Origin of the sequence: Allorhodopirellula solitaria, assembly GCF_007859855.1 — a bacterium.
In the GTDB taxonomy this organism is placed as follows: domain Bacteria; phylum Planctomycetota; class Planctomycetia; order Pirellulales; family Pirellulaceae; genus Rhodopirellula; species Rhodopirellula solitaria.
In genome coordinates this window covers 1-48,255 of the sequence record NZ_SJPK01000021.1, presented here as the reverse complement: position 1 = coordinate 48,255, position 48,255 = coordinate 1, and the positions used below count along the sequence as shown (strand labels likewise).

32 protein-coding genes and 1 pseudogene are annotated in these 48,255 nt (G+C 58.5%); 19 read left to right on the top strand and 14 right to left on the bottom strand.

Annotated features, from left to right (window positions below):
• Positions 1-1,246: 1,246 nt before the first annotated feature.
• The gene (locus CA85_RS22405; protein WP_246113074.1) at positions 1,247-1,513 is read right to left on the bottom strand and encodes a hypothetical protein; all 267 of its coding nucleotides are present in this window, start codon (positions 1,511-1,513) and stop codon (positions 1,247-1,249) included.
• Between the two features lie 179 nt (positions 1,514-1,692).
• Between CA85_RS22405 and CA85_RS22400 the strand changes: the two genes are divergently transcribed.
• Entirely contained in the window at positions 1,693-2,550 is an 858-nt protein-coding gene (locus CA85_RS22400; protein ID WP_391564940.1) for a sensor histidine kinase, read from the top strand.
• The gene (gene thiD / locus CA85_RS22395; protein ID WP_146393591.1) at positions 2,550-3,398 is read left to right on the top strand and encodes a bifunctional hydroxymethylpyrimidine kinase/phosphomethylpyrimidine kinase; all 849 of its coding nucleotides are present in this window, start codon (positions 2,550-2,552) and stop codon (positions 3,396-3,398) included. The genes CA85_RS22400 and thiD overlap by 1 nt, the downstream gene beginning before the upstream one ends.
• On the opposite strand, the gene CA85_RS22390 is transcribed toward thiD, so the two are convergent.
• The 3 genes from CA85_RS22390 to CA85_RS22380 all read right to left on the bottom strand — a co-directional run bounded on the left by CA85_RS22390 (position 3,395) and on the right by CA85_RS22380 (position 7,358).
• Positions 3,395-4,228: an RnfABCDGE type electron transport complex subunit D gene (locus CA85_RS22390; protein WP_146393590.1), complete on the bottom strand. Its 834-nt coding sequence runs from the start codon at positions 4,226-4,228 to the stop codon at positions 3,395-3,397. The two genes, thiD and CA85_RS22390, sit on opposite strands and share 4 nt — an antisense overlap.
• Positions 4,229-4,303: 75 nt before the next feature.
• Positions 4,304-5,578, bottom strand: coding sequence for a lipid-A-disaccharide synthase (locus CA85_RS22385; RefSeq protein ID WP_146393589.1), 1,275 nt, complete (start codon positions 5,576-5,578; stop codon positions 4,304-4,306).
• 121 nt (positions 5,579-5,699) lie between these two features.
• Positions 5,700-7,358, bottom strand: coding sequence for a Na/Pi cotransporter family protein (locus tag CA85_RS22380; RefSeq protein ID WP_146393588.1), 1,659 nt, complete (start codon positions 7,356-7,358; stop codon positions 5,700-5,702).
• 283 nt (positions 7,359-7,641) lie between these two features.
• Here CA85_RS22380 and CA85_RS22375 point away from each other — a divergent pair, with 283 nt between their 5' ends.
• Entirely contained in the window at positions 7,642-8,982 is a 1,341-nt protein-coding gene (locus CA85_RS22375) for a 3-keto-disaccharide hydrolase (RefSeq protein WP_146393587.1), read from the top strand.
• A 677-nt stretch (positions 8,983-9,659) separates the two neighbouring features.
• On the opposite strand, the pseudogene ftsH reads toward CA85_RS22375, so the two are convergent.
• The 4 genes and pseudogenes from ftsH to rny form a co-directional block, all read right to left on the bottom strand.
• Positions 9,660-11,504 (bottom strand): annotated as a pseudogene (ftsH, locus tag CA85_RS22370) (ATP-dependent zinc metalloprotease FtsH); the annotation flags it as partial.
• Between the two features lie 621 nt (positions 11,505-12,125).
• Positions 12,126-13,415 carry a 6-phosphofructokinase gene (locus CA85_RS22365; protein WP_146393585.1) on the bottom strand — a complete coding sequence of 430 codons (1,290 nt, stop codon included), beginning with the start codon at positions 13,413-13,415 and terminating at the stop codon, positions 12,126-12,128.
• A 99-nt stretch (positions 13,416-13,514) separates the two neighbouring features.
• Positions 13,515-14,531 carry a sugar phosphate isomerase/epimerase family protein gene (locus CA85_RS22360; protein WP_146393584.1) on the bottom strand — a complete coding sequence of 339 codons (1,017 nt, stop codon included), beginning with the start codon at positions 14,529-14,531 and terminating at the stop codon, positions 13,515-13,517.
• Positions 14,532-14,990: 459 nt separating this feature from the next.
• Positions 14,991-16,559, bottom strand: a complete 1,569-nt coding sequence (gene rny / locus CA85_RS22355; protein ID WP_146393583.1) for a ribonuclease Y — start codon at positions 16,557-16,559, stop codon at positions 14,991-14,993.
• Positions 16,560-17,185: 626 nt separating this feature from the next.
• Here rny and CA85_RS22350 point away from each other — a divergent pair.
• A complete protein-coding gene (locus tag CA85_RS22350) occupies positions 17,186-18,559 on the top strand; it encodes a DEAD/DEAH box helicase (RefSeq protein WP_146393582.1) in 1,374 nt (457 codons plus the stop codon).
• A gap of 32 nt (positions 18,560-18,591) precedes the next feature.
• Entirely contained in the window at positions 18,592-19,779 is a 1,188-nt protein-coding gene (locus tag CA85_RS22345; protein WP_146393581.1) for a M20 family metallopeptidase, read from the top strand.
• A 103-nt stretch (positions 19,780-19,882) separates the two neighbouring features.
• Here CA85_RS22345 and CA85_RS22340 read toward each other — a convergent pair whose 3' ends face one another.
• Positions 19,883-20,752, bottom strand: coding sequence for a hypothetical protein (locus CA85_RS22340; protein WP_146393580.1), 870 nt, complete (start codon positions 20,750-20,752; stop codon positions 19,883-19,885).
• A 654-nt stretch (positions 20,753-21,406) separates the two neighbouring features.
• Here CA85_RS22340 and CA85_RS22335 point away from each other — a divergent pair.
• The gene (locus CA85_RS22335; protein ID WP_186775140.1) at positions 21,407-23,614 is read left to right on the top strand and encodes a hypothetical protein; all 2,208 of its coding nucleotides are present in this window, start codon (positions 21,407-21,409) and stop codon (positions 23,612-23,614) included.
• A gap of 180 nt (positions 23,615-23,794) precedes the next feature.
• Here CA85_RS22335 and CA85_RS25985 read toward each other — a convergent pair whose 3' ends face one another.
• Positions 23,795-23,923: a hypothetical protein gene (locus CA85_RS25985; RefSeq protein ID WP_261344725.1), complete on the bottom strand. Its 129-nt coding sequence runs from the start codon at positions 23,921-23,923 to the stop codon at positions 23,795-23,797.
• Positions 23,924-24,020: 97 nt separating this feature from the next.
• On the opposite strand from CA85_RS25985, the gene CA85_RS22330 reads away from it, so the two are divergent.
• Positions 24,021-24,788 carry a pyridoxine 5'-phosphate synthase gene (locus CA85_RS22330; protein ID WP_146393579.1) on the top strand — a complete coding sequence of 256 codons (768 nt, stop codon included), beginning with the start codon at positions 24,021-24,023 and terminating at the stop codon, positions 24,786-24,788.
• On the opposite strand, the gene CA85_RS22325 is transcribed toward CA85_RS22330, so the two are convergent.
• Genes CA85_RS22325 through CA85_RS22315 form a run of 3 tightly spaced genes read right to left on the bottom strand, consistent with a single transcriptional unit; the run spans position 24,765 to position 30,857 of the window.
• Complete coding sequence (locus tag CA85_RS22325; RefSeq protein WP_146393578.1) at positions 24,765-28,034, bottom strand: efflux RND transporter permease subunit; 3,270 nt, start codon at positions 28,032-28,034, stop codon at positions 24,765-24,767. The two genes, CA85_RS22330 and CA85_RS22325, sit on opposite strands and share 24 nt — an antisense overlap.
• Positions 28,031-30,070 carry an efflux RND transporter periplasmic adaptor subunit gene (locus tag CA85_RS22320; protein ID WP_146393593.1) on the bottom strand — a complete coding sequence of 680 codons (2,040 nt, stop codon included), beginning with the start codon at positions 30,068-30,070 and terminating at the stop codon, positions 28,031-28,033. Before CA85_RS22320 ends, CA85_RS22325 begins: the two co-directional genes overlap by 4 nt.
• Positions 30,060-30,857, bottom strand: coding sequence for a CerR family C-terminal domain-containing protein (locus tag CA85_RS22315; protein WP_146393577.1), 798 nt, complete (start codon positions 30,855-30,857; stop codon positions 30,060-30,062). The genes CA85_RS22320 and CA85_RS22315 overlap by 11 nt, the downstream gene beginning before the upstream one ends.
• A 415-nt stretch (positions 30,858-31,272) precedes the next feature.
• Here CA85_RS22315 and CA85_RS22310 point away from each other — a divergent pair, with 415 nt between their 5' ends.
• From CA85_RS22310 to CA85_RS22290, 5 genes are all read left to right on the top strand, one after another.
• Positions 31,273-31,953, top strand: coding sequence for an exosortase-associated EpsI family protein (locus CA85_RS22310; RefSeq protein WP_146393576.1), 681 nt, complete (start codon positions 31,273-31,275; stop codon positions 31,951-31,953).
• Between the two features lie 122 nt (positions 31,954-32,075).
• Complete coding sequence (locus CA85_RS22305) at positions 32,076-33,068, top strand: sugar transferase (protein WP_146393575.1); 993 nt, start codon at positions 32,076-32,078, stop codon at positions 33,066-33,068.
• 658 nt (positions 33,069-33,726) lie between these two features.
• Positions 33,727-34,614, top strand: coding sequence for an XrtA system polysaccharide deacetylase (locus CA85_RS22300; RefSeq protein ID WP_246113073.1), 888 nt, complete (start codon positions 33,727-33,729; stop codon positions 34,612-34,614).
• Between the two features lie 851 nt (positions 34,615-35,465).
• Entirely contained in the window at positions 35,466-36,716 is a 1,251-nt protein-coding gene (locus CA85_RS22295; protein WP_186775139.1) for a TIGR03087 family PEP-CTERM/XrtA system glycosyltransferase, read from the top strand.
• A gap of 404 nt (positions 36,717-37,120) precedes the next feature.
• Entirely contained in the window at positions 37,121-37,786 is a 666-nt protein-coding gene (locus tag CA85_RS22290; RefSeq protein ID WP_146393573.1) for a hypothetical protein, read from the top strand.
• Between the two features lie 608 nt (positions 37,787-38,394).
• Here the strand turns inward: CA85_RS22290 and CA85_RS22285 are convergent.
• Positions 38,395-38,622: a hypothetical protein gene (locus tag CA85_RS22285; protein ID WP_146393572.1), complete on the bottom strand. Its 228-nt coding sequence runs from the start codon at positions 38,620-38,622 to the stop codon at positions 38,395-38,397.
• A 657-nt stretch (positions 38,623-39,279) separates the two neighbouring features.
• Here CA85_RS22285 and CA85_RS22280 point away from each other — a divergent pair.
• From CA85_RS22280 to CA85_RS22250, 7 genes are all read left to right on the top strand, one after another.
• Positions 39,280-40,167, top strand: coding sequence for an ABC transporter permease (locus tag CA85_RS22280; RefSeq protein WP_146393571.1), 888 nt, complete (start codon positions 39,280-39,282; stop codon positions 40,165-40,167).
• A gap of 142 nt (positions 40,168-40,309) precedes the next feature.
• Positions 40,310-40,666, top strand: coding sequence for a four helix bundle protein (locus tag CA85_RS22275; protein ID WP_146393570.1), 357 nt, complete (start codon positions 40,310-40,312; stop codon positions 40,664-40,666).
• Positions 40,667-40,691: 25 nt separating this feature from the next.
• Positions 40,692-41,960, top strand: coding sequence for an ABC transporter ATP-binding protein (locus tag CA85_RS22270; RefSeq protein ID WP_146393569.1), 1,269 nt, complete (start codon positions 40,692-40,694; stop codon positions 41,958-41,960).
• A gap of 139 nt (positions 41,961-42,099) precedes the next feature.
• Positions 42,100-42,888, top strand: coding sequence for an SAM-dependent methyltransferase (locus CA85_RS22265; RefSeq protein WP_146393568.1), 789 nt, complete (start codon positions 42,100-42,102; stop codon positions 42,886-42,888).
• The gene (locus CA85_RS22260; RefSeq protein WP_146393567.1) at positions 42,878-44,080 is read left to right on the top strand and encodes a glycosyltransferase; all 1,203 of its coding nucleotides are present in this window, start codon (positions 42,878-42,880) and stop codon (positions 44,078-44,080) included. The genes CA85_RS22265 and CA85_RS22260 overlap by 11 nt, the downstream gene beginning before the upstream one ends.
• Positions 44,081-45,423: 1,343 nt before the next feature.
• Entirely contained in the window at positions 45,424-46,482 is a 1,059-nt protein-coding gene (locus CA85_RS22255) for a glycosyltransferase family A protein (protein WP_146393566.1), read from the top strand.
• 578 nt (positions 46,483-47,060) lie between these two features.
• Positions 47,061-47,933, top strand: a complete 873-nt coding sequence (locus CA85_RS22250) for a glycosyltransferase (RefSeq protein WP_146393565.1) — start codon at positions 47,061-47,063, stop codon at positions 47,931-47,933.
• Positions 47,934-48,255: the final 322 nt, after the last annotated feature.

Here is a 48,255-nt window from a genome sequence, read left to right as displayed (position 1 = left end):
GTGCTGGGCCCCTCCCCGACGAGGCTTCGCCCGTCGACCCTCCCCAAACTTCGTTTGGAGAGGGTGAAGTCAAGAAATTGCGCAAGACCAATCGAGCGTCAACCCCAAAGATTGAACAGCCCAGGGCAAGCCCGCATGGGAGCGGGGTGAACGCGCCATTGTTCTAATCACAAAACCGGATCCCCTGTCAGACAAGCTGACAGGGAATCCGGTTTTGCGGGGAATGACAAGGTGGGAACCGGCCCTACTACCCACAAGTTTCCTTACGCCGAAGGCGTTGAAGAATACAGCCGTAGGTAAGCGCATCGCCACATACGGTTGTTCGTTGGCAGTGGAGCGTCGACCCCGAAGTGGGTCGCAGACCTCGTCGTGAATGATCTTCCACCCCATTCGGGGTTGGCACGTGTGTTTCGCGGCGTTTCCGGTGGTGTTCGCTTGCGCTCGACCACCGGCTATTTTCTTTCACGCCGTCGGCGTAGGAAAACTTGTCGGAAAAGGACCGGTGCGAACCGGCCCTACGTGTTGCTCATCATCAGTGAAAAAGCTCGGGAAGGTGCTGGAACGCAGGAGGGTTTAATTCGACCGGGTGGGTGTGGCCGGTGGGAACCGGCCCTACTTGTTGCTCATCATCGGAGAAACACCTCGGCAAGGTGCTGGAACGCAGGACGGTTCGATTCGACCAGGTGGGTGTGGCCGGTGGGAACCGGCCCTACGTGTTACTCATCATCGGAGAAACACCTCGGCAAGGTGCTGGAACGCAGGAGGGTTCAGTTCGACCGGGTGGGTGTGGCCGGTGGGAGCCGGCCCTACGTGTTGCTCATCATTGGTGATACACCTCGGCAAGGTGCTGGAACGCAGGACGGTTCAGTTCGACCAGGTGGGTGTGGCCGGTGGGAACCGGCCCTACTCGTTGCTCATCATCGGTGAAACACCTCAGGAAGGTGCTGGAACGCAGGAGGGTTCAGTTCGACCGGGTGGGTGTGGCCGGTGGGAACCGGCCCTACGTGTTACTCATCATCGGTGAAACACCTCGGGAAGGTGCTGGAACGCAGGACGGTTCAGTTCGACCAGGTGAGTGTGGCCGGTGGGAACCGGCCCTACGTGCTCCAGCAAAGAATGGGAGTCCTCGCTGGGAGCATTCGCGCCGAGAACTTGGCGCACCGTTGGCGCGCTATCGGCCGAGATGTCCCTTCTCAGACCTGCGTCTCCGCATGGCCCGATGCAGGTATCCCGCCGATGCCAGGAATCACACCGGGGCGGGGGCGTGAGGGCGTACGGTTGCTGTTTCGTCGATGATCTCTCGGATCGCGAGTGCTTGTTCGGCGGCAGGTTGGGAGACGTCGAGGAACAGCACCCGTCGTCCGCGAATTTCGCACCACGTACTCCCGGCTCCGCCGAGGGGTTCTCCGCGGATCTCGAAGCCATGATTTCGAGCGATTTTTGCCATCCGGTTCAGTCGCTGCAGGACATTTTCATCAGGTCGATCGGACAAATCAGGCAGAGGATTTCGCATCGGGGAACCAGGCGGCGCGCGGGAACGGGCAATTCGCAGGCGTACGGTAAGTTTTACCGGTCGTTGGGAGTGGATTTATCAAAAGTAGGGTCTGCGCCGATAGATCCAACGTAGAGCCCCTCGGTCTGCTCTGACACGTCGTCGCACTCGCCGCTCTTTAATGCTCCCCGCCAAAAATCATGCCAAATTCTGCTGCGTTCCCAAGCCGTCCTTCGCAGGTGCCCGCTCCATCGCCTCAGGCCGCCGGAGCGTCCGCGCAGACGCGGCCGAGTCAGAGCGTCGACCCTCACGCTGAGATGCAGGCGATGAAGGTCCACCTGCGCCACCTGCAGAGCCTCGCGTCGCTCGGTGAGCTGACCGGCACGGCCACCCACGAGTTCAACAATGTCCTGATGACGGTGATCAACTACGCCAAGCTGGGCCTGCGCAACCAGGACGCAGCCAGCCGCGACAAGGCGCTGACGAAAATCCTTGAAGCGTCCGAGCGAGCCGCCACGATCACCAACACGATCCTGGCTCAAGCTCGCAATCGCAGCGATACCCAAGAACCCACCGATCTCGTCGCCCTCGTTCGGGACACCCTCGTCCTGATGCAGCGTGAGATGCAAAAGTATCGCATCGGTGTCGAACTGGACTTGGCCGATAACCTGCCGATGATCTCGGCCAGTGGAAATCAGATCCAGCGATTGTTATTGAATCTGATGACCAATGCTCGCCAGGCGATGGGCGAAGGCGGCACGCTGCTGATTCGCGTCGCTGCGGCCACGCCCGCCTCGCCGTCTCAGGTGGAGCTGACGATTCGTGATACCGGCGGTGGAATCCCTGACGACGTTCTGCCACGCATCTTCGACCCGTTCTTCTCCACCAAGTCCGGTCCGGATGAAAGCGGCAAGGGCGGCACGGGGCTCGGCCTGGCAGCCTGCAAGGAGATCATCGACGAGCACGGGGGACGCGTGCGGGTGGAAAGCTCAGTGGGTCGTGGCACGGCGTTCGTTATCCGTTTGCCCGTGGCCGCTGCGGAACAGGCGGCAGCGTGATGAGTGCAAATCCAGATCGCGCGGTGACGATCGCGCCGAACGCCATCGCATTGACGATTGCTGGTTCCGACCCGAGTGGCGGTGCCGGCCTGCAGGCGGACCTGAAGGCGTTTCACCAAAACGGGGTCTACGGCATGTCCGTCGTGACGCTGATCACGGTCCAGAACACGCTCGGCGTGCAGCGACTCGAACTGCTAGCGACCGACCTCATCGGTGAACAGTTCGATGCCGTGATGTCTGACATCCCGCCACGGGTGATCAAGACCGGCGCGTTGGGTAATGCAGCCATTATCGCGGAGGTTGCGGGCAAGATCGCTGGGGCGGACATTCCCGTCGTGGTGGATCCTGTCATGATTAGCAAGCACGGCGTGAAGCTGATCGATGATGCGGCGATCGACGCCTACCGGGAAACGCTGTTGCCACGCGCCACACTGATCACACCCAATCGATTCGAGGCCGAGCGTCTGCTCGATCGAGAGATCGGTGGCGATCTCGATGACCTCCTCCGGGCGACGGAGGACCTGCGCGGGCTCGGACCAGCGATGGTGTTGCTCAAAGCCGGCCACGTCGATGGAGAGCAAATGCATGTCTTTATCGACTCGGAATCACTCGTGACTTTCGCTGTGGAGCATCACGATACCATCCAGACTCACGGGGCAGGGTGTTCCCTGTCCGCGACCATTGCCGCGAGGTTGGCCTTGGCGGCACCGGACCAGGCGATCGAAGTGAGCACCCGTGAGGCTGTCGAATTTGGTATCGCTGCGGTCAACCATGCGATCCGCTTCGCCCCCGAATACGGCAAAGGATCCGGGCCGGTGGAATCGCGAATGCTGCACATCGGTGACTAGAGCACCGACGGGGCGTAGATCACCTCGCGGTAATACGAGAGCATGTAGACGTGCCAATTGCCGAGACCGTTTCGTTCATCGGGCGTCCACTGCAGCTCGACTCGGACTTTCTCCTCGATCTTGCCGGTTGGGTCGATCCAAACGGTCTCAACACGTTCCTGGCCATAGTGCATGTAGACCCTTGAGGTTTGTGCGAGCTCCCACGGGATGTTCGGCCCGGCGAGCTGGATCGAGTCCATCTCCATATTCTGCTCTTCTTCGCGTTCCATCTCCGTCTTCGCCACCTCGTCGCGTCGGTAGGCTTCTTTCAGGTTCATGCTTTCAACCTGGCGGTTGCGAGCCTGTTTGCGAAGTTCGAGAGCTAACTCCGTGTCACCCCGGCCGATCAGCTCCAGATACTGCCGCGCAAAATACTCTGCTTGGCCAGCCATCGTGCGGTGCTTGGCCAACGGGATCGTTAGCCCGCCAGCGGCAAAACAAGATGCCAGCAACAGTCCGATGACTGCTGCGGTCGTTCCTGCTGGTCGGCGTCCGCTCCACTTTCGCAGTGCGAATACCCCAAATGCGATCGCGGCCAAAGGTAGAATCAGCATCTGCCAGGCGACCATCGCCGAGGCGCTCAGCAGTCCCAACACCAAGCAGATCAAACCGCTGGCGCGGAACGGCGGCACGTCATCGTCACTGACGACTTGGAATCCGACCTCGGCACCCATTTTCGGCAGGTCGAGCCCCGACCGCGAGCTAGCCGCTCGCCGAGAGGAACCGCTCTCAGCGGTGGATGAATTGACTGGATTGCCAGGGGAAGTTGACGGCTCGACAGAATCTTTCATGGGGGCCAATACCGAGGCGGACGATCAGGGGATCAAACAAGCAATTGAGAATGATTACGAATTTTACCCCGGACCCTACGCAGCGACTCGGCGAATGGTTTGGTCCGCATCCTGGCATGCCGGCAAAACGTCCATTCGCTCGCAGAGAAACTCCGCCGCCCGGCCCGATGCACCTGGCAAACCGTATTGTTCACGCAGTTTGGACAAGTCGGATTTCACCCGCCGGTAGTAAAACGCATCCTCCAGCATCGCCCGCGTGGTCTCGAATAGGAAGTCGACGGCCGGCTCCCTGTCGCCGACCGAGACGAGCTCGGGAAAAATTTTCCGGTCCGCCATCAGATTGGGCAGGGTCATGCTATCGACCCGCAGGACCTGACGTCCGACAAAGTGGAGGCAACGACCCACCCGGTAGATGACGGCCGCTGGTGTTTCGCGGGCCATCAACTCGAGGCTGACCGAACCGCTGACCATCATGGCGCAGTGCGCCGACTCGATGACTTCAGAAGTGCGGTCGACGTAGAAATCGATCGGCAGGTCGCGATCCGCCTCGGTGAGTTGGTCACGGCACCACAGGCCGTGCCGGTCGCGGTAGGCGGCGACGGCAAACCGTGTCGGTGCGACGGTTTGTCCCGCTGCTGAGCGATCCTGAGCGTGCTGATGCAGGCGGCGGATCGTTTCCAACATGATCGGGAAATTGCGCTGGACTTCATGGTCTCGAGACCCCGGCAGGACCGCGACGGTTTGGCCAGCCGGATCGCTGCCCGATGCGAGTGGGTGGGAGCTCGAGCGTTTCTCAGGCGTGAGTTGCCGGAGCGCGACCGGATCGAGCGGTTTTTCGGCGACCGCGTCGAAGAAAGGGTGCCCCACAAAGGTGACCGGGATCCCGCGCTCACTGAAGAACGAGGTTTCGATCGGCAGCACGGTCATCACATGATCCACGGTGCGCCGCATTTTTCGGGTCCGCCATCCGCCCCATGCCCACAACTGCGGCGGGCAGTAGTAGTAAACAGGGATGCCGTACTTCTTCGCCCGACGCGCAATGTGCCAATTGAAACCGGGGAAATCCACCAACACGACGCCATCGATGCCGCCGCTGGCGAAGACCTCTTCGGCCTGATCGGCAAAGCGAAAAAACTCGCGTAACTTCGGCAGCACCTCGAGCAACCCCACCACCGCGTGCTGGGTGAGGTCGAGATCGACGGCGCAGCCCGCTCGCATCATCTCGGGACCTCCGAAACCACGGCACTGCAGCGATTCGGAGCCGGCCCGGGCGCTGAGTTCGGTGATCAAACGCGCCGCGTGTTGGTCGCCGCTGGGTTCACCGACGGAAAAAAAGAGTGTTTTTGTCACTGCGTCTGCCTTCGCCTGTTCCGGAGCACTCCCGTTTCACCATTTCCACAGCCAGTGGTTTTGGTGAGGAAAACCAAGGTTCAGGGGTAGCAAAACGGACGCTGGCATCGCAAGGCAAAACTCACCGCTCGATCGAGATGGTCTCGGCGATGTTGTGGGCGTGATCGCGGACACGAATGTACGCGTTGAGCGATGCCATGAACGCCACGCTGAGGGCCGGCGGCATCGAATCGCTGGTCAATTCGTTGAGATGCTTCCGTCGCAGCGATTTGACTTCCGTGCGAATTCGCTTCCACGCCGGTTCCGAGGCCACCTCGATGTTGTTGTCGCCCTTGAGGAATGCCTCGTGAATCGACTTCACATACTCCGCGATTTGGCGGTTCAACTCGCTCAAGTCCTTCCGCTGATCCTCCGAAAAACGCAAGCCGTCACGCCGCAGTTTCCGATCGAATTTATCGAGATTCACGATGTAATCACTGATGCTCTCATATTCGTCAGCAATCCGTAATTGCTGGCCCCCCTCCTCCGCGGTGGAATGGGAAACGTTGGCTGCCAACAGTCCCGTCACGAACTCAGCCATCTCGTCTTGGACCGAATCGAGCACCCGTTCACGCTGCTTGAGCCGATCGCCGAGCGCCTTGTCGGGATCGTCTTGGTTCATCAGTTCCAATAGCCAATCGAGCATTTTGATGCAGCCATCACCCATCTTCAGGATCTCTTTGCGCGACTGCTCCAATGCCAACAGCGGCGTCTCGAGAATGCGAATGTCGAGATCCGTCAGCCGCGGTTTCTCCTTGAACGGTCGGTTGGGCACAACCCGTTCGAGCATTTTCACGATCGGTCCGATCAAGGGCACGAACAGCAGCGTGTTGGCAATATTGAACACGCTGTGCGTCGCCGCAATCGCAGCCACCGTGTTCGGGTACGTCGTCACGCCATCGACCACGACCGGCTTGGCGACATCAACACCCACGATCGCTTGGATCAGTTCGATGTACCACGGAAAGATCAACGTGATCCAGAAGACGCCGAAAAGATTGAAGATCACGTGGAAATACGCCGCGCGACGAGCATTCGTGGTCGCCCCCAGCGAAGCCAGCAAGGCCGTGATCGTGGTGCCGATGTTCTCGCCCAAGATCAGTGCGGCCGCCGTGGGGTAGGAGATCACGCCCTGGGTCGCCAACGAGATGGTGATGCCCAACGTCGCCGACGAGGATTGGACCAGCGTCGTCATGACGCATCCCACCATCGCGCACTTGAGCACGCCGATGTAGGTATCGGCTTGGAAGCGGGCGAACCAGGCTTCGAAATTCGGAATGTCTTTGATGATCGCGCACGCGTCCTTCATGATCTCCAAGCCGAAGAACACCATCCCGATGCCCATCATGAACATCGCCCAGTATCTCCATCGATCACTGCGGGCGAAAAGGTACGTGAACGCCGCCCCGCCGAGCAGCGGCAGGCCGTACTTGCCGACTTTCAACACGAGGATCCAACCCGTGATGGTGGTCCCAATGTTGGCACCCATGATGATCCCAACGCCCTGCGACAAGGCCATCACGCCGCTGTTGACAAATCCCACAACCATCACGGTCGTGATCGAGCTCGATTGCACGATGCACGTGACCAGCACACCGACCAAGCAGGCAAAAAAGCGGTTGTTCGTGATCGATCCGACCAGCCGGCGGAGGCTATTGCCCGCCACCGCCTGCATGCCGTCGGACATGTTCTTCATGCCCAACAGGAAAATGCCTAGCCCGCCGACCAATTGAAAAATCATGTTCAGGAGTGTTGGGAATTCCAAAGCATCGGCATTTCATTGAGAGGATCGCGGGCGACGTCTGGATTCAGACCAACGGATTTTAGGCGAACCGAGTCTCATTGCAACTCATTGCTAGCAAAAAACGCAGGCGACGCCCCGTCAATCTCGCCAGAATCCCCGAGATCGCCCAGAATCAAGCGAGAGGGCGTTTTGTCTCTCGCAGCGACTTAGTATATTGAGCCGCGTTGCCTGCCCGTCAGGCCCTTTCTTCCCACCGCTCTCTCCCACCTTGAGCTGTTCTATGAAAATGCGATTCTCTTCGTCACTCGCCGCCTGCGTGACGAGCCTCTGCCTCAGCTTTGGCCCTTCGGTCAGCTATGCCGAGGAACCGACTTCCGCCGAGTCTGCCAAGCCCGAAGCGATCGAGCTGTTCAATGGCACCGATCTCGACGGATGGCACGGTCAGGTCCACTTTGACCCTTACAAGCTCGAGGAAATGTCCGCCGAAGACAGGGATGCGAAAATCGAGCAGTGGACCAAGGAGGCGCGCCAGCACTGGAGCGTCGAAGATGGCGAACTCGTCAACGATGGCCATGGCCCCTACCTGACGACGGACGAGGAATACACCGACTACGAGCTCAACCTCGAATACAAGACCGTGGCCAAGGCCGACAGCGGGATCTATCTCAAAGGGAGTCCCCAAGTGCAGATCTGGGACACGACCGACGAGTCGAAGTTCTCAATCGGGGCCGATCTCGGCAGCGGTGGATTGTGGAATAACTCCAAGGGTGCCCCCGGAAAAGATCCATTGGTGCACGCCGATCAACCCTTCGGCGAGTGGAATCAAGTTCGCATCGTTCAAGTGGGCGCCCGGACCAGCGTTTGGCTCAATGGCAAACAAGTGGTTGATAAAGCGATCATGGAAAACTACTGGCGGCGAGACGAGCCGCTGCGACCGCGTGGCCCGATCCAGTTGCAAACCCACGGCGGCGAAATTCGCTGGCGAAACATTGCCGTGCGACCGCTCGCTGCCCAAGAGGCCAACGAGTTCTTGGCGACCCGCGATACCGACGATTTCGCCTTCCTAACCGACGGTGAAACGCTCAATGGATGGGTCGGTGCCGTCAACGACTACGAAGTCACTCCCGAAGGTTCGATCCGTTGCCGCGCCGGACGCGGTGGCAACCTGCTGACCCAAGACGAGTACAGCGACTTCGTCGTCCGCCTGTACTTCCGCCTGCCCCCCGGTGGGAACAACGGCTTGGCAATTCGCGCCTCTCAGGACGGCAACCCCGCCTATGGGGCGATGACGGAACTGCAAGTACTCGATAACACCGCCGCCAAATACGCGAACCTCGACAAGCGGCAATACCACGGCTCGGCCTACGGCATGGCGGCAGCCAAACGGGGCTACCTGCGACCAGTCGGCACATGGAATTTTCAGCAAGTGCGCGTCGAGGGTTCAACGATCGAAGTCGAACTCAACGGCAACGTGATCCTGAAAACGGACCTGTCGAAAATTGACGATTACATGGCCGGTAGCGCCCATCCGGGCAAGGATCGCAAGAGCGGCCACTTCGGCTTCGCAGGGCACAATGACCCCGTCGAATTCCGAGACGTAACGCTCCGCGTCATCGAGTAAACGCGGTGTAGGAAGGCGGGAGTAATCAACGTCCACTCCCGATTGATCACGCGATGCTAGCAACGTGCCCCTGCAGAATGCGAAACGCTTCTGCAGGGCGTTCCGTCGTGTCGCGTGATCCCTAAACGGCGGATCGGTAGTGGACGAGGCGACGAGCTGCCAGTTACCCACAAAACCGAATCCCCTGTCAGCTTGTCTGACAGGAATCCCGGTTTTGTGATTACCCGCATGTATCCCGAAGGAAGCGTTCTTGAGCCCAACGGGGCGGCTGTATGGAAGCCCAGGGCATCGCCCTGGGGTCGGATAATCGGATAGCGAAATGTTTCGTTAGCCCCAACGGGGCGGCCCTCATGTTCGCCGCAATCCTGCCGTTCGGATGGCATGTGCAAATAGAGCCGCCCCGTTGGGGCTAACGCGAGGTGGTGGCGTCTGAAACCCCAGGCGTTGCCTGGGGCTTTCATAGAACTGCCCCGTTGGGGCGTTGTCATGAGCTATCTTCAGCAATCGATAGAATGCTGCATTTGTGGGTAACCAACAGGAGGCGACGAGTCCTTGGGACGGAGGGATCATCGCCTCGCTCACGCGTCGGGTTACCAACCTAGCCATGCCCCAAACGGGGCCAAAGTAAGTGGCATTCGGCTAGCGCCGTCGGCTCACTGGGTCCACGCCATTCGGGCCTACTTCGATTGGGCCGCGTCATCATTCTTTCGTGCGATGATCTTTGCTTTGGGTTTCGCGTTGACGGTTCCTGGAACCAACCATGGTCCGGTGCTGTGTTCATCAATCAAACGCATCAGCTCCGTGCTGTCGATGGCTTCGACCTCGAGTAGACGCTGCGTGACAGCCTCGAGGACGTCTCGACGCTGCTGCAAAATGTCGCGGGTTTGCAGCAGCATGTCTTCGATAATCCGCGAGACCTCTTTGTCGATCAGTTTCGACATCTCTTCGCTATGAGCCACTTGATAGTCACCCATGCCGCCGTTGTTGAGGAACGGCGAGCGTGTACTGCGACGCAGGTTCACCCGCCCGATCCGGCTCATGCCGTAATCCATTACCATCCCGCGAGCGATTTCGGTGCAGCGTTCGAGGTCGTTTTGCGCGCCCGTGCTGATGTCTTGGAAAACCATTTCCTCAGCGAGCGTCCCCGCCAGCATCACCTTCATCTGGCTCTCCAGTTCGCTCTGGGTCATCAGGAACCGCTCGGATTCGGGACGCTGCATCATGTAGCCGAGCGCCGCGAGTCCGCGCGGAATGATGCTGACTTTGTGAACCGGATCGGTATTCGGCAGCGCCGCGGCGACGAGAGCGTGAGCCGATTCGTGATAGGCAACTCGGATCTTTTCATCCTCGTTCATGACACGGTTCTTCTTCTCGAGCCCCGCGGTGACCCGTTCGACGGCGTCATTGAACTCCCCCATGCCGACGGCAGGGCGTCCATTGCGAGCCGCCAAGAGAGCAGCTTCGTTGACGAGATTGGCTAGATCAGCACCCACAAAACCGCTGGTGATCGAAGCGATTCGGCGGAGATCGACATCATCGTCGAGTTTAACGTTCTTAACATGTACCGAGAGAATATGCTCCCGCCCAGCCACGTCGGGGCGATCGACTAAGACGTGGCGGTCAAAGCGTCCAGGACGCAGCAGTGCAGGGTCGAGCGTCTCGGGGCGGTTCGTTGCCGCGATCACGATCACGCCGGAATTGGCGCCGAAGCCATCCATCTCGACGAGCAAGGCATTGAGCGTTTGTTCCCGTTCGTCGTGGCCGCCCGCTGCGTTGCTGCTGCGGCTCTTGCCGAGGGCGTCGAGCTCGTCGATGAAGATGATACACGGGGCTCGATTGGTCGCTTGGGTGAACATATCACGCACCCGGGCGGCACCGACGCCCACGTACATTTCCACAAAATCGCTTCCCGAGAGACTGAAAAACGGCACGCCCGCCTCGCCCGCGATCGCCCGAGCGAGCAGCGTCTTGCCCGTCCCCGGAGGCCCCACCAACAACACGCCCTTGGGGATCCGCCCCCCGAGGGATTGATACTTTTCGCTGTTTCGCAAGAAATCGACAACCTCGCGGACCTCATCGACAGCTTCGTCAATCCCAGCGGCATCTTCAAAGGTCGTCGGCAGATCCTCCTCGCTGTAGAGTTTGCCCCGGCTGCGGGAGAACGACATCGGCGAACCCATGCCACCCATCCGCCGCAGCATCACGATCCCCAAGGCAATCAGCACCCCAATCATCAGCAATTCGGGCCAGTGATTCTCTAGGAATCGACTTGGCCGATCGTAGTCCCACGAGACTCCGGATTGCTCCAGAAGCGTGACCAGCTCGGCACCGATAGCGTCGTTGGGGTATCCGCGAATGGTGAGGAACTCGGCAGCGATTGGCGATACGTTGGCATCGCTTTCTCGGCCCCGGAGCAAGCGATAGCGAACCTTGCCGGTGATCCGGTCATCCGCCACGAGGATGTCCGTCGGGTCGCTGTACTCGTAGAAACTGCCGTCCGGACCCGGAACGACAATTTTGGCTGTCGCCGCGCCGTTCCGATTCCTCTTCGCTCCAATACCGTCAGTCTCCATGCCCTCAGTTCGCAGGCCCACGGCGGAGTCGGAGGCGACGTCGCTCTCGCGGAGCAGGATGGCCTCGCCGGGCTCGGCCTCGATGTCGACCAAGTCGGATTCTTGCGGTGGGGTGAGGGCAGCCTCGGATCCCTCACGGACTCGAGCCACCTCGTTTAGCAATTCCACCAAGTGCGGGTAGGCCAGACGGCGGCGTGTGTCCGAAACCAAAAAGGCGCTGACGAGGACAGCGACAGCGATCACGGCCAGGACAAACCAGATGTTGCCGCTGCCGCGAGGCTCGGAAGACCCACGTGAAGATTTTGGTCGATCACTCATTGCAAACGGTGAAAAAAAGGAGGCAGGGGGAGCTACAAATGAAACGCGGAGACGCCCAGCGGGAGCACGCCTTCACAGTGTCGCTTCCCGAACGGCAAAAGCAACCTCGCCGTCATGAATTCGACGGTACCGGTGCGGCAAACCGCGTGCCTGAGAAACGCGCGGACGCTCGCCGCGGAATCTTGCCAAACGCGTTTCGGAAGTGGACGGGACAACGAGCCCGTCAATACGCACTAGGTTTGCACTCTGTGCTCAATTATCGACGCAGGTCTCAAGAAATCGAGCCAGGCGATGGAAGTCGGAGTTCTGTTCGATGAACCGAACTTTGGTGACGAGCGTTTGCGGATCGACGAGCTCGTCAAAAGGAACGAAGTGCAGATCAAACTGCCCCGAGGCCGAGACCATCACGCCATTGAGCTTCTCTTCGACGAGTGCCCGGTAAGCTCCCACACCGAGCTGCGAGCCGAGCAAGACGTCGTAGGCTTGGGGCGGTGCACAGCGGGCTTCGTAACCCATCTGCAGCCCGTTGACCTTGCGATATTTGCCCGTCCGCTCAGTGTATCGTTCGCCGATCAAACGCGACATCAGCGCCGAGAGATTGATAGATGAAATATTGATGTGACCGTGGTCGTCGCGGCTGACACCTTCGAGATACTTCGTCGGCAAAAACTCCGCCATCCCTTCGGCGATCACGATCGTGCCGTAGGGCCGCCCGTCGCGTTCCCGAGCCAACATCATGTCGACCATCCGGTCGATCACGCGCTCGAGCGCCATCACTTTGCGGGTGGCGCCGGTTTCGGTACTGATCACCTCTTCGTCGGCGAGGGCGCCGGTGATGTCCTCGACACTGAGCACCATGCTGGCTTCACCGGCAATGGCCGCTCCGTACGCCAGCCATCCGGCGCTCCGTCCCATGGCCTCGCAGAGGAAGTAGGCACGGCCGGCCGCGGCGTCGAAATTGAGATTGCGGATCTCCTCCGCGAGCGTCTCGACGGCGGTGAAGAACCCAAACGTGAAATCGATTCCGGAGTAATCGTTGTCGATCGTTTTGGGCAAGTGAACGACAGGGAACCGTCGCGCATCGGCGGGCAAGTTGTCCTGAAACATCTTCAGCTTGTTGGCCGTCTTGAGCGTGTCGTCACCGCCGATGGAAATCAGCGCGTCCACCTCAAGTGAACACAGGCCTTCGTAGACACGACGCAGTGGCGCGACCAACTCGGGGTCCTTCAAGTGCTCGGGGCTACTGACATGCTTGCCAGGATTCGTCCGCGCCGTCCCGATCATGATCCCGCGACTGCTGCGCGCGTTGATCAGGTTATCGTGCGTGAATCGGACGTAGTCATCTCCTTCACTCAGCGGACCAGCAGCCGTGTACTCGGCCAAGCGGCTGTAACCGTGCTTGATCCCGAAGACTTGAGCGCCTTCTTCCAAGAACGAAAACGCAGCGGTACTGATGACCGCGTTGGCTGCCGGTGCCGGGCCTCCAGCGAAAAGGATGGCGACGCGTTTAATGTCGAGATTATGGTGGGCCAAGTCAGGCACGGCGTCACGCTCGTGGTTAGTGGAGGAGTAAGGGATGAACGACGAGAGACCAGATTCTAAGGAAATATGCGTGCTCGCCAAGATATCTGATTTTGAGAGCTACATGTTGCGGAGGTAATCAACACTCGCAGCGATTTCTTGAGGCGCGGTCGCCGCAGCCATGTCGGACCGGCCGACCACAAAGGGGCCCCGGTAGGGGATGTCTTCCAATTGGCCCAATAGCGAGGGGAAGTCAGCAGTGCCCTGGCCGAGCGGGACCGCGACGCCCCGTCCAGCGGAGAGGTCGAGCACTCCGTCGACCGCATTGACGATGCGAATCCGGTCGCCAAGTGCCGCGATCGCTCCCGAAACACTGTGCCGATTGATAATCAGTTGTCCCGGGTTGAGCGCGACCGCAATATAGGACTCGGCGCTCGTGTCGATCAGTCGTGCCAGATGTTCGCCTGGTTCCGTTCCTGTCTCTGCAGCAAAGAACGCACCCACCCGAGCACCGAATCGCCCCAGGTCATCGAGCACCTCGCGCATCGTGTCCCAGCGCGGATCGACGGGGGTACTGGGGGTGGGCGACGAACCACCTCCATCAGCCCCTTGGCCGCCTGCTGAACCGCTGGCCTGAGAACCCGCGACCCAAGCCTGCGCTTCGGCGACACTCAGCCCCTCAGGCGGCATCGCCGAACCGAGCAGGGACGAGCTCAGCGAAGACTGCGTCCCCGCCCCGGATGCACCCGCCGCCGTGCTGCGTTGTCGAGCGTCTTTGGGTGGCGTTGGCACGGGGCCGATCTGGTTGACGACCAGTGGTGCTCCCAACCGATACGCCGCTCGCATCGCGTCCTTGGTCGCGTCAATCCGGCGATCCAAGTCGGGCAGATGATCGAATCCGTAGCGGGTTGGGAACCGAATCGACGCTACCTGCAAATTCAGATCATCGAGAATCTTCCGCAGGGTCCGCACCGCTGTATCGGACAGCTCGGAGACGTTAAGCAGCTGGTGGCCACACAGCTCCACACTGGTCGCACCCGACGCAGCGACCCAGCTCAGGGTGCGGCGCAGCGAGGTGGCCGACATCTTCTGTTTACTGAGTGCATCTAAACGCACACCAATTTTAAGTTCTGCCATGATTTAACTCCGCTCGGACAGCAATAACGCATGGATTCGTTGGATGGACGCATGCGAATGCGGGAACAATAAATGACGCATTTCGATTCACCCTCTCTCTGGGAAAAGTCGAACAAAGCGAACTTCACCCTCTCGCTGGGAGGGGCGAGCGAGGGGAGGGCTACGCCGTATTTCACTGCTGGCCACTACGCTGCTCCCTCTCTTTTCTCTTCTCTCTTCACCCTCGCTGGCCCGACGCGGGCCGGCCCGCCCAACGGGCAGCGTCAAGCTCTCGACACATCTTGTTCCCGCGTTCGGCAAACGGGCAAGGCACCAGTCTAGGCGAGCCTCGTCCTGGGCACTAGCGCCAGCGAATTGGTACCGTTGTCCGAACGCATGGTCGCGATGATCAGGGTGCCGATGACGAAAAACCGTTTACCACAACTCGGCATGGACGCGGCGCTCGCGGTCCGCTCCGGTTCACTTGGCAGTACTCGTGAACCGGGCTTCACGCACCACGGTCACTTTTATTTCACCGGGGTAGGTGAGCTCTTTCTCGAACGTCAGCGAGATGTCGCGACAGATCGCCGCGGCGCGTTCGTCGTTGATATCACCGCTGCTAACAATCACACGGATTTCACGTCCCGCCGAGATGGCATAGGCCTGCTGCACACCGTCAAAGCGATGGGCGATTGACTCGAGCTCCTCCATGCGTTTGACGTACCGTTCGAGTGATTCGCGGCGTGCCCCCGGGCGACTGGCGCTACACGCATCGGCAGTCCCGACGAGCAGGGTGTAGGGGTGTTCGGTGACGAGTTCATCATGATGCCCGCGAGCAGCGTGAACGACCTCGGCGCATTCTCTGTGTCGCTGCAATAGATCGCCACCGATCTTGGGGTGGCCGCCCTCGAGTTCATGATCGGCTGCTTTCCCGATGTCGTGTAGCAGGCCAGCCCGGCGCGCGACTTCGCCGTCCATGCCGAGCATCTCGGCGAACATGCCTGAGAGGAAGGCGACTTCGATACTATGCCGGAGCACGTTTTGACTATAAGAGGTGCGGAAGTGCAGGCGGCCGAGCATCTCGATGACCCGGTCGTGCAGTCCCGATACGTTCACTTCACTGGCCGCTTCGAGCCCCTTCTTAATGATGAATGCCTGGATGTCCTGCGTCGTGTGCTCGACTGTTTCCTCGATCTTCGAGGGGTGGATGCGGCCATCGGCGATCAGTTGCTCGAGCGACATGCGAGCGATTTCGCGGCGGACCGGATCAAAACCGCTGACGACGACGACGCCGGGCGTGTCATCGATAATCAGGTCCACCCCCGTCGCGGCTTCGAAAGCGCGAATGTTGCGGCCATCACGACCGATAATCCGCCCTTTCATATCGTCGGTGGGCACCCCTACCGTACTCGTTGTCGTATCAGCGGTGTGGGGCGACGCGTACCGCTGCATCGCCGTTAACAACATCTCGCGGGCCTGGTCATCGACTCGGCGTGACAACTCTCGTTGGTGTTTGAGCACGGCGGCGCCGATTTCATGCTCGAGTTCGTCGCGTAAGGAATCCATCAACTTGGCCGCGGCCTCCTCTTCGGTCAGGCCGCTGGTCTGTTCGAGCGATTGTTGTTGCTCTTGAACGAGCCGTTTCAGTTCGGCGCGGTCGGTCGTCAGCCCCCGCATCTGATCGGCGATCCGGGCTTGGCTGCCCTCGAGACCTCGCTGCGCTTTTTGCAGCGATTCCCGGCCCGCGGTGAGCTGGTCTTCGCGCGCATCGAGCTTGCGGTCACGGGCGGCTTCCTTCTCTTTCAGCTGCGCGATCTCACGGTCGGTATCGAGTTTGATCGAGATCGCTTTCTCGCGTGCCTCGAGCACAATTTTGGCTGCTGTGGTCTCTGCCTCACGCTGCGCAGCGGTTAGCAACGCCTCGGATTCGATGCGTAGTCTCTCGCCCCTTCGGGCTGCGTGGTAATGCCCCCACACGTAGACAGCAGCGATGCCGAGAAAGAAGCAAACAAGGCAGTAAAGGATGGTGGTCGCGACTTCGGGATTCATGTCGGCTAGCATACCAGTGCCGACGCTGGGCTGCGCGGGGGAAAGGCCGTTCGGAGCGTATAATGTTCGACTGGCTGCCCTCGCAACACAACCTTCCGGCACATGTCATCTGTTTGCTCCCTTTTTCCGCTTTGGGCTTGGCGATGCGACGCGAGCGGTGTAGAGTTGTGCTCCAGTACAGATCGCCAAACGGATTGGCGATCGCATTGCCAAGGGTCGATCGGCAACAAGGAATGCAGATGCGAAAGCGAGCATTTGATCGACCGACGAGAAAACGGTGTTGAGCCAAGGTCTCTTCCGCTCGTCTACCGGTAAACGATTGGTTTACCAACCGCTGCCAACCGAATCGGTCCTGTCGACCGACCCAGGAAAGCTGCACCGCGTTTGGAACTCCCGACGCAAACCGTTCCGTGACTCTTCTTGTTAGTCCGGAATGACAGGGCGATCGCACCCGCGATCTTCCCACAGCTCCCCCTGAGCGGACCCTCTGTCAATTGTTGACTCGTTCCGTTCGCGCTCGCTCAATCGTGTTGGCACACAATTCCCTACCGCCGGTAGGAGATGCTGTCTGTCTAGACATGCAGCCCGCGAGTGATTCACTCTCAATACTTTGAAAAGCAACACCCTTGAAGACTTTCGAATCAATCGACCTTTACGCTCCTCTCCAACGTGCCCTCGCTGAGCAAGAGTACGTCAACCCGACACCCATCCAAGCTCAATCCATCCCTGCCGGCGTTGCCGGCCAAGACATCCTCGGGTGCGCTCAAACCGGTACCGGCAAGACGGCTGCGTTCGCGCTGCCGATTCTCGATTTCCTCGGCCATGAAAAGCCGCGGGCCGCTGCCAAACGCCCCACCACACTCGTGCTCGCACCGACACGAGAACTCGCGATCCAGATCGGCGACAGCTTTCGCCGCTATGGAAAGCACATGAAATTCCACTCCGCGCTTGTCTACGGTGGCGTCGGACAGGCCGGGCAAGTCAACTCCCTGCGCCGCGGTGTCGACGTGCTGATCGCAACCCCAGGCCGCTTGATCGACCTGATGGATCAAGGGCATGTGGATCTACGCGACGTCCAGATCTTCGTGCTCGACGAAGCCGATCGGATGCTCGACATGGGCTTCCTGCCCGCACTGAAAAAGATCATCGCGGCCCTGCCCGAGCAACGGCAGTCGATGTTCTTCTCAGCGACACTGGCGCCGAAGATTCGTGAGCTCGCCAACAGCCTGCTATTCAACCCAGTCTCCATCAACGTCACGCCCAAGAAAACGAGCGTGGAGCTGATCGAGCAACGACTCCGGATCGTTCGCCGAGACAACAAAGTCTCGTCATTGACCGATTTGCTCAAAGGCAAAAAGGTCACTCGCTCGATCGTGTTCACACGCACCAAACACGGCGCCAATGCCCTGGTGAGGAAGCTCGACAAAAATGGGATCACCGCCGTGGCCATTCATGGCAACAAAACCCAAAACGCACGTCAGAAAGCGCTCGACGCATTCCGCAACGATCGAATCAACGTCCTCGTCGCGACGGATGTCGCCGCTCGGGGGATCGACATCGACGGGGTCAGCCACGTGATCAATTATGACATGCCTGTGGAGCCGGAGAGTTACGTTCACCGCATCGGTCGTACCGGACGCGCCGGCGCCGATGGCGTTGCGATCTCCTTCTGCACCGGAGACGAACGCGGCGAGCTGAACGCGATCGAAAGTTTGATCGGTCAGAAACTGAAGATCGAGAATCCCGAGGAGCGTTTTGAACCCGCTTCGAACGCACCCAAGAGCGGCGGCCGTGGGCAAGGTGGTCGCGGTCAGGGTGGCCGAGGACAGGGCGCTCGTGGCCAAGGTGGCCAAGGCGGACAGAGTCGCTCCGGCGGCGGGAAATCGGGCGGCTCACGTCGCTCCGGTGGTGGTCGTTCGCAGGGCGGCGGGTCCGCCAACAGCAATAGCAAGCGATCGTTCTCACGCAACTCCAAGCCAGGTCGCCACGCCTCGGTGTGACCTCTCGCTCGTAAAGATCTGATGGAACATTGATGTTCAGCCCCCAGGACTACCTCGCCCAGCTCGTCGCACTCGATACCGTCAGCAGCCGCAGCAACGAATCGATTTCGGATCTCGTTGCCGCGTGGCTGCGTGGTTTGAATTTCGAGGTCGAGCGGACAAGCTATCGCGATCGAAACGGCGTGCTGAAATGCAATCTCGTCGCACGCCGGGACCCTGTCGGCCAACCTGGCGGTGAACCCGACGGCCAACCGAGCGAGCGACCTCCTACGGGGCTGGCGTACTTCTGTCACACGGACACCGTCCCCGCAGATCGCTGGACCGGGCCCGGTGGCGATCCGTTTGCCGCCACCACCGAGGGCACACGCATCTACGGACGCGGTTCCTGCGACATGAAAGGGTCGCTGGCGGCGATGCTCGCGGCGGCCAGCCAAGTGGATCAGGCATCCCAGTGCCGCCCGCTCTGGATCGTCTGCACCGCCGATGAAGAGGTTGCCTTTGCAGGCGCTCGGAACCTGGTCGCCAGCTCACCTGCCTTCGGCGAGATCGCTACTGCCGATCCGCCCTGTATCATCGGCGAGCCTACAGGCCTGCGCGTGATCCATGCCCACAAGGGAATCGTTGCACTGCGAATTGTCTCACGCGGCCATGCCGCCCATAGCAGCACCGATACAGGCATTAATGCCAATATTGCGATGGTCCCGATGCTGCAAACGCTGTGCGAAATTGCCGAGCGGTGCCAGTCCGACCCGGCGCTCCGCAATCCGATGTTCGACCCACCGACGTTGACGTGGAATTTTGGTGTCAGCGACTCCATGGAAGCCGTCAATATCGTTCCCGACCGGAGCGCCGCGTGGATTTGCTTCCGGACGATGCCTGGCGTCGATGGGCAAGAGCTGATCGAGGAAGTCCAGCGACGGGCTGACGAGTTGGGACTCGAGATCGAGCACTTTCCCAGCGGCAAACCGATGCAAACGCCTGCCGACGCCGATTGTGTTGGCGAACTATGTGAGTTGGCAAAGCCGTTCGTTGGCGAGAATCGTCCCGCCGCCGTCTGCTACGCTACCGACGCCTGCGAATTTGGGACTCTTGGCCAGCGGATGGTTTGCGGTCCTGGGGATATTGCTCAGGCCCATACTGTCGATGAGTTCATCGAAATCGATCAACTCGAAAAGGGTGCCCAACTTTACGAGTCCGCGATCCGTCATTGGTGCACGTGAGCCGCCTTCGCGTCGAGAGAACACAAGGTGGCGTGAGCTTCCCGCTCGCGGTCGGCCAACATCGCAAGCTGGAAGCTTACGCCACTGAGGGTTCCCGCATTCCCTAGCGTGGTTGAAATCGCGGTAGCGCCGTTTTCGATCGCGGGGTTCGCTCGGCCTGCTCCGGTGCTCGCTCCGGTTCGCCTACCGCGGCCGGCGAGACGGGGCGATTCGATCGATTCGGTATCGCGGGCTCCAATGGCAACGTTTCGTCTCTCGCCCTTTGCAATTGATCCACAAACGCTTGCAACTTCCAGTGTGTCTGGGTTTTGGCGGCGACACAAAACAGCAGCTTCGACTTCGCCGGTTGAAGCTGGATCACGGAGGTTCCCCCCAGCACCTCCCAGTCTTCTGGGTCGATAACGTATTGGATCGTGTGGATCAACAGTTTCGCGGCAGCCAATCTCTCCTGTGCATTACTTCCGTCGACAAGTGGTGAGACGTCGTAGAGCCGCATCGGGAGATCATACTCGGCTGCGTCACGCGTAGTGATCTGGACCACGCCATGCTCGATCTCCAGCACGCATTCGAGTGGCTTCAATGCCAAGAGCAGGTGAACCAACAATGGCTGTGGCGGACGATCGAGCCGGAACTGCAATTCTGTGTCGGCGGTCAATCCAATCCCCTCCAGGGAATAGCGGTCGATCTGCAGCGGACATAGCGAGGCAACGGAATCGACCCAGCGATCCAGAGGGATACGCGTGGCCAGGGGAGTGTACGGCTGGCAGAGCTTTTTCCAGATCGCCTGTTCCTGCTGCCGCGTCATCGCCGCGTCGACCGGCCAAGATTCGATCACCGTGTTGATGATGGGGATTTCGGACGGCGGCGATTGCGTCTGAGCATCCTGCGACGTTGCGTCCGTGATGCCGCCCAGAGCAACGGCAATCGCCAGGACGGCTCGTATTCTCAAAGTGGGGGTGCTAAGCGATTGCATCGGTCGATTGCAGGGAAGGACGAATGGGCTGGACGGGAGAGATACCACCACCAGTCTAACCCAACCAACTCGATAAGCGGCGAATTGGTAGTGGGCGAGGCGACGAGTCCTGCGGCATTGGACTCGTCGCCTCGTCCACTACGACAGAAATTGATCGTGCGTTGCTAAGCAAATCAGCTTTTTCGGATCCGACGGGTCATGGACTCTCGCGTCGCCCAACACCGGATGGAGGTGAGCAAAGAGATTGAGCCAGTCAGCGAGAATTGTCGCCGTGTGCACAGCGAAACCCTCTCACCCCCCCCCCAACCCCTTTCCCCCGCGAAGCGCGTGGGAGAGGGGAGACTAGGTAAAGGAAGCGAGCTCGCTCCAGGCATGAACAGAGCGGAAGAAAACCTGCGTAAGCAATAATCGCGTCAACGCCAACTTTTCAACAACCCAGCTTTGCGGGTGGCTCGGATTGGATTGAAGTACAATGAATCCATCCCCAATCACTCACCCACTCTGCTTGAGAATCGTCAGATGAAACGCGTCTGCTGCTGCTTGATCGCTCTATCAATTGCCTCCGTTATGAGGGCGGACGGACGGACTGCCAGCAGATCGGAATCGCAGGGCGCGGGCGCTGCGACTCCCCGGTTGGAGCTCCCACTGACTTCGGTGACCCTGCACGCGGCTGGCAAGGGCTGGTTCGAGTACTCCGGCACGATCGAGGGGGCGGGGATTTTTAGCGTTGATGTGGACACCTTTGAAATCGACGAGGCAGTTCGTGTTTCGCGTCTGATCGATCCAGCCGGCGGTGGCAAGATTCGCCTGGCTTCGGCCCGCGACCCAATCGAACCAGCACCGGTCGCGCCCAATACGCGGACTCAGGGCGATTTGTTGCTGTCGATGCGAGGGCAGCACATCGTGGCCACCATGCAGCAAGGCCCCGACATCGAGGGCGTCTTGGTCGCCATCGAACAGAGAACCGAACGCGTCGGTGAGGTCAGCGAAGATCGGGAGTACATGACCGTCCTCACCGACGAGGGGCTGCTCACCACACCGGTTCATGCGACGGCGGCGATTCGTTCGACCGATCAGGAATTCAATGCCAAACTCAAGGCGACCCTCACCAAGCTGACCGAACCAGCGAAATTAGAAACGAACCCAATCGAGTTCGTGTTCGGTGACGGGGGCCGACGCGACGTGACCGTAGGCGTCATGCGCAGCGTTCCCATGTGGAAGGTCAGCTACCGTGTCGAAGCGGACAAACTCATTCACCGCAGTATCGTCGACAATACGTCGGGCATCGATTGGTCCGACGTGGATCTGCACCTCGTCGACGGCAACCCGGTGTTGTTCGCGATGGACATGCACTCGATCGCTCGCGCCAAACTCCAAAAGGTCGAACGTCCGGAAAAACACGTCGCCATGGCCCCCCAGTTCAACGAGTCACTCAGCGTGATCGAACACGACGATTCCGGCTCGAGTCTGCAAACGGAGCAATCCATGGACGCGGCGATGTACGAAGACATGTACATGGACTCAATGAGTATGGGTGGCATGGGCGGCGGCATGGGGGGTGGCATGGGCATGGGCGGTGGCATGGCTGGGGGCGGGTTTGGCGGTGCACCACCGAGCCGTCAATCAAGTGCGGGCGGACAAACTGCCGCCGACCCCACCGCTGCGATGAACCGTGCCATGGCGGAGACCGCAGACGCTCCCGCCGGCAGTACGCTGGCTTTGAACTTTGCCAATGTTGACCTGCCCAGCGGTGAGACCGCGTTGCTTGATTCTGTCGTGCAGCCGGTCACGATCGAAGACGTTTCGGTCTACCGCCAGTCCTATCATCCGACCGCCACGCTGTTGTGTTTGGAAATCGAGAACAAGACCCCGTCGTTGCTCTCCTCGGGGCCGCTGAGCGTTCTCGCCGGTGATCGCGGGCGAGCGATCTTGGGCGAATTGGTGCTCCCTAGCTTGGGTCCCAACTCGAAACGGTTAACCGGTTACGCGATCGATGGCGGTGTCCGTGTGACCGCAGCCCCCACCGTGTCGGATTCGAAAACGCAGGCGATCGAGCTCAACGGTGAGCTGCACCAGATCGAGGTGGAGAGGCTCCACCAGGTTTCCACTGACTATGAGTTCCTCAATCGATCCGGGGCTGAGCGAACTGTGATTCTCGAGGTGCCCGCCCCTGAACCGCCGTTTGAATGGGTCGATAGCAGCACCGGGGACGTCACGAGGGAGCGTGCCGATCAGTTTGATCGGCTGCGTTTCACGATCGAGGATGGGCAGACCCAGACACAGGCGATCAAGCACCAACACACCGAGAAAGAAATCATCCGGTGGGCGACGATCGCGACGGCCCAACTCGAATCCTGGATCGCAGCCCCGCAGTGGGACGATGAGCTGAAGGAGGAGCTGAAGAAAATCCTGCACTCACGGCGTGAACTCGACGCCACCCACGAGAAACTCGCTGCGCTGCTGGCGATGCGAAATCAATTGATCCAAGAGATCGAGCGGGTCACCGGTCAACTGTCGCGGCGATACCAAGGAGCAACGCTGCCCAAGGAGATTGTGTCTCGCTACCAAGATCGATTGATTGAACTCGAAAACCAGCGAGAAAAGTCCGAGCGGCGGATGCGAGAACTCAGTGGCACACGCCGGAAATGGATGAGTGAACTCGGGATGGACCCCAGCTTGCCGCCCGAACTCCTGCCCCTACGCGCGTTCGTGATCGACACCGACCTGATCCCCGCCGACATGGCGGACGTCATCGAATCCAGCGATCAGAGTAACCCCAATACCAGCCCGGAGAGCGGTAGCGGGAATGCGGGCCCCTTCGGCGACACCCCCGCCGGCCCGAGCGACCCCTTCGGCGGTTAACGGTAAAAACAATGTGTCCATCCGACGTATACGTGCGGCCGAGGTTTGGCACTCTATCGCTCCCGTACCACATGATTCATTCGCGGAAGTCGATTGATAGCGTTCAACCGAGCCGGCGGGGAATGATCTATGCGGAGGCACCCGAGGACTGACGTCCAACGCCATCTATTTTTCCCCCGTTCAGTGCATCATCAAGATGGTAACCCGACGCGTCAGCGAGGAAAATGCAGTGTTTTGCGTGGCGAACGAGTGATCCTCGCTGACGCGTCGGGTTGCCAAGACCGCTTCGCGGTCGAAAGTAGATGGCATTGGGCTGACGTCCTTTGGCTCACTACCACGGATCGAGCGTCATTGCTAAGTTTGTCGCTCGCAATTCGTCGCCATGACTCTCTCTCAATCGAATCCCATGCTTCACTTCATCGACCTCGGTGTCAACGTCGACCACGTGGCTACCGTCCGACAGGCTCGGCGGACAACGGAACCGGACCCTGTCGTCGCTGCGGCGCTCGCCGAGCAAGGCGGCGCCGATGGAATCACGTTTCATTTGCGGGAAGACCGTCGTCACATTCAAGATCGCGATGTCGAACTGTTCATGCAGACCGTCCGTGTCCGCACGAACTTTGAACTCGCCTGTGCCGATGAGGTCCTCGACATCTGTTGCCGATTGAAACCCGATTGGGCCCTGCTGGTCCCCGAGAGTCGTCAGGAGGTGACGACCGAAGGGGGGCTCGATGTGGCGGGAGATCAAGGTCGAATCCGTGACGCAGTTGCCCGCATCGCGGACACCGGGATTCAAACGAGTCTATTTCTCGATCCTGATCCATCCCAGATCGATGCTGCCGCTCGGCTCGGCGTCGACGCGGTCGAACTGCACACCGGTCCCTACGCGGTCGCGGCGGACCGCCACGATGTGGCCTCACGCGACCAAACCGCCGTCGAACTCGAGCGGCTGCGCACCGTCGGCCAGCAGATCGTCGATCACGGCATGCGACTGCACGCCGGGCACGGACTGACCTACGCCAACGTCCGTCCCGTCGCCGCCATCGCGGGCATGCGGGAACTCAATATCGGACACAGTATCGTCAGCCGCGCCGTGATGGTCGGCATGAAGGAAGCTGTTGCTGAGATGCGGCGGCTACTCGACAGCGTCTCACTCCTGCACCTCCACAAATGAAATCCCGAAGGCTTGTAGGGTCAACAGATACAGCAGGTACAGCACCGGAATGAGCAGCAATACCAACACCGTCGCTAGCATCAATCCGAACGCCAAACTCGCTGCCATCGGGATTAACAATTGAGCTTGGAAGGATTTCTCAAACAGTAGCGGGAGCAATCCCGCCACCGTCGTCATGCTGGTCAGCAGGATGGGGCGGAACCGGCGTTGGCCGGCTTCGAGGAGCGCCTCCAAGGGCGCCCGACCGGCCCGCACTCGCGAGTTGATGAAGTCAATCAGCACGATCGAATCGTTGACCACCACCCCGGCCAGGGCCACCAGCCCGAACATGCTGAACAGCGTTAGTGGCAGCCCGAGGATGCCGTGCCCCCAGACCGCGCCGATCATGCCGAAGGGAACAATCGCGAGGATCAGTAGCGGTTGTGCGTAGCTGCGGAATTGCAACACCAACAACACGAACATGCACAGGACCGCGACGGCAAAGCCCATCACGAGGCTGCCGACCGATTCGCGACTCTGTTCCTGTTGGCCTTCCCAGCGGATGGAGACGTTCGGGTACATCCGCGCGAATTCAGGCAGGTAGTCGTCCTTGAGCTCACCGATGATCACGTCGGCATTGGCCGTGGTCTCATCGAGATCGGCTGCGATCGTGATGCTACGCTGTTGGTCGACACGATTGATTTCGGAGAACCCACGCTGCAATTCGACTTCGGCGAGTTCCCCGATCGGCCGGAGCGTGCCGAGGTTGTCGCTGACTTGGATCTCGCGGAAATTCACCAGCGACGCGCGTTCTTCGCGCGGATATCGCACCATCAACTTGACCTCGTGACGGCCGCGCTGCAGACGCATGACCTCGGCGCCGTAATAGGTATTGCGAACGGTTTGGCCGAGGTCCGTGGGGGTCACGCCCGTCGACAGAGCGCTGTCCTTGACCTTGAATTGAAACTCCCATTTGCCGGGCGTGTTGTCATCGGAGATGTCGTAGACACCGGCGAACTTGGCAACTCGGTCTTTCATCGTTTCCGTTGCAGCGAGCAATTCATCGATGTGTTCGCTCGCAGCGAGCAGTTTGAATTCGATCGGTTTGCCCCCCGGTCCCGTCCCCACGCTGCCAAAGGTGACCTTCTCCACGCCGGGAATTTCACCGACCTCGTGACGCCATCGATTGATCAATTCGTCGCTGTTGATGTTGCGAATTTCGGGACCACGAAGCTCCGCGAAAATCTGTCCGGAATTGCTCCCGGCGCCGCTCTGTCCGCCCATGGGGCCTTGCGTGTTCGTGATCGAGCCGACTTCCCGGTAGGCCAATCGGACCGGGCCGATGTAGGTGTTCTCGGATTCCGAGGCGGTGGAATCCTTGGTGTAGATATCTTGAACCGTGCGATTCTCTACCGCAGCCCGCTCGTTGGCGATTTGGTTGTTGACGGTAACGAGAGCCTCTTCCATCCGGCGCGTCGCTCGATCCGTTGCCGATGCTGGGGTCCCGTTGGGAAAGACCACCGTCGCCTGCAAGTAGTTGTTGTCCGTCTTGGGGAACAGCACGCTTTTGACGATCCCGCCACGCACCATTCCGATCGTGCCCACGAGCATTCCGACGGCGACCGCGATCGGGAGCACCGGATTGCGAAGACAAAAATGCAGCGTCGGGACATAGACGCGTCGCGCGAACCACTCCATCGCGTCGCTGGCGTGCGAATTGATCCAAAACAACAGCAGCGCGAACGGCCGCAGCGGATAGGTAACGATCGCTAGCATCCGAAAGAAACCGTGGTGGGAATGCGCCAGGTGGCAGGGCAGCACAAAGGTGCTCTCCCACAACGAGATCAGCAACATCGCGATCACGGCAAACGGGATCACCGCCATGAACTTGCCCATCACCCCCGAGACAAAGAACATCGGTGAAAAGGCGAGCACGGTGGTGGCGATCGACGCGGCGACACTCGGCAGCACCTCCGTCGCCCCATCGACTGAGGCATCCATCAGAGATTTACCCATCTGCCGGTGCGCGTAGATGTTCTCCCCGATCACAATGGCGTCATCGACGACGATCCCTAGAGCAATCAGAAACGAAAACAGCGACAGCATGTTCAGCGTCTGGTCGCCGTAGGCGAGCGCGGCTCCCGCTCCCATGATCGAAATCGGAATCCCCAGGGCGACCCAGAACGCCAAGCGGACCTCCAAGAAAAACGCGAGCACGAGAAAGACCAGCGTCAGACCCTGAGCACCGTTTCGCGTCAGCAGCGCGATCCGGTCGCGAACGTCCGTGCTCGTATCGTTCCATAAAACGAGCCGATATCCGGGCGGCAGGTCCGCTTTGGCTTTCTCAGCATAGTCACGCACATCGTCAACCAACGCGAGCAAATCCTCGCTCTTGGTACGCTGCACATTGATCACCATCGCTGGCTCGCCGTTGATCTCACCGGTCGCCGTGATGTCTTCAAACTCGTCGCGAACGACACCGAGGTCGTCCACCGTTAAAACCACACCACCGGGCTGCGTGATCAGCGGCAAATCTTCGATCTCCGACCCGATACGCCCCTTGTTCTTGGCTCGCAGCAGGATCTCTTGACCACTCGATTTCAATTGACCACCGGGCAGTTCGATATTGCGGGCCCGGATGATCGCGGCGACTTGATCCAACGTCAAACCGTAGGAACGCAGCGTCTCTTCAGGGATCTCAACATCGATTTGGTACGGACGCGTGCCCATCAACTCGGCGACCGTGACCGTGGGCAACAGCAGCATCTCGGCGCGAACCCGCTCGGCCACCTCTCGCAACGCGAGTTCGCCATGATGGGTCCGGTCATCCGGCCCGACCACGCCGACGCGGATCGCTGTTTCGCGAAACGTGATCTGTTCCACCGTGGCGTCTTCGGCGAGATCAGGGAAACTCGGAATGCCCTCGACTTCGCGGTCGATCTCCGCCATCACCGAGGAGACATCGCCGACATCGGATTCAAGCTCAGCGAGCACATAGCCGCTGCCCTCCATCGCGATCGACGTGACCTTTTTGATACCGTTGATCGAGCGGATTGCCTCTTCGATCTTCTGACAGATGGCTTCTTCGGTGTCCTGAGGTGTGGCGCCCGGATAGGGCACCTGGATCATCACGACCTCCAACTCAAACTCAGGAAACACCTCACGCCGCATCGACCAGAACGAAGCCGCACCGACGAGGATCAATGCCAACATCACAACGTTCATTCCGGGCGCGTTGTGAATCGCCCAGGAGAGGACACGCTTCATTGATCGTCTCCTGCCGAGCCGGTTGCCGGTGCTGCGTCGTCGGCCTGATCATCACTGGATTCCGGTGAGACAACCTTGGCGGGGGCGCGAACCGGAAACGCATCCGTGTTGATGCTGCCCAAGGGCGAGACGACGACGAAGGCTTGATCGTGCAGTTCGGAGTCGGCGATCTCACATATCCACGCCTTGCCGCGGTCGGGATCGTCTTCGCTCGGCGTGGCAATGTCCTGGGCCATGTTGAACTCGGTGGTCGTCACGAACTCGTCGACCGGGCGGATCCCGTGCAGCACCTGCAGCTCGCCGGCGACCCACTCACCGGCCTCAAAGCCGGCCATTGGATCCTCCAGGTCAGTGCTCGGCGAGCCGTCTTGATCCGCTTCCGCTGCCGACTCGTCACTTGGCGCGGCGGCATCCGCGAGTTCACTATCGCCCGCCTGCTCCGCTGGCTCACCCTCGCTTGGCCGGCCTGCGTCTGACGCACCTTCGTCCGCTTCCTCCACCGGTACCAGGGAATGATCTAGCACGCTGGGGTCGGCCACGAATTGCCAAACCCGATTTCCCGGCTTGAGCGCCTCACTCGGCAGCACGACCAACTCCACAGCTGGATCCAGCTCCAATCGCAGCGAGACAAACATCCCACGCACCAACGTCGTGGGGCCGGCTGTGGCGGTGGGTGTGTTCTCGATATCGACCGTCTTGCCGTCGCGGATTACCTCAAAGGCACGCGGGTTCTCCACAACGATCCGGACCGGCACGGTCCGCGTCTGCTCATCCAGCCCGATTCCGTCGTAGCCACTGAGTTTGCCCCGCCATTGGTAGATCAACCCTTCGCGACCCGAGACCAGATAACGAACCATCACCGAGGTCGGCGGCAGTTCATAGCCACGTTTGGGAAGCTCGGCAGCCAATTCACTGGCGCTGCTCGCGGGGTCGCGCTCGGCTCCCTTCTGATTGAGGACCCAGTACAGTTGATCGACGCGGAGTTTCGAGGCGACCTCGACTTTGGACGTGTCCTCGATCGTCACCACGGGGCTGCCTCGGGAAACGAACGTATTCAGCTCGGCTTGCTCGCTCACGATCACGCCGTCCATCGGCGCGACGATCTCGGTTCGTTGCAAGTTGATTTTGGCCGCCTCGAGTTGCAAGGCTGCCAACCGTTCGGATGATTCGAGCCGTGTACGCTTCTTGCGAGCGAGTTCCAGTTGGTTCTGATAGAGCACGAGCTGTTGTTCGGCCGTCAGGACCGCCCGGCGGGCTTGATCGAGTTCACCCTGGCTGGCGAATTGGTCAGGCAATGCGTCGCGGCGTGCGACCTCGCGTTGTAGCAGTTCGATATCCGCGCGAGCCAACTCCATCGATCGATTCGTGTTGATCATCTCCTGGTCGACCTCGCCGAGCGATTCATAAGCCTGCTGCTGTTCTCGCTGCAATTGCTCCACCTGCAGTGCGTAGTCCGTGGGGTCAATCTTCATCAGCACGTGCCCCTTGGTCACGTACTTCCCCGCTTCACACAACGGCGATTTTTCGACGATTCTGCCCGCTACCTCGGTTGCCAAGCTCGCTTCGCGGTACGGAACCACCGTCCCATCGGCGGTCAGGTGCAGCTTTTCGCCGGTACTCGCCAACGACCGGACCGGGACAACGTCCACCGCCGGTAACGCGAACAGGCGGCCCACCGGCGTGTCATCGATCGGCGGGCGAGCCGCTGACTCGACGCTGCCGAGGTACCAAACCAACCCACCGGCGGCGAGCAACAGCAACACCGGAACCGCGACGTTCAGCAGCAACCACTTCGGCAAATCCCGACTCGGATGCACCGGCAGCTGTTCGGTGGGATCCACGCCGGCCGTCTCGTCCGCGGCGGTACCCGCAGCCGTCTGGTCAGAACCGTCGCCGTTACCCGGCGCCGGCGAATGCGTTGACCGCTGCGGTTTCGGCGAGCGTGTTCGCTGTTCCTCGGCGTACGGATTTCCAGCCGGCTCCGTCCCCGGTGCCGGCTCCGTTCCTGTTGTCTGTTCGGTGGATTCAATGCTCATCAGGACCGTCGCTTTCGATGTGAGTTCGTCCGTCATTGGAATGAGGGGGGATTGGTTCCAGGCGATCTCGTTCCTGGAGAATGTCAAAATGTCCGCAGGCCGCCAGCGTCGATGCGGTGATGTGACGGCACAGCGACTGAGCGTCATAATGCTTCGTCAACGTCTCGGCGGCAATCAACTGTTGATAGACCGGTCGACCGATTCGGTAATAGAGACACTGGCTCACCACACCCAACGCCAGCTGCGTGACGACGTCGCCGTCCTGAGCTGAGTCACCGGAATCCAACGAAATGGCGGTGTTTTCTAAGGCTGGGTCGGGCTTGAGCAACTCTTCGATCGTTTGGCACAAAACCACGAAAAGCGGCTGGAAATATTCGCGAATCAGCACGCCCAGGACTGGGGTGGGCGACTGCATCTCCCGCATCATCAGCATCGCTTCGAACCCCTCCTCGTCGCCCGCGAGCATTCGCGAGAGCAGTGTTTGTACGATTCGTGTCAGCGTCTCACGCGGCGGCGTTTCACCGAAGGCGGGCGTCGGGAACTCGCGCTGCCGCTGCTCACGAATACTCGCGACCACAGCCCGATAGAGTCCCATTTTATCGCCATAGTAATAACTGACCGCCGCCACGTTGACGTCCGCCTGCTTGGCGATCTCGCGCACCGTCGCGCGGTCATAGCCACGCTGGGCAAAGACCGGCACCGCCGCAGCGATCAGGCGATCGGCCGGGTCGCTGGCGGCAGGACCTCGGTCCGGCGGCGGTGCGTGAGATTGGATGGAACGAGACATTGAGAACGTTGGGAATGAAAATTCGAGCGGTTGAACGCGAGAAGCCGCCGGCTCCGCCAATCATGACTAAAACGCCGCCAAAGTTAAACGTCTGTTTGAAACAAATGTTTCGGTTTTTCTGGCGTCGGTGCGGTGGTATAGTCTACAGACCTAGTCGCGGCATCGTCGTCAGGCGTGCCCGACGCCCCTCGCTGGGCTGGCTCTCCCGTTAAACGGACAGGTCGCCTAGGCAGTGTCCGCTGGGGCGGTATGCCGCTAGTACCCCGCCAATGGCTTGCAAGGGAAAAGCGGGTGCCGTAGTCGGCTCGCCGCAGAATTTCGTGGTGACATCTGCCTATGATGATCGTTCCTGTTTATGTCGCGATGGGGTGCCGACCCCCCATGCGTTGGTCTCGCCTCCTTGTATGCAGTTACCATGACTTCCACTCTTGAGCCGTCAGACACTCGCAAGCCATCTCGCCAGCGTGGATCGATGCGAATCGCAGCGACCGCCGTCCTGGTGACGCTCACCCTGTTTGCGGGCGTGGTCCATGGTTACCTCGACGGTCGCTGGTCCGTTAACGCCGACCTGCGGGCCGTGGGCAGCAAGCTCGACGATCTCCCCGAGCAAGTCGGTGATTGGCGATTGGTCGAGACGACCGAGCTCGACGAGGGGGCCGCCGAATTGCTGCGTTGCTACGGATCCACGGTCCGCATCTATGAGAACGCAAAAACAGGCGCTGCGGTAAACGTGGCGTTGTTGTTCGGCCCCCGTGGTCCGATCGCCGTGCATACTCCCGAGATTTGCTACAGCTCGGTGGGAACGAATCAAACGGGCGAGCGGAAAGCCGAACAGATTACGGCCGCTGGTCTGATGGATTCGCTGTGGTCGGTCCAGTTCGCGGTGAAGCCCGATCCCAACCCCAGCCTCGATGTGTGGTATGGCTGGAGCGACGGTGGGGCGTGGGAAGCCAGACCCCAGCCCCGCTTTTGGTTGACGGAAAATCTATACAAAATTCAGGTCGCCGGTCCCGCCGGTGACGAAACCAGCCGGCCGGTCGAAGAGTTTCTTCGGGTTTTCTTGCCGATGACCCACCCGCAGATGGGTTCATCGTAACTCTCCCGGCGTTTAGGCAGTAATTCATCTTTTTTTCATATTTCGACAGGCCGGTCCCCTTGCCGTCGATTCCACCCATGTTAGCATGGTGAAGACCCGCCATTAGAGGAAGGATATTCGATATGTCGCAGAGTTCATTTCACGCAGCCGAGGGCCATGGTGGCCAGGCTGCACAGGAAGACTCATCAATTGCTTCTCGCAAGCACGAACTGTTGCCTGCTCCCTCGTCGCAGCTCGCGGCGGACGAGAGCCACCAGGGGCGTGCCAGTGTATTTCCGGTCCGTGTCGATCGTGCTCACGAAGGCGAGACCGCCGCTGACGCTCCTTCGCTGGAATATTTCTCCAAGCGATACATCGCTGACCGCATCGTCGGTGCTGTCCTGCTCGTGCTGTTTTCGCCTGTTATCTTAGCCCTGTACTTGATCGTGCGAGCCACTTCGCACGGCCCGGGTTTCTATAAGCAAGTGCGTGTTGGACTCAACGAAAAGCCGTTTGAAATCGTCAAGCTGCGTTCGATGGTTTTGGATGCGGAAAAGCCGGGCCAGCCCCAGTGGTCGGTCAAAGGTGATTCGCGAGTCAATTGGGTCGGTCGTGTGTTGCGAAAACTGCACCTCGACGAACTCCCCCAGCTGTTGAATGTGACCCGTGGCGACATGTCGTTGGTCGGTCCGCGTCCAGAGCGGCCGCAGATTTGCGAAGGTCTCGCGGCCAAGATCCCCGGCTACTACGGCCGCAACGCCGTCAAACCCGGTGTGACGGGGCTTGCCCAGATCAACCTGCCACCCGATGAGTCGCTCGCCGACGTGCGGCGGAAACAGATCTTGGATCTGCACTACATCGAAAATGCGAGCTTGTGGTTAGACGTTCGCATGGTCGTCGCCACGGCGCTGCGAATGGTCGGCATCAAGGGAGGTGTTGTCATGGACCTGATGCGGCTCGATCGCACGAACCTCACCAAAGGTGTCCAGGATCCCGCTGGGAAGGAACAGCTCGCGGAAGTCAGTCTCGCCCGCGCAGCCTCACGGTCCGAGTCCACGGTCGACATGCCCACCCGCCTCCAGTTCGCTGGAGCCGACGACAGCACCTGTCACTCCCTCCCCAATCACCCCCGCTAGCCCCAGGTTCGCTGAGCCGAGGGCCATAAGTCGCCCGGGTACTGCCCGCCACCAACGAACGACTGACTTCACCCTCCCGGCGAAGCTGGGAGGGTCGGAACACGAGCCTTCAGCGAGTTTTCCGGGGAGGGCCGAATCGCAACGGAACCGCCAAACCAGCCTCATCCCTCCTTGCCCACCAAGCGTTCGTTCAAAAAGAGGCAAGGCATCGCGAACGCCCGCCAATAAAAACTGGCTCATTCGACGCAAGCGTGCGCGGAGCACAGGGGGAAGGTTTTCTAGGCATGGCTCTAGTATCCAATAATCTTACAAAAATGCGTCCCTGACGAACGAATGTCCGCCAGGGACCGGCAACACCATTGGCGTACCGTCGACCGAGATATCCCTCGCCAAGCCAGCACCTCTGCAGAGCTCGGCTCCGTTTCTCCCGGCAGCTCCAGTCTAACATCCACTATCACCTCCGACAAATCAATCACTGGATACTGGAGCCATGCCTCCAAAACCTCCAGCGCACGCTTCCGTCGGATGAGCCTGTAAAAGCGTAAAATTCGACCATCACCCGAGGCCTCGCGGCTATCGGCTCACAAATCTTTTCCCGCCTGCGTGATGCCCGCCAGCCGAAACGGGCGGAGCCGTTTGGCTACACTCTGCTAATCGCGTGACGATCAACTTGGACCCCCAGCATTTGACGCCCGCTTCGTCCGCTCCTTCGGTCGACCTATGTCACGCATTGAGCGTTGATGTTGAAGACTACTTTCAAGTGTCCGCCTTTGAGGGCCGCGTTTCTCGAAAAACTTGGGAGACCTACGAGTGCCGGGTCGAAGCCAACACGGACCGGATGTTGTCGCTTTTTGATCAATGTCAAGTCCGCGGCACCTTCTTCATTCTCGGTTGGGTTGCCGAGCGGTATCCTGGCCTCGTCAGTCGGATCGCCCAGTCCGGTCACGAGATCGCCTCGCATGGCTACTGGCACCGGTTGGTCTACGATCTCACGCCCGAGCAGTTTGCGAGCGACATCGCCGACTCGGTTGAGGCGATTCACAACGCCTGCGGGATCCGAGCGACGGCCTACCGAGCCCCCAGCTTCTCGATTGTCGAACGATCGCTCTGGGCACTCGATATTCTCGCCGAGCAAGGATTCACGACCGACAGCAGCATCTTCCCGATTTCGGGCCACGATCGCTACGGCATGCCTGGCGCGAAGAAAGAGATCCACACACTGCCCACCGCCCACGGCGACCTCGTCGAGTTCCCCCCCACCGCGTCAAAGATCGGCGGCCTCACCGTCCCCATCGGCGGCGGCTATTTCCGCCTCTTCCCCCGCCAGCTCACCTCCGCCGCGATCACCCAGCACGAACGGCTCAACCGCCCCGCGATGTTCTACATCCACCCCTGGGAAATCGACCCCCATCAACCCCGCATCCAAGGCGCCGGCGCCAAATCCCGCTTCCGCCACTACGTCGGCCTCGCCCGCACCGAACAAAAACTCCGCCGCCTCCTGCAAACCCATCGCTTCGCAACCATGGAGGAAGCCATCGGTCGCTAGCCACGAGCCACAGATAGAAACAGAAAAATGAGCCGAGGGCCGTAAAGCCGAATCGGTAGTGGACGAGGCGACGAGTCCTTGGTACGCAGGGCTCGTCGCCTCGCTCACGCGTCGGGTTACCAAGACCGCCTCGCAAACGAAAGTATGAGCCAATCGCCGTAAGGCCCCGGGTACCACCCACCATCCACCCAGCGCCTCACCCATCTCGCCTCACCCAACCGTCTTCTCCCACAACAAACCACGTTTCGCAACGAGAAGGCCACGGCACCGATCACCGTCCCCCCGTACAACCAGCCCAAACCCCCAACACCGATACTCAGCACCGTCGAAGATTTCGTTTCGAGCAAAAAAATCATGCACCCAGGACGTTTGTGCACGTCCACGCGTGTGTCCCGCTCCCATGCACGTGAATCGCCAGGAAGAATGCATGACTGCGTCGCCCACTGGGGAAAAAACGCAACGATCCACCCGCGGCGAAGCGGCGGCGCCAGCTAGAAACGAGCTGTTAGAAACCTAAAAGCGAGCAGCCAACAGCTACCCGCTTCCTGCCCCCACTGTTAAGATACCCACGCTCCAGTTTTCCCCTCCTGCAGGGAGGGTCAGGCTCTGTTTGAGCCAAAAAGAGCGAGCGCCCCATTCCCACCAAACCCACCCTGGATGCCAGCCCCCGAGCTGTCACCCAAGCGGACGAAGTCCGCGCCGATTCGAAGGAATCGCTTTCAAGTTTTGCCTGCGTTAGTCGATCTGCGAAGCGTCAAACGACCAATGGCATGGGCCTGTCCGGTCTACTCGAATCAGCGTGTCACCGGCAAGAGGTTAGGGATTGTCGAGATGCGAAGTAGAGTATGGTGATGGACCCCTCCACTCGGTTGCTGATGCTGACGCATCGCTTTCCTTTTCCGCCTACCAGTGGCGACCGGATTCGGTCCTACAATCTGCTTCGTTTCCTGGCGTCGCAGTATCGCGTTTCGCTTGCCTGCACGGCCGATGAGCCAGTCTCGGATCAGCAGTTATCCCATGTTCGTGAAATGTGCGAGCAGGTCCACGTTTGCCCGGTGGGTGGTGTGAGTCGCAAAGCCCGTGCGGCGACCGCGTTCGCTCGGGGCAAGAGTCTCACCGAGGGCATGTTCCACACGCCCGATCTCCACAAGCGGGTGCGAGATTGGCATCAGCGTGATCCATTCGACTTCGTCGTCGTGTTCTGCTCGAGCATGTACCCCTATGTCGACCATCCCGATTTCAGGGTGACGCCGACGATTGTCGATCTCGTGGACGTCGATAGTGAGAAATGGACGCAGATGAGCGTCGAGTCCGTCGTCGGCAAACGGCTGGTTTACGCGGTCGAAGCCAAACGCGTCCGCGCACTCGAGCGTCGGATCGCCGAGCAGGCCTCCAGTATCGTGCTGGTGAGTGATTCCGAAGCGGAGTTGTTTCGCCAAGTCGTCGCACCGGCGGCGTCGGTGCATGGGATCAGCAACGGCGTCGACACTGAATACTTCTGCCCCGGCGACCAGTCCACGCCAGCCAAAGAGGCCGGCAGCACGTCAGTCGCCTTGCGTCTCGTGTTCACGGGTGTGCTCTCGTACCCGCCCAACGTCGAAGGAATCAGTTGGTTCTGCGAGCATGTGTTCCCCGGCATCCGCGAGCAGTTTCCAGTCGAGTTGGAAATTGTCGGCCGCAGCCCCAACGCCCGTGTTCAATCACTCGCCGCGATCGACGGGGTCACGGTCGTCGGGGAGGTCCCCGATGTGCGTCCGCACCTCCACCACGCCGACGTTGCCATATCTCCCCTGAAGCTAGCCCGTGGAATCCAGAACAAAGTGCTCGAAGCGATGGCTTGTGAGTTGCCGGTCGTGGTAACGACCCGATCGGCTGAGGGCATTGACGCGATCTCGGGGCAGCATCTTCTTGTTGCCGACAACGTCGCTCAGTGGCAAGCAGCGATCGCGGAACTCGCTCGCCAGCCAAACCGGCGAGCCGTCATCGGCAAATCCGCCCGCCAGCTCGTCGTCAGCGACTACTCCTGGCCCGCCCGTCTGAGCAAGTTCCTCGACCTGATCCCCGATCCGCCTGCGGCAAAGTCGCTCAGCTCTCCGAGCTGATCGCGTTCAGGCGTCGGACCCCTCCTGCTATCAGCTCCCACAGTGCCCGGTCCCCCGCCCCGGGCGTTCCAGCTAAGCTCGCCCGCCGGTCGGGCACGCCCATTCACCCCACTCAACTCACTCCGTACGCAATCGGTTCGGAGAACCGAGCGACAATGTCGCTCAGCTCTCCGAGCTGATTGCGACCAGGCGTCGGACCTCCCCCTGCTATCAGCTCCCGCAGTGCCCAGTCCCCCGCCCTGAGCGTTCCACCTTCCTCGCCCGCCGGCTGGGCACACCCATTCACCCCACTCAACTCACTCCAAACGCAATCGGCTCGGAGAGCCGAGCGACAATAGCACATTTCCGCCAGGCGAGAGCCGAGCGGGTACCGCTGCATAAGCGGCGCAATGCAGACTACTGAGATGAACGATCGACCAGGAGAGTTGTTCGACCCGCACGCGGACTTCGATCAGTGGGACCGCAGTCGGCCGCACCGGCACCAGCCCGCCGCGATCTGCGTTCTCACCATGCGGCTGAACGATTCGATTCCCGCCTCGGTAATCGAAGTTTGGCACCGCCAGCGAATTGATTTTCTACGCCGAGCAGGGATCGCTATCGAACGCGATTGGAAAGAAGGATACCGCGAACTGAGTCCAGCCATGCAGCGACGGTTTGATCAAACGTTCTCGCGGCAACGTGAGGCACTGCTGGATGAGTGCCGAGGTGAGTGTCAACTCGGCAACCCGACTGCGGCTAACGAAGTCGTTTGTTCACTGAGGAAATTTCACGCAGATCGTTACTGGCTCGGCGACTTCGTGATCATGCCCAATCATGTGCATTGCCTGGTCGCTTTCCGGACCACGGAGATCGCGAAGACGCAGCCAGGCGGTTGGATGCGATACTCAGCTCGCCGCATCAATCGGCTGGTCGGCCGCAAGGGCGTTCTGTGGTTTCCCGAACCGTTCGATCATCTCGTGCGCAGCGCGGAACAGTTGTTGTATTTGCGGAAGTACATCTACGAAAACCCCATGAAAGCCGGTCTCAAAGAAGGAAGCTTTGTTTATCACAGGTCAAACGGGCGGTTCTAGGAAGTGTGTCCGACGCACTCGGTTCGGAGAACCGAGCGACAAAGTCGCTCAGCTCTCCGAGCTGACCGCGTTCAGGCGTCGGCCGTCCCGCGAGCCCGCAGAAACGCACCCCACAACGCGGCAAAAAAACCATCGGGCCGGCCGTACGCAATCGATTCGGAGAACCGAGCGACAAAGTCGCTCAGCTCTCCGAGCTGATCGCGCTCAGGCGTCGGCCGTCCCGCAAGCCCGCGGAAGCGTCACCCCACAACGCGGCAAAAAAACCATCGGGCCGGATCGTACGCAATCGGTTCGGAGAACCGAGCGACAAAGTCGCTCAGCTCTCCGAGCTGATCGCGCTCAGGCGTCGGCCGTGCCGCGAGCCCGCAGAAACGCACCCCACAACGCGGCAGAAAAAACATCGGGCCGGATCGTACGCAATCGGTTCGGAGAACCGAGTGACAAAGTCGCTCAGCTCTCCGAGCTGACCGCGCTCAGGCGTCGGCCGTCCCGCGAGCCCGCGGAAGCGTCACCCCACAACGCAGCAGAAAAACCATCGGGCCGGATCGTACGCAATCGGTTCGGAGAACCGAGCGACAAAGTCGCCCAGCTCTCCGAGCTGATCGCGATCAGGCGTCGGTCGTGCCGCGAGCCCGCAGAAACGCACCCCACAACGCGGCAGAAAAATCATCGGGCCGGCCGTACGCACTCGGTTCGGAGAACCGAGCAACAAAGTCTCCGCGCCGGCCGTGTTCGCGTACGGTCTTCACGCCGCACGCGGCCGCAATCACGCCGCAGTCCTGCCAGCCCTCCTCCTGGCTCCAACCAAGTACTTCGACATCCAATAAAGTGTCCAACGCTCCCTAGGCGCATGAGAGGTAGCCGGTACCCTTTCTGTCGAGTTCGACTGGGGGTGTTCCCTCGCCGATTTCCGTGAGCAAACGACGCTGTGGCGATTCTTCGCGAGAACAAATCGCTTGCTTGTACGTTCTAGCAACATTCGCCACTTTGGCGTTGCAAAACTCTCCGCCATGGGACGCCGATGCGTCACCCAAGTGGACGAAGTCCGCGCCGACTGCAGGGCGAATCGAATTGATCGACACTTTGAATAGAAAATTACGAAGATCGAACGCAATCGGCTCGGAGAGCCGAGCGACAAAGTCGCCCAGCTTTCCAAGCTGGCAGCGATCGGGCGTCGGTTACCCCGTCGAAGGATGAATCGTGCTCTGGATTCGCCGATGGTCTCAAGCAATCAGCCCTCCGTCACACCTCGCATGAACCCGCAGCGAGACCAGCGAACAATACGCTCAATAGCACCCAGCAAAGTCGGCTCGGAGAGCCAAGCGATAAAGTCGCCCAGCTTTCCAAGCTGGCAGCGTCCGCCTTTCACCTCCGCAAGCCGTACTGCCTGCCAGCATTGACGGAAAGCCGCTCTCGTCTTACGTAGCCCCGATGCAGCCACACCGAATCACACGCTTGCCCCGCATACTTCACGCAATGCCAACCTCTCGCTCATGAGCACCATCGCCGATACGACCGAATCTGTCGCCGCGGGGGCCTCACGCCCAGCAGGTAGCGAGCCCGAGCACGTGACGATTATCGAAGCACGCAAGGGCCTGCAACTCTTCGATTGGAAGGAACTCGTCGCCTACCGCGATCTGTTTCGATTTCTAATTTGGCGGCAAATCAAGGTCCGCTACGCGCAGTCGGCAATCGGCATCGGCTGGGCAGTGATCCAGCCGCTGTTCTCGATGGTCCTGTTCACAATCGTCTTTGGCCGCCTCGCGAAGATCGACTCCGACGGTGTGCCCTATGCCCTGTTTAGCTTAGCCGCCTTGCTGCCTTGGACGTATTTCAGCAACGCGATCAGCGACGGTGTGGCCAGTTTGGTCAGCGAAGCCAATATGCTGCGGAAGATTTACTTTCCGCGGTTGCTGCTGCCGCTATCCGCTGTCGTCGCCAAGCTTGTGGACTTCGGGATCGCCGCGGTCATGATGGTATTGCTGATGATCTACTATCAGCATTTGCCCGGCCCCGAAATCTTGATCTTACCCTTGCTGATCGTGCTGATGGTCGTCACCGCCAGCGGTGTCAGCGTTTGGCTGACGGCGCTCGCTGTCCAGTACCGCGACGTCAAGCATGCGATGACGTTTCTGATCCAGTTAGGCATGTATGCTTCGCCAGTCGTCTATCCCACCAGCCTGATACCGGAGAAATTTCAGCTCCTCTACGCTCTCAATCCCATGGTCGGTGTGATCGAGGGCTATCGCAGCGCGTTGCTCGGCAGCCAGCCGATCCCATGGAGCCTGCTCGCCGTCGGCACCGCATCGGCAAGTGTTCTGATGTTAACCGGTCTCGCATTCTTCCGCAGCAAAGAAAAAGTATTCGCCGACGTAGCTTAGGGAGTGGCTAGTTGTTAGTTGCTAGTGGCTAGCGATAGCCATGAGGTGGCGGCAGAACTCAGTCTGGGGTGTGAGCCCCAGGAATGGCGTCAGAATCCGTCGCCGAAGCCTACCAACAAGCTCCTAGCCACTATTTCGAAAAATGTCTTATGACGAATTGGATGTTTGGAAGCGATCGGCGCGGTTATCGGTGACGCTCTATCGGGAAACGAAAGAGCTTCGCGATTTTGGTTTCCGCGACCAGATGACACGCAGTGGCCTTTCGATCCCATCAAATATTGCGGAAGGCTATGAGCGAGACAGCGATGCCGAGATCGCCCGCTTTCTCACGATTGCGAAAGGCTCTGCCGGCGAGCTCCGCACCCAGATCCTCATCGGCATCGAAGCCGGCTTCCTCGATCGCACCTCCGCAAAACAGTGGGCCGACGAAGCCTATCAACTCAGCAAAATGTTAGCCGCCCTCATCCGCCACCACCGCGCCAAAAAAGCTAGCCACTAGCCACTAGCCACTAGCCACTAAAAAAATGTCCCACCCCGTTATCTCCGTCGAAAATCTCTCCAAGGCCTACCGTCTCGGTCATAAGGAGGAAGTTCCCGATACGATCACGGGTGCGGCGAAAAATATCCTGATGGCGCCGTGGCGAAACTTCCGTCACCTTCGTTCTCATTCCATCACGGATGCGGAGGGTGGTGAGGACGACACACTGTGGGCGCTCAAGGACGTCTCGTTCGAAATCAACCAAGGTGACGTGGTTGGGATTATTGGTCGCAATGGGGCGGGCAAAAGTACGCTCTTGAAAGTGCTCAGCCGGATCACCGAACCCACCAGCGGCCGGGCTGTCATCCGGGGCCGAGTCAGCAGCCTGCTCGAGGTAGGGACTGGGTTTCACCCCGAGTTATCTGGTCGCGACAATATCTACATGAACGGCACGATTCTGGGCATGACCAAGCGCGAGATTGATCGCAAGTTTGATGAAATCGTCGATTTTTCTGGCGTTGAGAAGTTTTTAGATACGCCGACAAAGCGCTATAGCAGTGGGATGCAAGTGCGATTGGCCTTTGCCGTTGCGGCGCACCTAGAGCCCGAAATTCTCATTGTCGACGAAGTGTTGGCAGTAGGTGACTTTGACTTTCAAGAAAAGTGTCTTCGGAAAATGCAGGACGTTTCATCGTCTGGCCGCACCGTGATTTTTGTAAGTCACAATCTCGCGGCGATAGGGACTCTCTGTTCACGTGCCATCGTACTAAGCAAAGGAGCCATTCAAGCATCGGGTACCGTTTCAGACTCAATCGAAGAGTATCTTTCAGGTTCCCGCACGAAAATTAGTGGTCACAGCGTCCGCTGTGGCGAAAAACAGGTTTTCGTAGTGTCGAGCGAAGAGCGAGAGATACATCGCAAATGTGAGGAGGCTCTTTCCTTCAAGCTGCAATTCCAAACGCCTGATCCAATAGAGAATCCCTCTTGCGGTTTCATTATCTACGATAAAAGTAATGCGCCGGTTGTCGGTGGCAGTTCGAAATTTCAGCGACAATCATCCGGGGGATGCTCCAACACCTGGAAATTGACTTGTGACCTAGGCCATCTGCCACTTTCTCCCGGAAACTATACTGTTTCAATATGGCTTGGTACGCTTAATCACGACCTCGCAAAGGCAGCTAATTTCTTTGACATTACTATCGACGATACAGACCCTTTTAACTGCGGTTTCGCTGTACCCAAAAGCTGGGGGAATCTCTTTTGGCGTGGGAACTGGCACTTCGAAGCCGATTCGATTGCAGCGGCACAGAAATGATTTTAAGAACGCACGGCCCCCGGCATCTCTGATAACAAGAACTTCGCATTGCATTTGAAGTATTGGCATGCTTCTCAGAAGCCGGCGGTGCGCCGTCCTCTGAATCAGTGCTTTAACGAGAACAATTTGGAGAGTACCTTTGGAAATTGAAAAGAAGTCGATTGCTGCTTTTTACGATGCGCACAGCGAACGAATGCTACGTGATTTCGTGAATGGAAACGCTCGCGTGTCCGCAGCAATTGATCTTGTCACAACTCACCTTCATGGTCGAAACGGCAAGATATTGGATGTTGGTTGTGGAATCGGATCAGCGTCTTATCTATTTGCTCAAAAGCTAACGGGTTTCGAAGTGCTGGGCGTCGACATTAGTCCAAAATCAATTGAAATTGGCCGTAAACTCTTTTCCGGTGATCGCGTCTCTCTGGCGGTTTCTGATATGGAATGCTCGCCAGAAGATGGCCCGTTCGATGCCATTGTTCTGGTTGATGTATATGAGCATATACCGCGTGAGAAGTGGCCGGATTTCAATAGGGTACTTGCGTCGTCGTTAACACCCGATGGAATGCTGATTCTGACAACACCAAGTTCGCTGCATCAAAGTTACCTGAAGGAGTGTAAGCCGGAAGGATTGCAGATAGTTGACGAGACAGTAGAGGTTAGTGATGTCATGTCGCTAGCTCGCGATTTGGACGCGACCCTTGTGCACTACAGCATGAAATCGATTTGGCAAACAAATGACTATTTGCATGTTGTGATAGAGCGGTGCCCGCAGTACTCGCCTAAGGTCAAATCGCATCAGCGCAAGCTAACTGTTAATCAGCGATTGCGTCGAAAGATGCGCCATCTCTCTGGGATGTCTCAAGAGCCGGTTGGCGTAAAGGAACGTCGCTGTTACGTAAAGGAGCGACTTGGAGTTGATGTCAAATAAATCACGCGCCATCAAAGTCTGCCTCGTACGACCGAGCGCATTTGGGGTCTCAGAAACCTTCATCGATGCGCACGCATCGAGAGTCTCGTCTGTTAATGACGTGCTCGACTTCCGCGCTTCTATTCCGTACCTCAACGGTCGCCCCGTTCTATCGCAAGCTATTGCGCCGCGCGCCCTGCGTAAAATCAAACGGATTCTCACGAACGCGGATTGGAACGAGGAGATTCAGCTCGGTTTGACTTCGGCTTTCAAGGCTTCTAAAGCAAGTGTTGTTCTCGCCGAGTACGGCATGACCGCTGTTAAAATCCAAAACGCATGCGAGAAGCTGGATGTTCCATTTATCGCGCATTTTCACGGGTATGACGCGAGCAAGCGTGCGGTGCTTGAAGAGTACGCGGCTTCCTATCATCAAATGTTTCAGGCTGCGGCAGCGGTGATAGCCGTGTCACGAGCCATGGAATCCCAGTTGCTCAAGCTTGGATGTCCGAGAAACAAGCTGATCTACAATCCATATGGCGTTTCGTTAGACCAATTCTCCGGGGCCACTCCACAAGAAGCTGAACGACGGTTTATTGCGGTCGGCCGCTTTGTCGAGAAGAAGGCACCGCAAAATACGTTGCTAGCCTTCAGTCAGGTAGTTCAACGTTTCCCGGATTCTCGCTTAATAATGATAGGCGATGGTATCCTGCTGAATAGCTGCCGCGAGTTAGCTGCTGAACTTGAAATTACCCACGCAGTTGACTTCCTGGGGGAGCAGCCACACCACGTCGTCAATGAGAAGATGAGAACGGCCCGTGCTTTCGTCCAGCACTCTGTCACGGCAAAGTCAGGGGATAGTGAGGGGACACCGAACGCTGTTCTCGAGGCAGGAGCAAGTGGCCTGCCAGTAGTTGCGACTCGGCACGCGGGAATTCCTGACGTGGTTGTTGACGGAGAAACTGGATTGCTTGTAGACGAGGGCGATATAGATGGGATGGCCGCGCACATGCAATCGCTCGCTCAATCGGCTGATTTAGCAGGCAAGCTTGGACGAAAGGCTGCCGCCCATATTGCAAATTGCTACACAATGGAACACAGCATCAACCGACTCGAACGGATACTCGAAGCTGCCGCCGAGCGACGCGATATGGACGTCGTGCGTAACGAAATCGATCGCGAGTTTCCTTCCAGCTTGAATCGCAGTAATGAATAGCCAGACTGTACGCGTTAGCCCACGGCTGGCGAACCTGAGAAAAAATTTACAGTCTCCTCAAATGACCTACGGCATTAGAAAAACAGAAGAAGTAGGCTCATCCGACGGAAGCGTGCGCTGGGGGTTTTGGAGGCATGGCTCCAGTATCCAATGACTGATTTGTCGGAGGTGATAGTGGGTGTTAGACTGGATCTGCCGGGAGAAACGGAGCCGAGCTCTGCAGAGGTGCAACTTGGCAAGGGATATCCCGGTCGATGGTACGTCAAGGGTGTTGCCGGTCCCTGGCGGGCATTCGTTTGTCAGGGACGCATTTTTGTAAGATTATTGGATACTAGAGCTATGCCTAGAAAAACATTCCCCTGTGCTCCGCGCACGCTTCCGTCGGATGAGCCAGAAGTAGCCACGGGCGTTCACCACAGCATGCAGTGGTCCTGATTATCAAACAAGATTTCTCGTTCAATGCCGCATCGGAATCGTTGGGCGTCGGTGCTGCCACTTTGCGTTCTTTCCACCGAATACTAGCGAGGTCGCAGACACCGTCAACAGAAGACGAGTCGCTCATCGAGTTGGAGGCCAAGAATGTTTGCCTACGTTGAGAGCTGCAATGCGTTCAAATGGAACGTGAAATCCAAAAGAATGAAACGAGTTGATCCGTGAAGTAGCCGAGTGAAGTTCGGCGGGATCCACGAGCACCAAGATCTCATCCCCAGTATGCATCGATTTCTTTACCGTAGCACGAATGATTTCTGTGCTAATCGCAGATGTATTTTGGGCCCAGGTAGGCAATTATTAAAGCACGCTTCGGTCGCTCCCATTCGAGTGCTCGATGAGTCGCACGGCGTGGTACACCAGCAAATCTGTGGCGATACCAATATTGTTGTTTTTGAACGTGCTTGGATCAAGTTCCCAGCATTCTCCGATCTACGAGAAGCAGAGTTGAGGACGATTGAACACATTGAAGCGTTCTGTAACGCATCCTGCATTCAACACTCGCTTAGCTACTGGACGCTCGTCGCACAATGCCATTCAGCGAGGCAATCTCATGTGTCCGTCAGGCGTGTGCCAACGCGGCCTGAAACGCCCAGTTGGTTTGTGTCACCAAATGATTGCGAAGCTCACGGTCTCTCTGCAACAGCCCAGCTACCGGTTCATAAGATCGTGGTTCTATTGTCTGTCTCGCAGTTTCTGAGTAAGCTGCGAGACTATATTTCATATGATACGAAGTACTCGTTTTCAATACAATTGACTAAGTTTTCTTCACAACTAAGGCATGCGTTTTGCGCACGTCGGCAACAGGATAGCCAATCCATTTACTCTATAGTTGTTCGTCGAGCACAGATTGAATGGCGGCCGAATCTGGCGCGAAAAAGGGAGTTGTTATGTGCAGTCCTGTGAATCACAGAATAGCCAACTGCGAGTACGGCGAAGTGTTGGTATCCATTATTCTACCCTGTTTTAACAGTGATCCCTATGTTTCAGAAGCCATTGATTCTGCATTGCATCAGTCAATCAACGGGATCGAGGTTATAGCTGTTGACGATGGATCCACCGATCGAACCGCGGAGATTTTAGAGTCATATTCTGCAATACATACACATCGCTTTAGTCAGAACAAAGGCAAGTCATCTGCTTTGAACTGGGCTATCGAGCGCGCTAAAGGTCAATACATACTGATTCTTGACTCCGACGACGTACTTGAGAAAGAATGCTGCAAAACTCTCTCTGCGTTTCTAGAGGCAAACCCAGATATTGGAGTCGCTTTTGGCCATGCGAGGCTATTCTGCGACGGATCGGTCCTTAGCGAAAGGCATCCGATAACAGAAGGCGTCAAAAAAATATCCTTCGAGTCCAGGGGGGATTGGCAGGTATTAGACTCAGATGCTTTTTTTGATGCGACATTAAATAGAAGCTTGTGTGCGATGCCATCGACAATGGTACGAAAGTCCAGTTATGACGCTGTGGGGTTGCATAATGAGGCAGTCCCGTCCGGGCAAGACTGGGAAATGCTAGTGCGTCTATCAGAGAAGTACAGATTCGCTTTTTGCGATCAGGTGCTATCTAGTATTCGGCGGCACGATAACAATCTTTCGTCGTCCGATGCCCATCTGTACGCTCGCCTTCGGGGGAGGTGCAACGCACTTGAAGGAATTCTTGAGCAGGTCCACATCTCCGACTCTCAACGGACGTGCTTGTCGAACAGGCTGCTTGCAGGTCGCCTGCATCTTGCTCGTGTGTTGGTTGCTGATGGGGAGTGTAGAGAAGCCCGTAAATTGTATCGTACTATTGCGGATTCTCATTTGGTTTCGCCACCTATGAAATGGCGGATTATGGCTCAATTTCCCGGCGGTGTCATCAAAGCAATTCAGAAGTCACGCCGTTTCTTCAAGCGAAGTGTCTGTTAGGTGGAGCGATATATCTTGGGGCTCAGTCGCTACTGATGCTGCGATATTCTATTATGTGTGTTTTTAGTCGTTTTTGTGACCTTTGCCTCAATGACATGTGAGGCATCTCTGCTGTGCGTTAGTTTGTTCATCGCAGATTTTAGGACGTCAGATTATTCACGAGTAGTAAATTGCTTAGCAAATTCTGAGTTTGCTAATTCCGTGTTTTGGCCGAATGAGGGCGCTCTAGCCGGACGCATCTTCAGCTGAAACGGGCAGACGGTTCAGAATCAGCGTATTTTTTGTTTTTGCACTGTAAAGGCGTTGCTAGCAAACCGGGACGTTGGGGGCCCGGGGCACAAGTAGCTCCACGTGTGTTCGCCATAGGTTTCCTAGTGCATCGTCGAGCAACAATCAGCGTGATGATCCGTCTGCCGTCGAAGGCGGGCGTAGGGAGTGCGCTTTGGGAATGGGCGACCACATGTATCTAGGACTGCTAGTTGGTGCCAGGTGTCCACATGTTTTTAGAGCCAGAGATATATATTGATGCCCCGCTCTCGTGGCTTTCTGAATCCTAGAAATCAGAATAGGGACCGATTATGATTGATGTAAGTGTTTTGATTCCTGTCTACAATGGTGAAGAGTTCATCGCCCAGGCAGTCGACTCCGTTTTGAGCCAAGAGGATGTTGAATTCGAGGTTATTGTAATTGACGATGGATCGAATGACTCCACGGGCGCGATTCTAGCTGGTTATGGTGATCGAGTTCGGGTGATTCGGCAACGCAATGGTGGGCACGTTAAAGCCCGGAATAATGGTGCGAAGCTCGCTGGCGGCGAATGGATTGCCTTCCTCGATGCAGACGACTGTTGGCGTCCGTCGAAATTACGAAAGCAGCTCAGCGCCGCAGATCTTAAAACAGAGCTAGTATATACTGATCGCGAGAACTTTGGCGATCTCAGCCGGGTGTCGAAAATTCAGTCTGATGCGGTTCGCCATCATGAGGGCGATATCTTCGAGCCACTTCTGTACAACAACTTTATTACCGTTGCAAGTGTGATAATGCGCAAGGCCTGTTTTGAGAGATTGGGGGGGTTTGACGAAAGCTTACACGTGTGCGAAGACTGGGATTTGTGGCTTCGGTTTGCTGCACGTGGTGGCATGGCCAAATGCGTGCCAGAGCCACTCACCTTGTATCGTTGGCATGCACAATCGATGTCGAATGACCAGGACAAGATGTGTCTAGGTCGTCGAATAGTTGTCGAACGGGCGATCCAGTCCGAGCGTGGAAAGGCTCTGGGTGACGCTGCTGCAGCCCGAGCGCGTGCGACAGCTTGGAGATGTTCAGCCTGGCATGCTATGCCATTTTCTCGTTCGCGTGCCATTCACTGGTATTCGAAAGCGGCGATGGTGTGTCCGCGCGACCTTAGCATTTATAAACAAATCGCGAAGTGCTTGATTGGAAGATCATAATTGTCCTTCTATTTGGGGACGAGGCTGAGTGTGCTAGTGGTAATCGGAGCGGGAAGATTATCGAGATGTTTTGCGATAGAGATTGTCATAGTTGTTGAGGCATTTTCGGCCATTAGGCGTGCGGTTTTTTTGTGTCGAATCGCTGCTATTGGTACTTAGAGAGTAAGCATGAATTGGCGAAATTGTTTTCTCGTGGGTTCTTCTCGGAATTTAGTGGCACGTATTTTCCGGCATCAGATCGAGTTTGCCGCAGTAAAACAGAATCCTGAGTCGGTAGTTGGCGAAGGAACGAAAGCCTCTTGCGGCTGACTTGATGGATTGA

Excerpts from the sequence above, each read along its gene's own strand:
- CA85_RS22405 (WP_246113074.1), bottom strand. The coding sequence starts at position 1,513 with ATGCGAAATCCTCTGCCTGATTTGTCCGATCGACCTGATGAAAATGTC.
- CA85_RS22400 (WP_391564940.1), top strand. The coding sequence starts at position 1,693 with ATGCCAAATTCTGCTGCGTTCCCAAGCCGTCCTTCGCAGGTGCCCGCT.
- thiD (WP_146393591.1), top strand. The coding sequence starts at position 2,550 with ATGAGTGCAAATCCAGATCGCGCGGTGACGATCGCGCCGAACGCCATC.
- CA85_RS22390 (WP_146393590.1), bottom strand. The coding sequence starts at position 4,228 with ATGAAAGATTCTGTCGAGCCGTCAACTTCCCCTGGCAATCCAGTCAAT.
- CA85_RS22380 (WP_146393588.1), bottom strand. The coding sequence starts at position 7,358 with ATGATTTTTCAATTGGTCGGCGGGCTAGGCATTTTCCTGTTGGGCATG.
- CA85_RS22375 (WP_146393587.1), top strand. The coding sequence starts at position 7,642 with ATGAAAATGCGATTCTCTTCGTCACTCGCCGCCTGCGTGACGAGCCTC.
- CA85_RS22360 (WP_146393584.1), bottom strand. The coding sequence starts at position 14,531 with ATGGCAGAACTTAAAATTGGTGTGCGTTTAGATGCACTCAGTAAACAG.
- rny (WP_146393583.1), bottom strand. The coding sequence starts at position 16,559 with ATGAATCCCGAAGTCGCGACCACCATCCTTTACTGCCTTGTTTGCTTC.
- CA85_RS22345 (WP_146393581.1), top strand. The coding sequence starts at position 18,592 with ATGTTCAGCCCCCAGGACTACCTCGCCCAGCTCGTCGCACTCGATACC.
- CA85_RS22340 (WP_146393580.1), bottom strand. The coding sequence starts at position 20,752 with ATGCAATCGCTTAGCACCCCCACTTTGAGAATACGAGCCGTCCTGGCG.
- CA85_RS25985 (WP_261344725.1), bottom strand. The coding sequence starts at position 23,923 with ATGCCATCTACTTTCGACCGCGAAGCGGTCTTGGCAACCCGACGCGTC.
- CA85_RS22330 (WP_146393579.1), top strand. The coding sequence starts at position 24,021 with ATGCTTCACTTCATCGACCTCGGTGTCAACGTCGACCACGTGGCTACC.
- CA85_RS22325 (WP_146393578.1), bottom strand. The coding sequence starts at position 28,034 with ATGAAGCGTGTCCTCTCCTGGGCGATTCACAACGCGCCCGGAATGAAC.
- CA85_RS22320 (WP_146393593.1), bottom strand. The coding sequence starts at position 30,070 with ATGAGCATTGAATCCACCGAACAGACAACAGGAACGGAGCCGGCACCG.
- CA85_RS22315 (WP_146393577.1), bottom strand. The coding sequence starts at position 30,857 with ATGTCTCGTTCCATCCAATCTCACGCACCGCCGCCGGACCGAGGTCCT.
- CA85_RS22310 (WP_146393576.1), top strand. The coding sequence starts at position 31,273 with ATGACTTCCACTCTTGAGCCGTCAGACACTCGCAAGCCATCTCGCCAG.
- CA85_RS22305 (WP_146393575.1), top strand. The coding sequence starts at position 32,076 with ATGTCGCAGAGTTCATTTCACGCAGCCGAGGGCCATGGTGGCCAGGCT.
- CA85_RS22295 (WP_186775139.1), top strand. The coding sequence starts at position 35,466 with ATGGACCCCTCCACTCGGTTGCTGATGCTGACGCATCGCTTTCCTTTT.
- CA85_RS22290 (WP_146393573.1), top strand. The coding sequence starts at position 37,121 with ATGAACGATCGACCAGGAGAGTTGTTCGACCCGCACGCGGACTTCGAT.
- CA85_RS22280 (WP_146393571.1), top strand. The coding sequence starts at position 39,280 with ATGAGCACCATCGCCGATACGACCGAATCTGTCGCCGCGGGGGCCTCA.
- CA85_RS22275 (WP_146393570.1), top strand. The coding sequence starts at position 40,310 with ATGTCTTATGACGAATTGGATGTTTGGAAGCGATCGGCGCGGTTATCG.
- CA85_RS22270 (WP_146393569.1), top strand. The coding sequence starts at position 40,692 with ATGTCCCACCCCGTTATCTCCGTCGAAAATCTCTCCAAGGCCTACCGT.
- CA85_RS22260 (WP_146393567.1), top strand. The coding sequence starts at position 42,878 with ATGTCAAATAAATCACGCGCCATCAAAGTCTGCCTCGTACGACCGAGC.
- CA85_RS22255 (WP_146393566.1), top strand. The coding sequence starts at position 45,424 with ATGGCGGCCGAATCTGGCGCGAAAAAGGGAGTTGTTATGTGCAGTCCT.
- CA85_RS22250 (WP_146393565.1), top strand. The coding sequence starts at position 47,061 with ATGATTGATGTAAGTGTTTTGATTCCTGTCTACAATGGTGAAGAGTTC.